This is a genomic window from Streptomyces roseifaciens, assembly GCF_001445655.1.
Classification (GTDB): Bacteria; Actinomycetota; Actinomycetes; order Streptomycetales; family Streptomycetaceae; genus Streptomyces; species Streptomyces aureoversilis.
Genome location: NZ_LNBE01000002.1, coordinates 1090312 through 1142035, shown reverse-complemented (window position 1 = coordinate 1142035; position 51724 = coordinate 1090312). Strand labels below are relative to the sequence as shown.

Annotated in this window: 5 protein-coding genes and 5 pseudogenes (1 of these 10 cut by a window edge); 5 read left to right on the top strand and 5 right to left on the bottom strand. The window is 73.1% G+C overall.

Annotated elements, in window-relative coordinates; genetic code table 11:
- Positions 1–10092 (top strand): annotated as a pseudogene (locus AS857_RS41115) (type I polyketide synthase); the annotation flags it as partial.
- On the opposite strand, the pseudogene AS857_RS41110 reads toward AS857_RS41115, so the two are convergent.
- Positions 10037–10489 (bottom strand): annotated as a pseudogene (locus tag AS857_RS41110) (beta-ketoacyl synthase N-terminal-like domain-containing protein); the annotation flags it as partial. The pseudogenes AS857_RS41115 and AS857_RS41110 overlap by 56 nt on opposite strands.
- A gap of 40 nt (positions 10490–10529) precedes the next feature.
- Between AS857_RS41110 and AS857_RS42535 the strand changes: the two are divergent.
- Positions 10530–10649, top strand: a pseudogene (locus tag AS857_RS42535) (beta-ketoacyl synthase N-terminal-like domain-containing protein); the annotation flags it as partial.
- Between the two features lie 41 nt (positions 10650–10690).
- Here the strand turns inward: AS857_RS42535 and AS857_RS41100 are convergent.
- The 4 genes and pseudogenes from AS857_RS41100 to AS857_RS06095 form a co-directional block, all read right to left on the bottom strand.
- Positions 10691–11947: pseudogene (locus AS857_RS41100) on the bottom strand (beta-ketoacyl synthase N-terminal-like domain-containing protein); the annotation flags it as partial.
- A gap of 32 nt (positions 11948–11979) precedes the next feature.
- A pseudogene (locus tag AS857_RS38610) lies at positions 11980–16148 on the bottom strand (SDR family NAD(P)-dependent oxidoreductase); the annotation flags it as partial.
- 1 nt (position 16149) lies between these two features.
- A partial coding sequence (locus tag AS857_RS38605) for a type I polyketide synthase (protein ID WP_144440740.1) occupies positions 16150–22963 on the bottom strand: 6814 nt, incomplete at its 3' end.
- A gap of 78 nt (positions 22964–23041) precedes the next feature.
- Positions 23042–46465, bottom strand: coding sequence for a type I polyketide synthase (locus AS857_RS06095; protein WP_058042044.1), 23424 nt, complete (start codon positions 46463–46465; stop codon positions 23042–23044).
- A gap of 491 nt (positions 46466–46956) precedes the next feature.
- Here AS857_RS06095 and AS857_RS06090 point away from each other — a divergent pair, with 491 nt between their 5' ends.
- The 3 genes from AS857_RS06090 to AS857_RS06080 all read left to right on the top strand — a co-directional run.
- On the top strand, positions 46957–48027 hold the full coding sequence (locus AS857_RS06090; protein ID WP_245699604.1) for a cytochrome P450: 1071 nt from the start codon (positions 46957–46959) through the stop codon (positions 48025–48027).
- Between the two features lie 13 nt (positions 48028–48040).
- Positions 48041–48232 carry a ferredoxin gene (locus AS857_RS06085; RefSeq protein WP_058042042.1) on the top strand — a complete coding sequence of 64 codons (192 nt, stop codon included), beginning with the start codon at positions 48041–48043 and terminating at the stop codon, positions 48230–48232.
- 974 nt (positions 48233–49206) lie between these two features.
- Positions 49207–51724: the 5' end (the start) of a non-ribosomal peptide synthetase gene (locus tag AS857_RS06080; RefSeq protein ID WP_160330192.1), read on the top strand. The gene runs 13343 nt beyond the window's last position; only the first 2518 of its 15861 coding nucleotides appear in the window; its start codon is at positions 49207–49209; its stop codon lies beyond the right edge, outside the window.

The window sequence follows — 51724 nt, the reverse complement described above, 5'->3', positions numbered from 1 at the left end:
CGCCGCGCCGGCATCTCCTCCTTCGGCGTCAGCGGCACCAACGCCCACACGATCATCGAACAGGCCCCGGCAGCGGAGCCGGCCCCCGTCGCACCGGTCGAGGTCGCCTCGGCGACCGTGCCGTGGGTGCTGTCCGGCAAGTCCGAGGCCGCGCTGCGCGCCCAGGCCGAGCGCCTGCTGTCCCTCACCGCGGCAGACACCGGGCCGTCCCTCACCGACGCCGGCTTCTCCCTGGCCACCACCCGGGCCGCCCTGGAGCACCGCGCCGCCGTGGTCGGAGCCGACCGCGGCCGCATCGCCGAGGGCCTGCGGGCCCTGGCGTCGGGGGCGCCCGCTCCCGGCGTCGTCGTCGGCCGCGCCGACGCCGGCCAGGTCGGCTTCCTCTTCTCCGGGCAGGGCTCCCAGCGGCCCGGCATGGGCCGGGAGCTGTACGAGGCGTTCCCGGTCTTCGCCGAGGCGTACGACCAGGTGTGCGCACACCTCGACCGGCACCTCGACCGGCCGCTGCGGGACGTGGCCTTCGGCGAGAACGGTCACGAGGACGGCGACGCGCTGAACCGCACCGCCTTCACCCAGCCCGCACTCTTCGCGCACGAGGTCGCGATCCACCGCCTGCTGGAGTCGTGGGGCGTACGGCCGGACTACCTGGCCGGTCACTCCGTCGGCGAGATCGCCGCGGCCCACGTGGCCGGGGTCCTGTCGCTCGAGGACGCGGCCACGCTGGTGACGGCCCGCGCCCGGCTGATGCAGGCACTGCCCTCCGGCGGTGCGATGGTGGCCGTGCAGGCCACCGAGGACGAGGTCCTGCCGCTCCTCACCGGCGCGGTGAGCATCGCCGCGGTCAACGGCCCCTCGGCGGTGGTGATCTCCGGTGACGAGGACGCCGTGACGGCCGTCGCCGAGGACTTCGCCCGGCAGGGCCGCAAGACCTCCCGGCTCACCGTGAGCCACGCGTTCCACTCGCCGCTGATGGACCCCATGCTGGAGGACTTCGCCCGCGTCGTCGGCGGACTGCGCTTCGAGAAGCCGGCCGTCCCGGTCGTCTCCAACGTGACCGGCGAGCTCATCGCCGCGTACACGGCGGACTACTGGGTGCGGCACGTCCGCGAGGCCGTGCGCTTCGCCGACGGCATCCGGACCCTCGGCGACCTGGGCGTCACCACCTTCGTGGAGGTCGGCCCCGGCGGCGTGCTCAGCGGCATGGCCCAGGGCTGCCTGGACGGCGCGGTCACCGTTCCCGCAGTACGGGCCGGCGGCCCCGAACCCGAGGCGATCACCGGCGCCGCCGCGCAGCTCCACGTGCACGGCGTCCCCGTCGACTGGCACGCGTTCTTCGCCGGCCGCGGCGCCCGGCGCGCGGACCTGCCGACCTACGCCTTCCAGCACCAGAGGTACTGGCTGGAGACCGCCGCGCCCACCGCCACCGCCCTCGCGGGGACCGACGCCGCGGAGGCGGGGTTCTGGGAGACGGTGGAGCGCGAGGACGCCCAGTCCCTCGCCGCCACCCTCGACCTGCCCGCCGAACAACTGGACGCGGTGCTGCCCCGGCTGTCCGCGTGGCGCCGGCAGCAGCGCCGGGAGTCCGCGGTGGAAGGCTGGTCCTACCGCGCGGCCTGGAAGCCACTGAGCGGTCTCCGGACGCACGAACTGCCGGGCGACTGGCTGTTCCTGGTCATCGAGGAGACCGAGTGGACCGCCGCCGTCGCCGACGGGCTCACCGCCCGCGGGGCCCGGCTGATCCCGGTCGTGGCCGGCCCGGCCGGCGACCGCGGCACGCTGCTGCGGCAGCTCGGCGACGCGGCCGGCAGCACGCCGGTCGACGGCGTGATCTCCCTGCTCGGCACCGACGAGCGGCCCCACCCCGCGCACCCCGCCCTCTCCACCGGCACCGCGCTGACCCTCGCGCTCGTCCAGGCACTGGGCGACGCCGGGATCGACGCCCCGCTGTGGACGCTGACCAGGTCCGCGATGTCCACCGGCCGTTCGGACACGGCGCCGAGCGCCCTCCAGAACGCAGTCTGGGGCCTCGGCCGGGTCGCCGCGCTGGAGCACGCGCAGCGCTGGGGCGGTCTCGTCGACCTCCCGGAGACGATCGACGACCGGATCGCCGGCCGCCTCGCCGCGGTCCTCGGCCAGTCGGCCGAGGACCAGGTCGCGATCCGCGACCGCGGAGTCTTCGGCCGCAGGCTCTCCCACGCCGCCGCCCGCCGGAACGCCCGGGCCGGGCAGCAGTGGTCGCCGCGCGGCACGGTCCTGATCACGGGTGGTACGGGTGCGCTGGGCGGGCACGTCGCCCGCTGGCTCGCCGGTGCCGGCGCCGAACACCTGGTGCTCGCCGGCCGCCGCGGCCTCGACGCCCCCGGCGCTGCCGGTCTCAAGGCCGAACTGGAGGCGGCGGGCGTCCTCGTGACAGTCGCCGCCTGCGACGTCGCCGACCGCGAGGCCCTGGCCGCGCTGCTCGCCGAGCACCCGGTGAACGCCGTCGTCCACACGGCCGGTGTGGATCACCTGGAGCCGCTGGACGCCATGACGCCGGGCGCCTTCGCCGACGTGCTGTCCGCGAAGGCAGCCGGCGCCCTGCACCTCGACGCACTGCTCGCGGGCCGGGAGCTCGACGCCTTCGTGCTCTTCTCCTCCATCGCGGGCGTGTGGGGCAGCGGCCACCAGGCCGCCTACGCTGCGGCCAACGCCCTGCTCGACGGGCTCGCCGAACGACGGCGGGCCCAGGGCCTGACCGCGACCGCCGTGGCCTGGGGCCCGTGGGCCGGCGGCGGCATGGCCGAGAGCGACGGCGCGGACGAACGACTGCGCCGCCGCGGCCTGATCCCGATGCCCGCCGCCCTCGCCGTGGCCGGCCTCCGGCAGGCGCTGGACTCCGGCGAGCCGACCGCAACCGTGGCCGACATCGACTGGGAGCGGTTCCTCCCGCCGTTCACCGTGGGCCGCCCGAGCGCACTGCTCGGCGACCTCCCGGAGGCCGAGCGGATCCTGAGCGCCGGCAGCCCCGCCGGCGAGGCCGGCACGCCCGCCGCCTCGCCGCTGGCCGCCCGCCTCGCCGGGATGCCCCAGGCCGAGCAGCACACGCTGCTGGTCGAGCTCGTCCGCACCCACGCGGCGGCCGTCCTCGGCCACAGCGGCGCCGGCGAGGTCGAGGCCGACCGGGCGTTCAAGGACCTGGGCTTCGACTCCCTGACCGCCGTCGAACTGCGCAACAAGCTCAACGCCGAGACCGGCCTCGCACTGCCTCCCACCCTGGTCTTCGACTACCCCAACGCCCACGCACTCGCCGGGCAGCTGCGCACCGGGATCACCGGCCGCACCGCCGCGGCCGCACCGGAGACGACCACCGCCGCGGCCGAGGACGACGACCCCATCGCGATCGTCGGCATGGCGTGCCGCTACCCGGGCGGCGTGCGCTCGCCGGAGGACCTGTGGCAGCTGGTGGTCTCCGGTGGCGACGCGGTCGGGGAGTTCCCCGCGGACCGCGGCTGGGACGTGGACGGCATCTACGACCCGGACCCGGACGCCTCCGGGAAGACGTACACGCGCAGCGGCGGATTCCTTTACGAGGCCGGGGAGTTCGACCCTGCGTTCTTCGGGATCAGCCCGCGTGAGGCCGTCGCCATGGACCCGCAGCAGCGGTTGCTGCTGGAGACCACGTGGGAGACGTTCGAGCGGGCCGGCATCGACGCGGAGTCGGTGCGGGGGAGCCGCACCGGAGTCTTCGTCGGCTCCGGCTACCAGGACTACGCCGCCCAGGCGTTCCACGCGATCGACGACTCCGAGGGCTTCTTCGGCACGGGCAACTCCGCGAGCATCATGTCCGGCCGCATCGCCTACACCCTCGGCCTGGAAGGACCGGCCGTCACCGTCGACACGGCGTGCTCGTCGTCGCTCGTGGCCCTGCACTGGGCGGTCCAGGCCCTGCGCAACGGCGAGTGCTCCATGGCACTGGCCGGCGGCGTGATGGTCATGTCCACCCCGCGGGCCTTCGTGGAGTTCAGCCGCCAGCGGGGCCTGGCCGCCGACGGCCGCTGCAAGGCGTTCGGCGCCGGGGCCGACGGAACCGGCTGGGCCGAGGGTGTCGGCATGCTCCTGGTGGAGCGCCTCTCCGACGCCCGCCGCAACGGGCACCAGGTCCTCGCCGTCGTGCGCGGCAGCGCCATCAACCAGGACGGCGCGTCCAACGGCCTGACGGCGCCCAACGGGCCCGCGCAGCAGCGTGTCATCCGCCAGGCCCTCACCGCCGCCGGCCTCACCGCCGCCGACATCGACGCGGTGGAGGCGCACGGCACCGGCACGCGGCTCGGCGACCCGATCGAGGCGCAGGCGCTGCTGGCGACGTACGGGCAGGAGCGGCCGGAGGGGCAGCCGTTGTGGCTGGGTTCGCTGAAGTCCAACATCGGTCACTCGCAGGCCGCGGCCGGTGTCGGCGGCATCATCAAGATGGTCATGGCAATGCGCCACGGTGTGCTGCCGCAGACGCTGCACGTGGACGAGCCGACGCCGCACGTGGACTGGTCGGCCGGTGACGTCCGGCTGCTGACCGAGGCGATGGACTGGCCGGAGTCGGACCGCCCGCGCCGTGCCGCCGTGTCGTCGTTCGGCGTCAGCGGCACCAACGCCCACACCATCATCGAGCAGGCCCCCGCAGCAGCGGAGCTGCCTCCGACGCCCGACTCCGGCGCGGTCGTGCCGTGGGTGCTGTCGGGCAAGGGCGAGCCGGCGCTGCGCGCGCAGGCGGCCCGGCTGGCCGGGCACCTCGACGCGAAGGACGGTTGGACGGCGTCCGACATCGGCCTCTCCCTGGCCTCCCGCGAGACGTTCGAGGACCGTGCCGTGCTCCTGGCGCAGGGCCCGGACGAGCTCCGGCAGGCACTCGCCGCGCTCGCGGCCGGCGACCCGGCGGCGAACGTGACGCTGGGGCGCGCCCGCTCCGAGGGCAAAACCGGCTTCCTGTTCTCCGGCCAGGGCTCCCAGCGCACCGGCATGGGGCGTGAGCTGTACGAGGCGTTCCCCGTCTTCGCCGATGCGTACGACGAGGTGTGTGCGCGTCTGGACGCGCCGGTGGACGTCGACTCCGAGGAGCTGAACCAGACCGGCTCCACTCAGCCAGCCCTCTTCGCGATCGAAGTGGCGCTGTTCCGGCTCCTCGAATCCTGGGGCATCCGGCCCGACTACGTGGCCGGTCACTCCGTAGGCGAAATAGCGGCCGCGCACGTGGCCGGTGTGCTGTCGCTCGACGACGCGGCGAAGCTGGTGTCGGCGCGGGCCGCGCTGATGCAGGCCCTGCCCACCGGTGGCGCGATGGTGGCGGTCCAGGCGACCGAGGCCGAGGTGCTCCCGCACCTGACCGACGGGGCCGGCATCGCGGCGGTCAACGGCCCGCGGTCCGTGGTGGTCTCCGGTGCGGAGGACGTCGTCACCGCGATCGCCGAGGTCTTCGCTCAGCAGGGCCGAAAGACATCGCGGCTGAAGGTCAGCCACGCGTTCCACTCGCCGCTGATGGACCCGATGCTGGACGCGTTCGGCCGGGTGGTGACGGGGCTGACGTTCCATGAGCCGCAGATCCCGGTGGTGTCCAACCTGACCGGCGGACTGGCCGAGTCGTACACCCCGGAGTACTGGGTCCGGCACGTCCGCGAGGCCGTCCGTTTCGCCGACGGCGTGCAGACCCTCCGCGACCTGGGCGTGACGACCTTCGTGGAGATCGGCCCCGGCGGCGTCCTCAGCGCCCTGGCACAGTCCTGCGTGGACGACGTGGACGACACGAACGACGTGGTCGCCGTGCCCGTCCTGCGCACCGACCGTCCCGAGCCGCAGGCCGTCGTCGCCGCGCTCGCCGAACTGCACGTGCACGGCGTCTCCCCGGACTGGCAGGCGCTCTTCCCCGGCGCCCACCGCATCGCCCTGCCCACCTACGCCTTCCAGCGCGAGCGGTACTGGCTGGAAGGGGAGGAGGACCTGGCCGCCGCCGGCACCCCCGGCGACGCGGCGGACTCCGGATTCTGGGACACCGTGGAGCGGGAGGACGCGGAGTCCCTCGCCGCGGCCCTCGGCGTCGGTGCGGACGCCTCGCTCGGCGCGATCCTGCCCCGGCTGTCCGCGTGGCGCCGTCAGCGCCGCGAGCAGTCCGTGGTCGACGGCTGGCGCTACCGCGTCACGTGGAAGCCGCTCGGCACGCTCCCGGAGCCCGCCGCGGCCGGTACCTGGCTGCTCGTGACGGCCGGGGAGAGCGAGTGGGCCGCCTCGGTCCGCACCGCGCTCGGCGAGCGCGGCCTGGATCTGGTCACGCTCGCCGCCGCGCCCGGCACCGACCGCGGGACGCTCGCCCGCGAGCTGGCCGGCACCGGCCCCGTGGCCGGCGTGCTGTCGCTGCTCGCCGAGGACGAGAGCGCCTCGGCCGGCCACCCCGGCCTGTCGCACGGCCTCGCCGCCACCCTCTGCCTGGTGCAGGCGCTCGGCGACGCGGGCATCGACGCGCCCCTGTGGTGCGCCACCCGCGGCGCGGTGGCCACCGGCCGCTCCGACCGCGTGGACCGGCCGCTGCAGTCGCAGGTGTGGGGCTTCGGCCGGGCGGCGGCACTGGAGCACCCGCAGCGCTGGGGCGGTCTGCTCGACCTCCCCGAGCTGCTGGACGCCCGTACCGCGGCCCGCGTGGCCGCCGTCCTCGGGCAGTCGGCCGAGGACCAGGTGGCGGTCCGCGCCTCGGGCGTCTTCGGACGCCGGCTCGTGCGGGCCGGCCACGCCACCGCTCCCGCCCAGGGGTGGTCGCCGCGCGGCACGGTCCTGATCACCGGTGGTACGGGTGCGCTGGGCGGGCACGTCGCCCGCTGGCTCGCCGGTGCGGGCGCCGAACACCTCGTGCTCACCAGCCGCCGCGGCCCCGCGGCGCCCGGCGCCGCCGAACTCGTCGCGGAGCTGGAGGAACTCGGCGCGACCGCCACCGTCGTGGCCTGTGACGCGGCCGACCGGGACGCCCTGCGGGCGCTGCTGGCCGCACACCCCGTCAACGCCGTCGTCCACGCCGCCGGCGTCGGCGACCACGTCATGATCGAGGACTCCGGCCCGGCCGGGTTCGCCGGCACGGTGTCGGCGAAGGCGGCGGGCGCGACCCACCTGGACGAACTGCTGGACGGCCAGGAGCTCGACGCGTTCGTCATGTTCTCCTCGGGCGCCGGCATCTGGGGCGGCGCCAGTCAGGGCGCCTACTCGGCGGCCAACGCCTACCTGGACGCCCTCGCCGAGTACCGGCGGGCGCGCGGGCGCACCGCGCTCGCCGTCTCCTGGGGCGGCTGGGCCGAGGGCGGCATGGCCGGCGTCGGCGACGGCGAGGAGATGCTGCGCCGCCGCGGCCTGCCGCCCATGCGGCCCGACCTGGCGATCTCCGCGCTGCAGCAGGCGCTGGCCGACGACGAGACCGCCCTGACCGTCGCGGACTTCGACTGGGAGCGGTTCATCGGTCCGTTCACCGTCACCCGCCCCAGCGCCCTGCTCTCCGACGTGCCCGAGGCGCGCCGCGCCCTGGAGGCCCCGGCCCCCGGCGGCGCCGGAGCCGGCAACGCGCTCGCCGCGAAGCTGGCCGGGCTGCCGGCGGGCGAGCAGGACCGCACGCTGGTGGACCTCGTCCGTACCCACGCGGCCGCCGTGCTCGGCCACGACGGCACCGCGGCGGTGGAGCCCGGCCGGGCCTTCAACGACCTCGGCTTCGACTCGCTCACCGCCGTCGAACTGCGCAACAAGCTCACGGCCGACACCGGCCTCAAGCTGCCCACCACCCTGGTCTTCGACTACCCGAACGCGACCGCCCTGGCCCGGTTCCTGCGCGCCGGACTGCTCGGTTCGCAGACCGCTGCCCCGCAGGAGCGGCACGCGGCCGCCGACGCCAACGAGCCCATCGCGATCGTGGCGATGAGCTGCCGCCTCCCCGGCGGCGTCGGCTCGCCCGAGGACCTCTGGCAGCTCGTGATGTCCGGCGGCGACGCCGTCGCCGGCTTCCCCGACGACCGCGGCTGGGACCTCGAGGACCTCTACGACCCCGACCCCGGCACCCCCGGCAAGACGTACGCGCGCGACGGCGGCTTCCTCTACGACGCGGGCGACTTCGACGCCGCGCTCTTCGGGATCTCGCCGCGCGAGGCGCTCGCGATGGACCCGCAGCAGCGCCTGCTGCTGGAGGCCTCGTGGGAGGCCTTCGAGCGGGCCGGCATCGACCCGGCCTCCCTGAAGGGCAGCCGCACGGGCGTGTTCGTCGGCATGTCCTACCAGGGCTACGGCGCCGGCCTCCCGCAGGTCCCCGAGGGCGTCGAGGGCCACCTGCTCACCGGCAGCGCCGCGAGCGTCGTCTCCGGGCGCGTGGCCTACTCGTTCGGCCTGGAGGGCCCGGCCGTCACCGTCGACACGGCCTGCTCGTCGTCGCTGGTCGCCCTGCACCTGGCCATCCAGTCGCTGCGCAACGGCGAGAGCACGATGGCCGTCGCGGGCGGCGTGAACGTCATGGCCGTACCGGCCGCGTTCGTGGAGTTCAGCCGGCAGCGCGGGCTGTCCGCCGACGGCCGCTGCAAGGCCTTCGGCGCAGGTGCGGACGGCACCGGCTGGGCGGAGGGCGTGGGCGTGGTGCTCGTCGAGCGCCTCAGCGACGCCGTGCGCAACGGCCACGACGTCCTCGCGGTCGTGCGGGGCAGCGCGGTCAACCAGGACGGCGCGTCCAACGGCCTGACCGCCCCGAACGGCCCCTCGCAGCAGCGCGTGATCCTCGAGGCGCTGGCCGGCGCCCGGCTGTCCGCCGAGGAGATCGACGCCGTCGAAGCCCACGGCACGGGCACGAGCCTCGGCGACCCGATCGAGGCGCAGGCGCTGCTGGCGACCTACGGACAGGACCGCGAACGACCGCTCCTGCTCGGCTCGCTGAAGTCGAACATCGGTCACACGCAGGCCGCGGCGGGCGTCGCCGGCGTGATCAAGATGGTGCTGGCGATGCAGCACGGTGTGCTGCCGCAGACGCTGCACGTGGACCGGCCGACCCCGCAGGTCGACTGGTCGGCCGGCTCGGTCGAGCTGCTCACCGAGGCGGTCGCGTGGCCGGAGACGGACCACCCGCGCCGGGCGGGGATCTCCTCGTTCGGGATCAGCGGCACCAACGCGCACATCATTCTTGAGCAGGCGACAGAGCCGGAGGAAGCGGCCGGCGAGGAGGCCGGGGGAGAGGCCGCGACCGGGGAGACGCTGCGGCCGCGGACCTCGGTGGTGCCGTGGGTGCTCTCCGGGAAGACCGAGGAGGCGCTGCGCGAGCAGGCGCAGCGGCTGCTGTCGTCCGTGGACTTCGCAACCGCGTCGCCGGCCGACGTGGGGTTCTCACTGGCAGTCACCCGGTCCGCGCTCGACCACCGGGCTGCGGTGGTCGGCACCGGCGCGGACGAGCTGCGCGCAGGGCTGACCGCGCTCGCAGCGGGCGAGCCCGCGGCACATGTGGTGACGGGACGCGCTGACACCGCCCGGGGCAAGGTCGGGTTCCTGTTCTCGGGTCAGGGTTCGCAGCGGCTGGGGATGGGGCGCGAGCTGTATGCGGCGTACCCGGTGTTCGCTGCGGCTTACGACGAGGTGTGTGCGCTGCTGGATGCGCCAGTGGATGTTGATGCTGAAACGCTTCATCAGACGGGTTCGACTCAGCCTGCGTTGTTCGCTGTCGAGGTGGCGCTGTTCCGGCTCCTCGAATCCTGGGGCATCCGGCCGGACTACGTGGCCGGTCACTCCGTCGGTGAGATTGCGGCCGCGCATGTGGCCGGGGTGCTGTCGCTCGCCGATGCCGCGAAGCTGGTGTCGGCGCGGGCCGCGCTGATGCAGGCCCTGCCTGCCGGTGGCGCGATGATGGCGGTCCAGGCCACCGAGGAAGAAGTTCTGCCGCATCTGACCGAGCAGGTGGGTATCGCGGCGATCAACGGCCCTCAGTCCGTTGTGGTCTCCGGTGCCGAGGACGCGGTGACTGCGATCGCCGAGGTCTTCGCGCAGCAGGGTCGTAAGACGTCGCGGTTGAAGGTCAGTCACGCGTTCCACTCGCCGTTGATGGACCCGATGCTGGAGGACTTCGCCGAGGCCTACGACGAGGTGTGTGCGCTGCTGGATGCGCCAGTGGATGTTGATGCTGAAACGCTTCATCAGACGGGTTCGACTCAGCCTGCGTTGAACCCGTCTGATGAAGCGTTTCAGCATCAACATCCACTGGCGCATCCAGCAGCGCACACACCTCGTCGTAGGCCTCGGCGAAGCCGGTGCCGTCGGCGGACAGCCGGGCGCCGGCCAGCGCCTCGCGCGGCGAGATCCCGAAGAAGTCCGCGTCGAAGTCCGCCGCGTCGTGGAGGAATCCGCCCTGCCGGGTGTAGACCTTGCCCGGCTGCTCGGGGTCGGGGTCGTAGAGGGAGTCGACGTCCCAGCCGCGGTCCTCGGGGAACTGCGAGATCGCGTCGCCGCCCTCGGCCAGGAGCCGCCACAGCGCCTCGGGTGAGTCGACGCCGCCGGGGAACCGGCAGCTCATGCCCACGATCGCGATCGTGGGCATGAGCTGCCGGTTCCCCGGCGGCGTCGACTCACCCGAGGCGCTGTGGCGGCTCCTGGCCGAGGGCGGCGCCGGCGTGATCAAGATGGTGCTGGCGATGCAGCACGGTGTGCTGCCGCAGACGCTGCACGTGGACCGGCCGACCCCGCAGGTCGACTGGTCGGCCGGCTCGGTCGAGCTGCTCACCGAGGCGGTCGCGTGGCCGGAGACGGACCACCCGCGCCGGGCGGGGATCTCCTCGTTGGTGCCGCTGATCCCGAACGAGGAGATCCCCGCCCGGCGCGGGTGGTCCGTCTCCGGCCACGCGACCGCCTCGGTGAGCAGCTCGACCGAGCCGGCCGACCAGTCGACCTGCGGGGTCGGCCGGTCCACGTGCAGCGTCTGCGGCAGCACACCGTGCTGCATCGCCAGCACCATCTTGATCAGGCCGCGGCGGGCGTCCCGCAGGCGCTCCACCAGGAGCAGGCCGGCGCCTTCGGACCACGATGCGCCGTCCGCGGCCGCTGCGAAGGACTTGCAGCGGCCGTCGGGGGCGAGGCCGCGCTGGCGGCTGAACTCGACGAATGCGCTCGGGCCCGCCATGACCGTCACGCCGCCGGCGAGCGCCATGGAGCACTCGCCGTTGCGCAGTGCCTGCACGGCGAGGTGCAGGGCGACCAGCGAGGACGAGCAGGCGGTGTCGATGGTGACGGCGGGGCCCTCGAAGCCGAAGGCGTAGGCGATGCGCCCGGAGGCGACGCTGCCGGAGTTGCCGGTGCTGAGCAGCCCTTCGACCCCCTCGGGGAGGACGCCGGGCGTGAAGCCGTAGTCGTGGTACATCAGGCCGGCGTAGACGCCGGTGCGGCTGCCCTTGAGGGAGGCGGGGTCGATGCCCGCGTGCTCGAAGGCATCCCACGCGGTCTCCCGCAGCAGCGCGTGATCCTCGAGGCGCTGGCCGGCGCCCGGCTGTCCGCCGAGGAGATCGACGCCGTCGAAGCCCACGGCACGGGCACGAGCCTCGGCGACCCGATCGAGGCGCAGGCGCTGCTGCGGGTCCATCGCCAGCGCCTCGCGCGGCGAGATCCCGAAGAAGTCCGCGTCGAAGTCCGCCGCGTCGTGGAGGAATCCGCCCTGCCGGGTGTAGACCTTGCCCGGCTGCTCGGGGTCGGGGTCGTAGAGGGAGTCGACGTCCCAGCCGCGGTCCTCGGGGAACTGCGAGATCGCGTCGCCGCCCTCGGCCAGGAGCCGCCACAGCGCCTCGGGTGAGTCGACGCCGCCGGGGAACCGGCAGCTCATGCCCACGATGGCGATCGGCTCCTGGTCGCGGGCCTCCAGCTCGCGCACGCGCCGCCGGGCCTGGCGCAGGTCGGTGGTGGCCCGCTTGAGGTAGTCGCGGAGCTTGTCTTCGTTCATCATCGGTGTTGCCCGCCCCTTTTGGCCTGCGCAGTTCAGGAGATGCCGAGTTCGTCGTCGAGGAGCTCGTACAGCTCCTCGTCGCTCGCCGAGCTGAGGTCGTCTTCGTCCTCGGCTCCGCCGGCGCCTCCCGGATCGGCCGGCTCGTCCCCGTTCCAGCGGGCGAGCAGTGCCTGGAGACGCATGTTGATCTTGGTTCGGGTGATGTTGTCGACGCTGTCCGCTCCGGCGCCGTCGAGGGCGGCGGCGAGGCGGTCGATCTCGTCGAACAACGGCACCGTCCCGCCCGTGCCGCCGGGGAGGTCCTTCAGCACCCGCTGGGCGAGCACGGCGGGCGTCGGGTAGTCGAAGACCAGGGTTGCGGGCAGCCGCAGCCCGGTGGCCTTGTTCATCCGGTTGCGGAGCTCCACGGCGGTCAGGGAGTCGAAGCCCAGGTCGCCGAAGGCCTGGTCGGGCTGGACGGACTTGGCCGAGCTGTGCCCGAGGACGGCGGCGACCTCGGACCTGACCAGGTCCAGCACCAGCTCTTCGCGCTCGCTCTCGGGCAGGTCCGCGACCCGCCGGGCCAGCGGCACGGATGCGGCCCGGTCAGTGCGCCGCGGCCGGCCGCCGACCAGGGTCCTGAGCAGCAGCGGCACCGGGGCGGCCGCGTTCCGCAGGGCGGCGAGGTCCAGCCGCGCCGCCACCACCAGGGGCTCGTCCAGAGCGAGCGCGGTGTCGAGGAGTCCGAGGCCGTCCTCGTCGGACAGCGGCACCACGCCGCCGCGGGCGAGCCGGTTCCGGTCCGCTCCGCCGAGGTCCTCGGTCATGGTGCCGGTCCGCTGCCACAGGCCCCACGGCAGCGACACCGCGGGGAGTCCCTGCGCACGGCGGCGCCTTGCGAAGGCGTCCAGGAAGGCGTTGGCGGCGGCGTAGTTCGCCTGGCCGGGGGTGCCGAGCGTGCCCGCGAGCGAGGAGAAGACGACGAACGCCGATACCTCGCCCGCCAGTTCGTGCAGATTCAGCACCGCGTCGACCTTGGGGCGCAGCACCGCGTCGAGGCGCTCCGGCGTGAGCGAGCCGATCACGCCGTCGTCGAGGACGCCGGCCGTGTGCACCACGGCCGTCACCGGTGTCCCGGCCAGCACACCGGCGAGGGCGTCCCGGTCGGCCACGTCGCAGGCGGCCCAGTGCACCTCGGCGCCCGAGGCGGTGAGTTCCGTCTGGAGCTCGGCCGCGCCCTCGGCGTCCGCGCCGCGCCGGCTCATCAGCAGCAGGCTGCGCACGCCGTGGGCGGCGACCAGGTGCCGGGCGACGAGTCCGCCCAGGGCGCCGGACGCGCCGGTCAGGAGCACCGTCCCGGTTCCGAAGTCCGGGTTCCCGGACTGCGGGGCGTCGGCGGTGGCCCTGGCGAGCCGGGGCAGCAGGAGCGCGTCGCCGCGCAGCGCCGCCTGCGGCTCCTCGGAGGCGACGAGCCGGGGGACGGCCGTCGCCGCGGCCTGCGGCCAGTCGTCGTCCTCGCCGGTGTCGAGGAGGACGATGCGGTCCGGGTTCTCGGACTGCGCCGACCGCACCAGGCCCCACACGGCCGCCTGGGCCGGGTCGTCCTGGGCGGGATCGTCGCCGGCAGCTACCGCGCCCCGGGTCACCAGCACGAGGCGGGCGGTCCGGTCCTCGGCCAGCCACCACTGCACCAGTCCGAGCACCTCGGCCAGGACCTCCCGGACCCGTGCGGCGTCGGTTCCCGTCCCGGCCGGGCAGGGTACGACGACGGCATCCACATCCGCCCCGATCCCGCTCCCGGTCTCCGTCTCCGTCTCCGCGGCGGAGCGGAGGGAGGCGAAGTCGTCGTAGGCGCGTACGGCCGGGCCGTTCGCCTCGTACGGTGCGGCGAGCGGTGCCCACTCCACGGTGAACAGGGAGTCCCGGGAGCTCGTGCGGAGCTGGTCGGCCGACACCGGGCGCAGCGTCAGCGATTCCACCGAGACGACGGGCCGGCCCGTGCCGTCGGCGGCCTCCAGCCGTACCGCGTCCCCGCCGGCCTGCGAGAGCCGTACCCGCAGGCCGGCCGCTCCGGTTCCGTGCACCGTGACGCGGGACCACGCGAAGGGCAGCAGGGGCCCGTCGGCGGCCGGTACGAGCCCGCCCGCGCCCAGTGCGTGCAGGGCGGAGTCGAGCAGGGCCGGGTGCACGCCGAACGCGTCCGCCTCGGCGTGTGCCTCGTCGGGGAGGGCCAGTTCGGCGTAGACCGCGTCGTTGCCGCGCCAGGCGGCGCGCAGCCCCTGGAAGAGCGGGCCGTAGCTCAGGCCGAGGTCCGCCAGGCGGTCGTAGAAGCCGTCGAGGTCCACGGGCTGTGCGTCGGCCGGGGGCCAGTTGCTCAGGTCGGTGGCGGAGGGGGCTCCGCCGGGGGCGAGGGCGCCGGTGGCGTTGCGGATCCAGGGGCCTTCCCCGGCGCGCGAGTGCACGCTCAGCGGGCGGCGGCCGGAGTCGTCCTGGGCGCCCACGAGGACCTGGATCGCGACGCCGCCGCGCTCGGGCAGCACCAGCGGTGCCTGCAGGGTCAGCTCCTCGACCAGGTCGCAGCCGGTCTCGGCCGCGGCGTGGGCGGCCAGTTCCACGAAGGCCGTGCCCGGCAGGATCACCGTGCCCAGCACCGCGTGGTCGGCCAGCCAGGGCTGGGCCTGCAGCGACAGCAGCCCGGTCAGCAGGTGGCCGCCGGCGTCGGGGAGTTCCACCGCCGCGCCCAGGAACGGGTGGTGGGCGGAGTCCAGCCCGGCCGACCGTACGTCACCGGCCGGCGCGCCCGCTTCCAGCCAGTACCGCTCGTGCTGGAACGCGTACGTCGGCAGGTCGACGCGGCGGGCACCCGGCAGGACGGCGTTCCAGTCGACGGCGACGCCGTGCACGTGGGCCTGTGCCAGGGACAGCAGCAGACGGTGCCGTCCGCCGTCGCCGCGGCGCAGCGTCGGTACGACCGCGGCTTCGGCCTCGGCGGCCTCGATGGCGTCCTGGATGCCCGCCAGCTGCACGGGGTGCGGGCTGACTTCGACGAACACGTCGTGCCCGTCGGCCAGGGCGGACCGGATCGCGTCGTGGAACCGAACCGTCTGCCGCATGTTGCGGTACCAGTAGCCGGAGCCGAGCTCGCCCGCGTCCAGCTTCCCGCCCGTCACCGTGGAGTAGAAGGGCACGGCTCCGGGGAGGGTGCCGATGCCGGCGAATCCCTCAGCGGCCTGCTTTTCGACCCGCTCGATCTGCGGCGAGTGCGCGGCGTAGTCGACGGCGACCTTGCGGGCCTGGATTCCCTCCTTCGCGCAGTGCGCGAGGAGTTCGTCCAGGGCGTCTGTGTCTCCGGAGACCACGACGGTCCCGGGCCCGTTCACGGCGCCGATGCCCAGGCGGCCGGCCCACCGGCCGATCAGCTCCTGGGCCTCCTCGTCCGGGAGCGTCACCGAGGCCATGCCGCCACGGCCCTGCAGTTCGCGCACCGCGAGGCTGCGCTGCGCCACGATGCGCGCCCCGTCCTCCAGCGAGACCGCTCCGGCGATCACGGCCGCGGAGACCTCGCCCTGGGAGTGTCCGACGACCGCGTCGGGGGTCACCCCGAAGGAGCGCCACACCTCGGCCAGCGCGACCGTCATCGCCCACAGGACGGGCTGCAGCACGTCGACCCGGTCCTGCTCGGCATCCGACGCGCCGCGCAGCACCGCGGTCAGGGACCAGTCCACGTGCGGCGCGAGGGCGCGCTCGCAGGCGTCGATCCGGTCGCGGAAGACCGGGGAGGTCTCCAGCAGTTCGGCGGCCATGCCCACCCACTGCGACCCCTGTCCGGGGAAGACGAAGACGGTCTTGCCGCCGGCACGTGCGGTGCCGGTCACCACGCCGGGCGGCGTGGAGCCGTCCGCGACGGCGGCCAGCCCCTGCCGGAGCTCCTCGGGGGTGCCCGCGACCACCACGGCGCGGTGTTCGAAGGCCGCCCTGGTCGTGGCCAGCGAGTAGGCGGTGTCGGCCGCCGGGGCCGTGTCGCCGTCGCCGCTGTCGAGGAAGGATACGAGGCGGGTGGCCTGCGCCCGCAGGGCCGCTTCGGTCCTGCCGGAGAGCGCCCAGGGCACGACCTCGCCAGTGTCCGGCGTGGAGGGCAGCTCTGCGGCTGCGGGCGCCTGCTCGATGATGGTGTGGGCGTTGGTGCCGCTGACGCCGAAGGACGACACGGCGGCACGGCGCGNGGTCCGCCTGATCCCGCAGCGCCGCCTCACTCTTCGCCGACAGCACCCACGGCACCACCTCATCCGAGTCCGAGGTCGGGGCCGGAGACAGGGCCGGGGACGACTCGGCCGTGGCAGGTGCCTGCTCGACGATCACGTGCGCATTCGTACCGCTCACGCCGAACGAGGACACTGCCGCTCGTCGCGGCGCGTCGCCCGCGGGCCACTCGACCGCCTCGGTCAGCAGTCGCACCTCACCGGCGGACCAGTCCACGTGCGGCGTCGGCTCGTCCACGTGCAAGGTCTGCGGCAGCACACCGTGCTGGATCGCCATGACCATCTTGATCACACCGGCCACGCCGGCCGCGGCCTGCGTGTGGCCGATGTTGGACTTCAGCGAACCCAGCCACAGCGGCCGGTCCTCCGGCCGCTCCTGGCCGTACGTGGCGATGAGCGCCTGCGCCTCGATCGGGTCACCCAGCTTGGTGCCCGTGCCGTGTGCCTCGACCGCATCGACGTCGGCGGGTGCAAGTCCGGCGGACGCCAAGGCCTGCCGGATGACCCGCTGTTGTGAGGGACCGTTCGGGGCTGTCAGACCGTTGGACGCACCGTCCTGGTTCACCGCGGTGCCCCGCACGACCGCCAGTACCCGGTGGCCGTTGCGCTCGGCGTCGCCGAGCCGCTCCACCAGCAGCATGCCGACGCCTTCGCCCCAGCCGGTGCCGTCGGCACCGGCCGCGAACGCCTTGCAGCGGCCGTCCGGCGACAGTCCGCGCTGACGGCTGAACTCCACGAAGACCGTCGGACTCGCCATGACCGTGACGCCGCCGGCCAGGGCCATCGTGCACTCGCCGTTGCGCAGCGACTGAACGGCCAGGTGGAGGGCGACGAGCGACGACGAGCACGCCGTGTCGACCGTGACGGCCGGGCCCTCGAGGCCGAAGGTGTAGGACACGCGCCCGGAGGCGACGCTGCCGGAGCCTCCTGTGGTGAGCAGGCCCTCGACGCCCTCGGGCAGTTCGCGCGGGCCCTGGCCGTAGTCGTGGTACATCAGGCCGGTGAAGACCCCGGTGCTGCTGCCCCGCATCGTCGCCGGATCGATCCCGGCGCGTTCGAAGGCCTCCCAGGACGCCTCCAGCAGCAGCCGCTGCTGCGGGTCCATCGCCAGGGCCTCGCGGGGGCTGATGCCGAAGAAGCCGGCGTCGAACTCGGCTGCCTCGTGGAGGAAGCCGCCGTCGCGCGCGTAGGTCTTGCCGAGGCGCTCCGGGTCGGGGTCGTACAGCGAGTCGACGTCCCAGCCACGGTTGTCCGGGAACCGGGAGATGCCGTCCCGGCCGGAGGCCACCAGCCGCCACAGGTCCTCCGGCGAGCGCACACCGCCCGGGAGGCGGCAGCTCATGCCGACGATGGCGATCGGTTCGTCGGCTGCGGCGGCGGACTGCCGCGCCGTGGCCGTGGCCGTGGCCGTGGCCGCCGGGGCTTCGCCGAGCAGTTCGGTGCCGATGTGGCGGGCAAGGGCGGCGGGCGTGGGGTGGTCGAAGACGAGGGTCGCGGGCAGGCGCAGGCCGGTGGCGGTGGACAGCCGGTTGCGCAGTTCGACGGCCGTCAGGGAGTCGAAGCCCAGGTCCTGGAAAGCGTGCGCGGGCTGGACGGCCCGGGGCGAGGCGTGCCCGAGCACGGCGGCGACCTCGGACCGGACCAGTTCCAGGACGGCCTCGTCGCGCTCGTCGGCGGTCAGCCCGGCGAGACGGTCGGCCAGTGATCCGGTGGTGGCGCGCCGGGCGGTGCCGCGCGTGGTGACGCGTACGAGTCCGCGCAGCAGTGCCGGTACGGTTCCGGCCGCCTGGTTCCGCAGGGCGGCGATGTCGAGGCGGACCGGTACGAGCACGGACTCGTCCGAGGTGAGCGCCGCGTCGAACAGGCGCAGGCCGTCCTCGGTGGACAGTGGCAGTACGCCCGAGCGTGCCATCCGCGACCTGTCGGCCTCGTCGAGGCCGTCGGCCATGGCGCCTTCCTGCTCCCACAGGCCCCACGCCAGCGAGATCGTGGGCCGGCCCTGGGCGCGGCGGTGCCGGGCGAAGGCGTCGAGGAAGGCGTTGGCCGCGGCGTAGTTGCCCTGACCGGGGTTGCCGAAGACGCCCGCGGCGGAGGAGAACAGGACGAACGTCGTGCCCTCGCCGGTGAGCTCGTGCAGGTTGAGCACGGCGTCGGCCTTGGGCTTCAGGACGGCGTCCATGCGCTCCGGGGTCAAGGCGGCGAGCACGCCGTCATCGAGGACGCCGGCGGTGTGGACGACGGAGTCGACCGGAGACCCGGCCAGTAGCCGGGCGAGGGCGTCGCGGTCGGCGATGTCGCAGGCGGCCCACGTCGCCTCGGCGCCGAGAGCGGTGAGTTCGGCTTCCAGGGCCGCGGCGCCCGGGGCGTCCGCGCCGCGGCGGCTGACCAGCAGCAGCCTGCGCACGCCGTGTCCGGTCACGAGGTGCCGGGCGAGGGTTCCGCCCAGCGCGCCCGAGGCGCCGGTGAGCAGCACGGTTCCGAGGCCGGGGACGGTGCCCTGACCGGAGACCGTGCCCTGGCCGGAGACTGTGTACTGGCCGAAGACGGTGCCCTCGGTGGGGTCGGCGGCGTCCTGCGTGGCCGGGGAGGCGGTACGGGCCAGGCGCGGGGCGTAAGTCTCCCCGTCGCGGACGACGACGTGGGGTTCGCCGGAGCGCACGATGCCGGGCACGTGCTCGGCCGCGTCGGCCGGGCGGTCGGTTTCGAGCAGCACGATCCGGCCGGGGTTCTCCGCCTGGGCCGAGCGCACCAGTCCGCCCGCGGCGGCGTGGGCGAGGTCGTCGCAGCGCGCCACCAGCACGAGGCGAGGTGTGCGGTCCTCGGCGAACCACCGCTGGAGCAGCTGCAGCACCTCGGCGGTGACCGCGTGGACCCTTTCGGCCTCGGAGGCCCCTTCAGGGCCGTCGGGGCACGGCACCACGAGCGCGTCCGGCTGCGACGGCCCGTCGGCGCCGGGCAGCGCGGTGATGTCCGGGACGTGCGCGACCGTCGTCCCGTCCGCGTCGTCGGACGGAGACTGCAGGGTCAGCGGTGCCCACTCGACCGCGAACATCGCGTCGCCGTCGCCGGAGCGCTTGCGGAGCTGCTCTGCCGACACCGCGCGCAGCGTCAGCGCCTCCACGGACGCCACGGGCTCGCCGGTGGCGTCGGCCACGAGCAGGGACACCGTGTCCGGACCGGCCGGCGACAGCCTCACCCGTACGGTGGATGCGCCCGTGGCGCGCACGGACACTCCGGACCAGGCGAACGGCAGGAGCGGCCCGTCCGCTTCGTCCACCAGGGATCCGCCCGCGCCGATCGCGTGCAGCGCCGCGTCCAGGAGTGCGGGGTGCAGGAGGAAGGAGCCGGTGTCCGTGCCGTCGGGGAGGGCGACCTCGGCGAAGACCTCGTCGCCCGCGCGCCAGGCGCTCCGCAGGCCGCGGAACGCCGGACCGTAGGCCAGGCCGAGGCCGGCCAGCCGGTCGTAGAAGCCGTCGAGGCCGACCGGCTCCGAGCCGGCCGGAGGCCACGCCGTGAGCGCCTGGTCGGCTGCCGGGGCGGCGCCCGCCGTTTCGCTGACGAATCCGGTGGCGTGCCGCACCCACGGCAGGTCGGTGCCGTCCTCGGGGCGCGAGTGCACGGTCAGCGGCCTGCGGCCGGAGCCGTCGGCCGCGCCGACCCAGACCTGGACCGCGACGCCGCCGCGCTCGGGCAGCACCAGCGGCGCTTCGAGGGTGAGGTCCTCCAGCAGTTCGCAGCCGGCTTCGTCGGCGGCGCGCACGGCCAGTTCGACGAACGCGGTGCCCGGCAGCAGGACGTTTCCGAGCACGGCGTGGTCGCTCAGCCACGGGTGCGTGCGCAGGGACAGCCGGCCGGTCAGCAGCCGCTCGTCACCGCCGGCCAGGGAGACGGCGGCGCCCAGCAGCGGGTGGTCGGCGGAGCCCAGGCCGGCGGCGCGCACGTCGCCGGGCGCGGCCGGTGAGGCGTCGAGCCAGTAGCGCTCGTACTGGAAGGCATAGGTGGGCAGTTCCACGCGCCGGGCGCCGGGGAAGAAGGCGTGCCAGTCCGGCGAGACGCCGTGCGCGTGCAGTTCGGAGACCGCGGCGACGAGCGCGGCCCGCTCGGGGCGGTCGGCGCGGAGGACGGGGACGGTGACGACGTCATCGCCTTCGTCACCGAGGCAGCCCTGGGCGAGGGCGGTGAGGACGCCGCCGGGGCCGATCTCCACGAAGGTGGTCACGCCCAACTCGTGCAGGGTCTGCACACCGTCGGCGAAGCGCACCGCCTCACGGACGTGACGGACCCAGTACTCCGGCGTGTACGGCTCGGTGAGGCGGCCTGTGAGATTGGAGACGACCGGAAGCTGCGGCTTCTCGAAGGTCAGCCCGCGCACGACCTGCGCGAACTCCTCCAGCATGGGGTCCATGAGAGGCGAGTGGAAGGCGTGGCTGACCTTCAGCCGGGAGGTCTTGCGGCCCTGCTGCTTGAAGATCTCCGTGATCGCGGTGACGGCGTCCTCGGCACCGGAGACCACGACGGACTGCGGGCCGTTGATCGCCGCGATGCCGACCTGCTCGGTGACGTGCGGCAGAACCTCGTCCTCAGTGGCCTGGACGGCAACCATCGCACCGCCCGCAGGCAGCGCCTGCATCAGCGCAGCACGGGCGGACACCAGCTTTGCCGCGTCCGGCAGGGACAGCACACCGGCCACGTGAGCCGCAGCGATCTCGCCGACGGAGTGACCGGCCACGTAGTCGGGCCGGATGCCCCAGGACGCGAGGAGCCGGAACAGCGCCACCTCGATCGCGAACAGGGCGGGCTGGGCGTTGCCCGTGAGGTGCAGTTCTTCCGAGTCGACGTCGGTCGTGGTGTCGAGGTGCGCGCAGACCTCGTCGTACGCGGCGGCGAACGCCGGGTAGGCGGCGTACAGTTCGCGCCCCATGCCCAGGCGCTGTGAGCCCTGGCCGGAGAAGAGGAATCCGACGCGCCCGCCGGTGCCGGAGTGGCCGCGCGCGACGCCCGGCGCCGGGGAGCCGGAAGCCACGGCCCGCAGCCCCTCGGCAAGCTCCGCCGGTGACTCGCCCTGCACCACCGCGCGGTGCTCCAGGGCCGTGCGCGTCGTGGCGAGCGAGAACGCCACGTCCAGCGGTGAGGCGTCGGTGCCGGTATCGGTGCCGATGTAGGTGCCGGTGCGGGACAGCAGGCGTTCGGCCTGGGCGCGCAGGGCCTCTTCGCTCTTGCCGGAGATCACCCACGGCACCGGCCCGCCCTCGGCCGGGAGTGCGGCCTCGACGGCGGCGGCTCCGGTGTTCTCCGCGCCCTCTGCGCCCTCTGCGCCTTCCGCGCCTTCTTCCGAAACCTGCGGGGCCTCAGGGGCCTCAGGGGCCTCTGCTTCCTGTGCGAACGCTTCGGCCGAGGGGGCTTCCTCGATGATCGTGTGCGCGTTGGTGCCGCTGATCCCGAAGGAGGAGACCCCGGCCCGCCGCGGCCGGTCCGAAGCCGGCCAGGGCGTGGGCTCGGTCAGCAGCCGTACGGCGCCCGCCGACCAGTCGACGTGCGGGGACGGCGCGTCGACGTGCAGCGTGCGCGGCAGTTCGCCGTGGCGCATGGCCATGACCATTTTGATGATGCCCGCCACGCCGGCCGCGGCCTGGGTGTGGCCGATGTTCGACTTGATCGAGCCCAGCCACAGCGGCTTGTCGTCGGAACGGCCCTGCCCGTACGTCGCGAGCAGCGCCTGTGCCTCGATCGGGTCGCCGAGCCGCGTGCCCGTGCCGTGCGCCTCCACCGCGTCGACCTGGGCGGTGGTCAGCTGCGCGGCAGCCAGGGCCTGGCGGATCACCCGCTGCTGCGAGGGGCCGTTGGGGGCGGTCAGGCCGTTGGAGGCGCCGTCCTGGTTGACGGCGGAGCCGCGCACGACGGCGAGCACCTCGTGCCCGTTGCGCCGGGCGTCCGAGAGGCGTTCCACCAGCAGCAGGCCGGCGCCCTCGCCCCAGCCGGTGCCGTCGGCAGCGGCGGCGAAGGCCTTGCAGCGGCCGTCGGGCGCGAGTCCGCGCTGGCGGCTGAATCCGACGAAGGTGGCGGGGCCGACCATCGCGGTGACACCGCCCGCCACGGCCAGCGAGCACTCGCCGTTGCGCAGCGACTGGACGGCCAGGTGCAGGGCGACCAGCGACGACGAGCAGGCCGTGTCGACCGTGACGGCCGGGCCTTCGAGTCCGAAGGTGTAGGCCACCCGGCCGGAGGCGACGCTGCCCGAGGTGCCCGTGCCCAGATAACCCTCCAGGTCCTCCGGGGAGTTCTGCAGGGCGGCGAGGAACTCGTGGTTCATCACTCCGGCGAACACGCCGGTCCGGCTGCCCGCCAGCGAGGCGGCGTCGATGCCGGCCCGCTCGAAGAGCTCCCAGGACGTCTCCAGCAGCAGTCGCTGCTGGGGGTCCATGGCGAGCGCCTCACGGGGCGAGATCCCGAAGAGGCCGGCGTCGAACCGCGCCAGGTCGCGCAGGAACGCGCCCTCGCGGGCGTAGCTGGTCCCGCGGTTCTCCGGGTCCGGGTCGTAGAGCGCGTCCAGGTCCCAGCCGCGGTCGGCGGGGAACTCGGAGACGGTGTCCCGTCCGCCGGCGACCAGCTCCCACAGGGCCTCGGGCGAGTCGACGCCTCCCGGGTAGCGGCAGCTCATCCCGATGATGGCCACCGGCTCCCCGGCGGCGTCCTCGTAGTCACGAAGGCGCCGCCGGGTCTCCTGGAGATCTGCGGTGACTCGCTTCAGGAAATAGCGGAGCTTGTCCTCGTTCGCCACCGAAATCGTCCCTCACCCTTGCGAAGACTTACCGGAATTCGGCAAGGGGTCACTGGGGACGCACCGGAACCGGAACGGTCAGGAGATCCCGAATTCCTTGCCGAGCAGATCGAATACTTCGTCGTCCGTGGCCGATTCCAAATCGCTGCCCGTTCCAGGGCCTTCCGGTACCGGCGACGTGCCGGATTCACCGGCAATCGCCAATACAGCCTGGAGCTTCGACAGGATCCGGTCGCGAGCTTCACTCTCTGACAACTTCGTGACCAATTCTTGTTCGACCCTGTCCAGGTCAGCAAGTAGGGAATCCACTAGGGCTGGTTCGGCCGCCCCGGCCGTCTCCGTGAGCACATGACGCGCGAGGAGAGCGGGTGTCGGGTAGTCGAAGACCAGCGTCGCCGGGAGCCGCAGCCCGGTGGCCTTGTTCAGCCGGTTGCGCAGTTCGACGGCCGTCAGCGAGTCGAATCCCAGGTCCTGGAAGGCGTGTTCCGGCCGGACCGTATGGGCCGACGCGTGCCCCAGGACCGCGGCCACCTCGGCCCGGACCAGGTCCTGCACGGCCTTGTCCCGCTCGGCCTCCGGCAGCCCCTCCAGACGGTCCGCCAGCGAGGACACGGACGGCGCAGGAGCGGCCTGCACCGCCCTCCGGGCCGCAGCCGGCACGAGAGCGCGCAACACCGCCGGAGCTTCACCGGCACGCAGCGCACCGGTGTCGATGCGCACCGGGGCGAGCACCGCCGCGTCCGAGGCCAGTGCCGCGTCGAACAGCCGCAGCCCCTCCTCCGGCGGCAGCGGCAGCACGCCGCTGCGCGCCATCCGCGCCCGGTCGGCCTCGGCGAGGCCGTCCGTCATCGCACCGGACTGCTCCCACACGCCCCAGGCCAGCGAAATGGCGGGCAGGCCCTGGGCACGGCGGTACACCGAGAAGGCGTCGAGGAAGGAATTCGCCGCCGCGTAGCTCGCCTGACCGGCGCTGCCGACCATTCCGGCGACGGACGAGAACACCACGAAGGCGGCCAGGTCCATTTCCCGGGTGCAGTCGTGCAGATTCAGCACGGCGTCCACCTTGGGCCGGAACACCTCCCGCAACCTCTCCGGTGTGACCGAGGCGACGACTCCGTCGTCGAGAACGCCCGCGGTGTGCACGACCGCCGACAGCGGATTGCCGCCGAGCCCGGCCAGCATTTCCGAGACGGCGCCCCGGTCCGCCACGTCGCAGGCCGCCCAGCGCACCTCGGCGCCCCATGCGGCCAGCTCGGCCTCCAGCTCGGCCGCACCGGGCGCCTCCGCGCCCCGGCGGCTCGCCAGCAGGAGACGGCGCACCTTGTGCTCCGACACCAGGTGCCGGGCGACCAGCGCGCCCAGCGACCCGGAGGCACCGGTCACGAGGACGGTGCCGTCGGCGAGGTCCGGCACGTCTCCGCCCTCGGTGGCGGCCCCCGCGGCCTTCGTCAGGCGCGGTACGAACACGTTCTGGCCGCGCACCGCGAACTGCGGCTCGCCCGAAGCGATCGCGGCGGGCAGCACGCGGATCGCCGCGTCGATGTCCTCCGCCTCCACCAGCACGATCCGGTCCGGGTTCTCCGACTGCGCAGACCGCACGAGACCCCACACCGCGGCATGAGCCAGATCACCAGGACGCGTCACCAGTGCCAAACGCGCCGGACGCTCCTCCGCCAGCCACCACTGCACCAGCTCCAGAACCTCGCTCACGATGGCGTGCACACGCTCGGCGGTGTGCGTACCGGGCCCGGACGCTGCCGGGCACGGCACGACCGCGACATCGGCAAGGGCCGGTTCGGCGGACAGAGCGGCCAGGTCGGCGTAAGTGCGTATATCGCTCTGTACGTCGAGATCCTGCACGTCGAGATCCTGTACGTCGAGCCCTGCGGCAGTCCCGGTGAGGGCCACCGGCTGCCACGCGAGACCGAACAGCGAGTCGTCGGCACGACCGCCGGCGCCACCCGCCTTGAGCAGCTGCTCCCGCGACACCGGGCGCAGCGACAGCGAGCCGGCCGTGGCCACCAGCCCACCGGCGGCATCGGCCACGGTCAGCGACACCGCGTCGGTGCCCGTCCGCGCGACCCTGACCCGCAGCGACGTCGCCCCGGCGGCCCGCACACCCACCCCGGACCAGGCGAAGGGCAGCAGCGGCCCGTCGACGACGGGGACGAGCCCGCCCGCGCCGATCGCATGGAGCGCCGCGTCCAGCAGCGCCGGGTGCAGGGCGAACGCGCCCGCTTCCGTGCCCTCGGGCAGGGCGACCTCGGCGAGGACGTCGTCCCCGCTGCGCCACACCGACCGCAGACCCCGGAAGACCGGGCCGTAGCCCAGGCCGAGTTCGGCCAGGCCCTCGTAGAACCCCGTCAGATCGACGGCCTCCGCCCCCGCCGGCGGCCACGCGCCGCCGTCCGCGCCGTGCGGCGGCTCGGACGGCGCATCCGTGAGGAAGCCGACCGCGTGCCGCACCCACGGCGCCTCGTCCGAAGCATCCTCCAGCCTCGAGTGCACGCTCAGCGCGCGCCGGCCCGGCTCCTCCTCGGCACCGACCCACACCTGCACGGCCACACCGCCGCGCTCCGGGACGATCAGCGGCGCTTCCAGCGTCAGGTCCTCGATCTGCGCACAACCGGCCTCGTCGCCCGCACGCACCGCCAGCTCCACGAGCGCGGTACCAGGCAGCAGCACACTGCCCATGACCGTGTGGTCGGCGAGCCAGGGGTGGGTCTTGAGCGAGAGCCGCCCGGTGACCAGGAACCCGCCGGCGCCCGGCAGCGCGACCGCCGCACCCGCCAACGGGTGCTCGGCCGCACCCAGCCCGAGCCCGGTGGCAGCAGCGCTGCCCGTGAACTCCTCGGGCACCTCCAGCCAGAACCGCTCGTACTGGAAGGCGTACGTGGGCAGCTCGACGCGGCGGGCATCCGGGAAGAACGCCTGCCAGTCCGGGGAGACGCCGTAGGTGTGCAGTTCGGCGAGCGCGGTGACGACAGCCTGCGGCTCGGGACGATCGGCGCGTACGACCGGGACGGTGACGACGTCGTCGTCTTCGTTGTCGAGGCAGCCCTGGGTGAGGGCGGTGAGGACGCCGCCGGGGCCTATTTCCACGAAGGTGGTCACGCCCAGGTCGTGCAGAGTGCGGATGCCGTCGGCGAAGCGGACCGCTTCGCGGACGTGCCGGACCCAGTACTCGGGGGTGTACGGCTCGGCCAGGCGGCCGGTGAGGTTGGAGACCACCGGGATCCGCGGCTCGCTGAAGGACAGTTCGCCTACGACCTCGGCGAAGGCATCCAGCATGGGGTCCATCAACGGCGAGTGGAAGGCGTGGCTGACCTTCAACCGGGAGGTCTTGCGTCCCTGCTGCTTGAAGACCTCCGCGATCGCGAGGACAGCGTCCTCGGCACCGGAGACCACGACGGAATGCGGGCCATTGATCGCCGCGATGCCGACCTGCTCGGTGAGGTGCGGCAGGAGCTCGTCCTCGGTGGCCTGAACGGCAACCATCGCACCGCCGACCGGCAGCGCCTGCATCAACGCGGCACGGGCGGACACCAGCTTCGCCGCGTCCTCCAAGGACAGCACCCCGGCCACATGCGCGGCCGCAATCTCACCGACCGAGTGACCGGCCACGTAATCCGGCCGCACGCCCCAGGACTCAAGGAGCCGGAACAGCGCCACCTCGACCGCGAACAACGCGGGCTGGGTGCATCCGGTCTGGTGAAGCGTTTCAGCTTCGACGTCGACCGGCGCATCCAGATATGTGCACACCTCGTCGTAAGCGGCAGCGAACACCGGGTACGCCGCGTACAGCTCACGCCCCATGCCGATCCGCTGCGAACCCTGCCCCGAGAACAAGAACCCGACCTTGCCTCCAGCGCCCGTCTCGCCCACGACGACCCGGGCGGACGGGGACCCTGCGGCCAGCGCACGGAGCCCTTCCAGGAGCTCGTCCCGGCTCTCCCCCACGACGGCAGCCCGGTGTTCCATGGCCGAGCGCGTGGTGGCGAGCGAGAAACCGACGTCGGCCGGCCGCAGATCCGTCACCGAGGAGGACGAGGTCAGGGACAGCAGGCGTTCCGCCTGTGCCCGCAGCGCCGCCTCGGTCCTGCCCGACAGCACCCACGGCACCACCGCATCCGCGTCCGAGACCGGGGACGGCTCGGCCGTGGCAGGCGCCTGCTCGACGATCACGTGGGCGTTGGTGCCGCTGATACCGAACGACGACACCGCTGCTCGCCGCGGCAGGTCGCCCGCAGGCCACTCCACCGCCTCGGTCAGCAGCCGCACCGCGCCCGCCGACCAGTCCACGTGCGACGTCGGCTCGTCGACGTGCAGCGTCTGCGGCAGCACACCGTGCTGCATCGCCATGACCATCTTGATCACACCGCCGACGCCCGCAGCAGCCTGGGCGTGACCGATGTTGGACTTCAGGGACCCCAGCCACAGCGGCCGGTCCTCGGAACGCTCCTGGCCGTACGTGGCGATGAGCGCCTGCGCCTCGATCGGGTCGCCGAGCCGCGTGCCCGTGCCGTGCGCCTCCACCGCGTCGACCTGGTCCGAGGACACACCGGCGTTCGCCAGCGCCTGCCGGATCACCCGCTGCTGTGCCGGACCGTTCGGAGCGGTCAGACCGTTGGACGCACCGTCCTGGTTCACCGCGGTACCGCGAACCACCGCCAGCACCTGGTGCCCGTTCCGCCGGGCGTCCGACAGCCGCTCCACGAGCAGCATGCCCGCGCCCTCGGCCCAGCCCGTACCGTCCGCACCTGCGGCGAACGCCTTGCACCGGCCGTCCGCCGACAAGCCGCGCTGGCGGCTGAACTCCACGAACGTCGAGGGAGTCGCCATGACCGTGACGCCGCCGACGAGGGCCATCGAGCACTCGCCGGTGCGCAGGGCCTGGGTCGCCAGGTGCAGCGCCACCAGGGACGACGAGCAGGCCGTGTCGACCGTGACCGCCGGGCCTTCGAGGCCGAAGGTGTACGAGACGCGGCCCGACGCGATGCTGCCCGCGCTGCCACTGCCCAGGTAGGCGTCCATGCCCTCCGGGGCCGTCTTCACCCGCCCGCCGTAGTCGTGGTACATCACACCGGCGAAGACGCCGGTCCTGCTGCCCCGCACCGAGGCCGGGTCGATGCCCGCCCGCTCGAACGCCTCCCAGGACGTCTCCAGCAGCAACCGCTGCTGCGGGTCCATCGCCAGCGCCTCACGCGGCGAGATCCCGAAGAAGGCGGGGTCGAACTCGGCCGCCTCGTGGAGGAAGCCGCCGTGGCGCACGGAGGACTTGCCGGAGCGGTCGGGGTCGGGGTCGTAGAGGTTCTCGACGTCCCAGCCGCGGTCCTCGGGGAAACCGGAGATCGCGTCGCCGCCGGACGCGACGAGGCGCCACAGGTCTTCGGGCGACCGTACGTCACCGGGGAAGCGGCAGGCCATGCCCACGATCGCGATCGGCTCGTCCGTCCCGGCGACCGCGGCGACCGCGGCCTCGGACTGCTCCTGGACGCCCAGCGTCTCGGCCAGCAGGAAACGGGAGAGCGCGGCGGGCGTCGGGTGGTCGAAGACCATGGTCGCGGGGAGCCGCAGCCCGGTCGCCGTGTTCAGGCGGTTGCGCAGTTCCACCGAGGTGAGGGAGTCGAAACCGGCCTCCTGGAAGGCGTGTTCGGGTTGCACGGCCTGGACCGAGGCGTGCCCGAGCACGGCGGCGACCTCGGTACGGACCAGGTCCAGCACCGCCTGCTCGCGCTCGGCCTCCGGCAGCCCGGCCAGCCGCTGACCCAAGGATCCCTTCGGTGCGGCCTGCGCGGCGCGCCGCGCGGTGCCCCGCACGGGGCCGCGCAGCCCTCGCAGCACCGAGGGCACCGTGCCCTGCAGGCCGCCGAGGTCCAGCCGCAGCGGGGCGACGGTCGCCCGGTCCAGGGCCAGTGCCGCGTCGAACAGCCGCAGTCCCTCGTCGACCGCTATCGGGGCCAGGCCCACCCGCTTGAGTCGGGTGAGGTCCGCCTGGTCGAGCCGGTCGGCCATGCCGCTGCCCTGCTCCCACAGGCCCCACGCCAGTGAGGTGGCGGGCAGGCCCTGGGCACGGCGGGCTTCGGCGAAGGCGTCGAGGAAGGTGTTCGCCGCCGCGTAGTTGCCCTGCCCGGCGCTGCCCAGGATTCCGGACACCGACGAGAAGACCACGAACGCCGACAGGTCGCCCGTCAGCTCGTGGAGGTTCAGCACGGCGTCGACCTTCGGGCGCAGCACCGCGTCCATGCGCTCCGGGGTCAGCGCGGCGATCACGCCGTCGTCGAGGACGCCGGCCGTGTGCACCACGGCCGTCACCGGTGTCCCGGCCAGCACACCGGCGAGGGCGTCCCGGTCGGCCACGTCGCAGGCCGCCCAGCGCACCTCGGCGCCCCTTGCGGCCAGCTCGGCCTCCAGCTCGGCGGCACCGGGCGCCTCCGCGCCCCGCCTGCTGAGCAGCAGCAGGCTACGGACACCATGGGCGGCGACCAGGTGCCGGGCGACGAGCCCGCCCAGCGCACCGGACGCACCGGTCAGCAGGACAGGGCCGGAGCCGAAGTCCGGCGTGCCGACGTCCGGCGTGCCAGCGCCCGCCCCGGTGGCCTTCGCCAGGCGCGGTACGAGCACGTCCTGGCCGCGCACCGCGAACTGCGCTTCACCGGAAGCGATCGCGGCGGGCAGCACGCGGATCGCCGCGTCGATGTCCTCCGCCTCCACCAGCACGATCCGGTCCGGGTTCTCCGACTGCGCGGACCGTACGAGCCCCCACACCGCAGCATGAGCCAGGTCGCCGGGACGAGTCACCAACGCCAGACGCGCCGGACGCTCCTCCGCCAGCCACCACTGCACCAGCTCCAGCACGGCACTGGTGACTTCACGGACCCGGGCGGCCGTGTCCACGCCGGCCCCGGTCGGGCACGGCACGGCGACGACGTCCGGTGCCTGTGCCCCTTCCGGTTCCGGTTCCGGTTCCGGTTCCCGCAGTGCGTCGAAGTCCGCGAAGGACTCGATCACCAGCGCGTCGGAGTCGGATGTCGCGGGCAGTGTGAACGGCGTCCACTCCACCCCGAACAGCCGGTCGCCGTCACCGGCACCGCGCAGCTGCTCCGCCGATACGGCACGCAGCGACAACGACTCGACCGAGGCCACCGGATCACCGGCGCCGTCTGCCACGGCCAGCGTCACCGAACCGGTGCCCGTCCGCGACAGCTTCACCCGCACCATGGCCGCACCGGCCGCATGCAGAGCGACACCGGACCATGCGAACGGCAGGACCGGCCCGTCGCCCAGCGAAACCAGCCCACCGGCGGCCAGGGCGTGCAGAGCAGCGTCCAGCAGCGCCGGGTGCAGAGCAAACGTGCCCGCTTCCGTGCCCTCGGGCAAGGCGACCTCGGCGAGGACCTCGTCCCCGCTGCGCCACACCGACCGCAGGCCCTGGAAGACCGGGCCGTACTCCAGGCCCGCAGCAGCCATGTCGGCGTAGAACGCGGTCAGATCGACGGCCTCCGCGTGTACGGGCGGCCAGGCGCCGACGTCCGCAGCTGGCGGCGCCTCGGCCGAGGACAGCACACCCGTCGCGTGCCGCACCCAGGAACCGTCTTCGACGCGCGAGTGCACGCTCAGCTGCCGCCGGCCGGACTCGTCCTCCGAGCCGACCGCCACCTGAAGGGTGACGCTGCCGCGCTCGGGCACGACCAGGGGAAGTTCCAGCGTGAGGTCTTCGATCCATCCGCATCCGGCCTCGTCGCCCGCCCGGACCGCCAGCTCGACGAACGCGGTGCCGGGCAGCAGAACGGTCCCGTTCACGGCGTGGTCGGAGAGCCACGGGTGGCTTTCGAGGGAGAGCAGCCCGGTGAGCAGGACCCCGTCGCTGTCGGCGGTCGCGATCGCGGCACCGAGCAGCGGGTGGTCCGCCGCCCCCAGACCGGCCGCCCGGACGTCACCGGGGGCCTGGGGTACGTCAAGCCAGTAGCGCTCGCGCTGGAACGCGTACGTGGGCAGGTCGACGCGGCGGGCGCCGGGGAAGAGCGCCTGCCAGTCCGGGGAGACGCCGTACGTGTGCAGTCGGCCGACGGCGGTGACGATGGCGTACGGCTCGGGGCGGTCGGCGCGGAGGGCGGGGACGGTGACGACATCGTCGCCGTCGAGGCAGCCCTGGGTGAGGGCGGTGAGGACGCCGCCGGGACCGATCTCCACGAAGGTGGTCACGCCCAGGTCGTGCAGGGTACGGATGCCGTCGGCGAAACGGACCGCCTCGCGGACGTGCCGAACCCAGTACTCCGGCGTGTACGGCTCGGCGAGACGGCCGGTGAGGTTGGAGACCACCGGAATCCGCGGCTCGCTGAAGGACAGCCTGCCTACGACCTCGGCGAACTCGTCCAGCATGGGGTCCATCAACGGCGAGTGGAACGCGTGACTGACCTTCAACCGGGACGTCTTGCGGCCCTGCTGCGTGAAGACCTCGGCGATCGCGGTGACCGCTTCCTCCACACCGGAGACCACGACGGACTGCGGGCCGTTGATCGCCGCAATACCGACCCCGTCGGTCAGATGCGGCATCACCTCGTCCTCAGTCGCCTGGACCGCCACCATCGCCCCACCCGCGGGCAGCGCCTGCATCAACGCAGCACGCGCCGACACCAACTTCGCCGCGTCCTCAAGCGACAGCACACCCGCCACATGAGCAGCCGCAATCTCACCCACCGAGTGACCGGCCACGTAATCCGGCCGCACGCCCCACGACTCCAGCAGGCGGAACAGCGCCACCTCAACAGCGAACAACGCAGGCTGGGTGCACCCGGTCTGATGAAGCGTTTCAGCATCAACATCCACCGGCGCATCCAGAAGCACACACACCTCGTCATACGCCGCAGCAAAGACGGGGTACGCCGCATACAACTCGCGCCCCATCCCCAGCCGCTGCGAACCCTGACCCGAGAACAAGAACCCGACCTTGCCCCCGACAACACCGCCCACCGCATCAGCACCGGAAGCAATCGCCTCCAGCCCCCGCCGGAGCTCCACGAGATCCCCGCCCACGACCACCGCACGGCGCTCCAGCTCCGCACGGGACGTGGCCAGCGAGAAGCCCACATCAACCGGGTCCACCCCGGTACCACCGGTACCGCCGATACCACCGGCACCCTCACCATCCATGAACGACAGCAGCCGGTCCGCCTGATCCCGCAGCGCCGCCTCACTCTTCGCCGACAGCACCCACGGCACCACCTCATCCGAGTCCGAGGTCGGGGCCGGAGACAGGGCCGGGGACGACTCGGCCGTGGCAGGTGCCTGCTCGACGATCACGTGCGCATTCGTACCGCTCACGCCGAACGAGGACACTGCCGCTCGTCGCGGCGCGTCGCCCGCGGGCCACTCGACCGCCTCGGTCAGCAGTCGCACCTCACCGGCGGACCAGTCCACGTGCGGCGTCGGCTCGTCCACGTGCAAGGTCTGCGGCAGCACACCGTGCTGGATCGCCATGACCATCTTGATCACACCGCCGACGCCCGCAGCAGCCTGCGAGTGACCGATGTTGGACTTCAGGGACCCCAGCCACAGCGGCCGGTCACTGTCCCGCTCCTGGCCGTACGTCGCCAGCAGCGCCTGCGCCTCGATCGGGTCGCCCAGCTTCGTACCCGTGCCGTGTGCTTCGACCGCGTCGACCTGGTCCGAGGAGACACCGGCGTTCGCGAGCGCCTGCCGGATCACCCGCTGCTGTGCCGGACCGTTCGGAGCGGTCAGACCGTTGGACGCACCGTCCTGGTTCACCGCGGTGCCGCGAACGACGGCCAGTACCTTGTGCCCGTTGCGCCGGGCGTCCGACAGCCGCTCCACGAGCAGCATGCCCGCGCCCTCGGCCCAGCCCGTACCGTCCGCGCCGGCCCCGAACGCCTTGCACCGGCCGTCCGCCGACAGGCCGCGTTGGCGGCTGAACTCCACGAACACGGCCGGGGAGGCCATCACCGTGACGCCGCCGACGAGGGCCATCGAGCACTCGCCGCTCCTGAGGGCCTGGGTCGCCAGGTGCAGTGCCACGAGCGAGGACGAGCAGGCCGTGTCGACCGTGACCGCCGGGCCTTCGAGGCCGAAGGTGTACGAGACGCGCCCCGAAGCGACGCTGCCCGCGCTGCCGTTGACGAGGTAGCCCTCAAGGCCGGCCGGCGAGGTGTGCACGCGGCCGCCGTAGTCGTGGTACATCACGCCGGCGAAGACACCGGTCCTGCTGCCCCGCACCGAGGCCGGGTCGATGCCGGCCCGCTCGAACGCCTCCCAGGACGTCTCCAGCAGCAACCGCTGCTGCGGGTCCATCGCCAGCGCCTCGCGCGGCGAGATCCCGAAGAACTCGGCGTCGAATTCGGCCGCGTCGTGCAGGAAGCCGCCTTCTCGGGTGTAGCTGGTGCCCCACTGGTCGGGGTTCGGGTCGTAGAGCTTCTCGACGTCCCAGCCGCGGTCCTCGGGGAAGCCCGACACCGCGTCGCGGCCGGAGAACACCAGCTGCCACAGGTCTTCGGGCGACTGCACGCCACCGGGGTAGCGGCAGGCCATGCCCACGATCGCGATCGGCTCGTCGGCCGCACCGGTGGCCGTGGAGACGGTCGCCGGCACGGTCGCCGTCTCGCCGGAGCCGGCGGCTTCGGCGGTGAGGAAGCGGGCGAGGGTGAGCGGGTTCGGGTAGTCGAAGATCAGTGTGGCGGGCAGGCGCATGCCGACGGCCGAGTTGAGGCGGTTGCGCAGTTCGACGGCGGTCAGCGAATCGAACCCGATTTCCTTGAACGAGTCGTCCGCGCCGACCGCCTGGGCGCCGGCGTGCCCGAGCACGGCGGCGACCTCGGTACGCACCAGCTCCAGTACCGCCTGCTCGCGCTCGGCCGCCGGCAGCCCGGCCAGCCGCTGGCCCAGGGAGGACGATGCCGCCCTCGCCGCCGATGCCGCGCGCCGGACCGGCGCAACCCTGACCAGGCCGCGGAGGACCGCCGGTACGGGCTGCTGCCCCTGTCCGTCGCGGAAGGCGGAGGTGTCGAGCCGGATCGGGACGACGGCCGCCCGCCCGGTGGCCAGGGCCGCGTCGAACATCCGCAGGCCGTCCGCCGGCGGGATCGCGGCAAGACCCATCCGCTTGATGCGCGTGAGATCGGTGTGATCGAGGCCGCCGGTCATCGCGCTCTCGCTGTCCTGCGCCCACAGGCCCCACGCCAGCGAGGTGGCGGGCAGGCCCTGGGCACGGCGGTGCTCGGCGAGGGCGTCGAGGAAGGTGTTGGCGGCGGCGTAGTTCCCCTGGCCCGGCGTGCCGAGGGTGCCCGCCACGGAGGAGAAGAGCACGAACGCGGACAGGTCGCCGGTCAGCTCACCGGCCAGTTCGTGCAGGTTCAGCGCCGCGTCCACCTTGGGGCGGAACACGCCGTCCAGCCGCTCGGGAGTCAGCGAACCGATGATTCCGTCGTCCAGGACACCGGCGGTGTGGATGATCGCGGACAGGCTCTGCCCGGCCAGGAGTTCGCGGACGGCCTCGCGGTCGGCCACGTCGCAGGCGGCCCAGGTGACCTCGGCGCCCTGCCCGGTCAGGTCGGCGGCGAGCTCGGCCGCACCGGGTGCGTCCCCGCCGCGGCGGCTGACGAGCAGCAGGCTGCGGACACCGTGCTCGGCGACCAGGTGCCGGGCGAACAGTCCACCCAGTCCACCCGACGCGCCGGTCAGCAGGACGGTGCCGGAACCGAGATCCGGGAGCTCCGTCTCCGTCTCCGGCGCGGCAATGCGCACCAGCCTCGGCACCAGGACCTCGCCCGCGCGCACCGCGGCCTGCGGCTCGCCGGAGGCGATCAGGCCGGGCAACAGCCCGGCGAGACGGGCATCGTCACCGCTGCCGGCATTGGCGTCGGCATCGGTCTCGACCAGCACGATGCGGTCGGGGTTCTCGCTCTGCGCCGAGCGCACCAGCCCGCGGACCGCCGACTGGGCGAGGTCTCCCGTACGCATCACCAGCACCAGCCGCGACGGGCGTTCCTCGGCGAGCCACCACTGCACCAGCTCCAGCACGGCATTGCCGACCTCGCGGACCCGGGCTGCGATGTCCGTACCGGCTCCGGTCGGGCACGGTACGACCACGGCGTCGGTGCCGGCGTCCGGCAGCGCGCCTGCGGCCTGCAGCGCGGCTAGGTCTTCGTACGTGACGATCCTCATGCCGTCCGGCGCCGTCGGCAGGCTGACCGGTGTCCACTCCAGGCCGAAGACCGAGTCGTCGCCACCGGAACCGGCGCGCAGCTGGTCGGCGGGGACCGGGCGCAGCGTCAGGGAGTCGATCTGTGCGACCGGCTCGCCGGTGCCGTCGGCCAGCACCAACGACACCGTGGAGGTGCCGGTGCCGGCGCGCGAGACCTTCACCCGCAGGACGGAGGCTCCGGCGGCCGCCAGGCGCACGCCGCTCCAGGCGAACGGCAGCAGGCCGTTCCCCGTCCCGGCCTCGGGCTCGACCGCCCCCAGCCAGACGGTGTGCAGGGCCGCGTCGAACAGCGCGGGGTGCAGGCCGTACGCGCCCGCGGCCGTCCGCTCGGCGCCGGGCAGTTCCACTTCGGCGAAGAAGTCGTCCCCGCTCCGCCAGGCGGCACGCAGCCCCTGGAAGACGGGGCCGTAGTCCAGCGCCATGCCCGCGAGGCGGTCGTAGAAGCCATCGACGTCGACAGGCTCGGCGCCCGCGGGCGGCCAGGCGGCGAGCGAGCCGTCCACCGGGCCCGTGGCGACGGCCAGGAAGCCGGATGCGTGCCGGACCCACGTCCGCTCGGACTCGTCCTCGTGGGCGTACGCGTCCGCGTCGTCGATCCGCGAGTGCACGGTCAGCGGCCTGCGGCCGGAGCCGTCGTCGGCGCCGACGCGCACCTGCAGGGCGACGCCGCCGCGCCCGGGCACGAGCAGCGGTGTCTCCAGCGTCAGCTCTTCCAGCAGGTCACAGCCCACGGCGTCGGCGGCGGTGATCGCCAGCTCGACGAACGCGGTTCCCGGCAGCAGGACGACCCCGTTCACGGCGTGATCCACCAGCCACGGGTGCGTGTGCGCCGAGAGGCGCCCGGTGAGCAGGTGCCCGTCGCCGTCGGCCAGCGGCACGGCGGCACCGAGCAGCGGGTGACCGGCCTCGCCCTGGCCCACCGCACGCATGTCACCGGCGGAGGCGGGGGCGTCGAGCCAGTAGCGCTCGCGCTGGAACGCGTACGTGGGCAGCTCGACGCGGCGAGCACCCGGGAAGAAGGCGTGCCAGTCCACTTCGACGCCGCTGACGTGCAGCTGGGCGTACGCGGTGGCGATCGCCTGCGGCTCGGGGCGGTCGGCGCGGAGGACGGGGATGGTGACGGTGACGACGTCATCGCCTACGTGGTCGAGGCAGCCCTGGGCGAGGGCGCTGAGGACGCCGCCGGGACCGATCTCCACGAAGGTGGTCACACCCGAGTCGTGCAGGGTCCGGACACCGTCGGCGAAGCGCACGGCCTCGCGGACGTGGCGGACCCAGTACTCGGGGGTGTACGGCTCGGCCAGGCGGCCGGTGAGGTTGGAGACCCCCCGGATCCGCGGCTCGCTGAAGGTCAGACCGCGGACGACCTCGGCGAAGGCCTCCAGCATCGGGTCCATCAACGGCGAGTGGAACGCGTGGCTCACCTTCAGGCGGGACGTCTTACGGCCCTGCTGCTTGAAGACCTCGGCGATCGCGAGGACAGCGTCCTCCGCGCCGGAGACCACCACGGACCGCGGGCCGTTGACGGCCGCGATACCGACCTGTCCGGTCAGGTGCGGGAGGACTTCCTCCTCGGTGGCCTGGACCGCCACCATCGCACCGCCGGCGGGCAACGCCTGCATCAGCGCAGCACGCGCCGACACCAACTTCGCCGCGTCGGCGAGCGACAGCACACCCGCCACATGAGCCGCAGCGATCTCACCCACCGAGTGACCGGCCACGTAATCCGGCCGCACACCCCACGACTCCAGCAGGCGGAACAGCGCCACCTCGACAGCAAACAGCGCAGGCTGCGTCGAACCCGTCTGGTTCAACTCGTCCGACTCGACGTCCACCGACGCATCCAGAAGTGCGCACACCTCGTCGTAGGCGGCAGCGAACACCGGGTACGCCGCGTACAGCTCGCGCCCCATGCCGATCCGCTGCGAGCCCTGACCCGAGAACAGGAACCCGACCTTGTCCGCCGGGTGCGCGCGCCCCGCAACGACGTTGGCCGCCGGTTCTCCCGCTGCCAGGGCCTCCAGGCCCGCCCGCAGTTCGGCCGCGTCGGTGCCGATCACCGCGGCCCGGTGCTCCAGTGCCGATCGTGTGGTGGCCGACGAGAATCCGGCGTCGACCGGCGACACGTCGTCGGCTGCGGAGGCCAGCAGACGCTCGGCCTGTGCCCGCAGCGCCGCCTCGCTCTTCGCCGACAGCACCCACGGCACGGGCACCGGGCGGTGTTCCGCGGCCGGCTCCGCCTCGGCTTCCGCGGGCGCCTCCTCGATGATCGTGTGCGCGTTGGTGCCGCCGATGCCGAAGGACGACACCGCGGCCCGGCGCGGCAGGTCGCCCGCGGGCCACTCCACCGCCTCGGTCAGCAGCCGCACCGCGCCCGCCGACCAGTCCACGTGCGCGGTCGGCTCGTCCACGTGCAGGGTCTGCGGCAGCACACCGTGCCGCATCGCCATCACCATCTTGATCACGCCGGCGACACCCGCCGCAGCCTGCGTGTGACCGATGTTCGACTTGACCGACCCCAGCCACACCGGCCGGTCGTCGGAGTGCTCCTGACCGTACGTCGCCAGCAGCGCCTGCGCCTCGATCGGGTCGCCCAGCTTGGTGCCCGTGCCGTGCGCCTCGACGGCGCCCACGTCGGCAGGCGTGAGTCCGGCCGAGGCCAGCGCCTGCCGGATCACCCGCTGCTGTGAAGGACCGTTCGGGGCGGTCAGACCGTTGGACGCGCCGTCCTGGTTGACCGCGCTGCCGCGGACCACTGCCAGCACCTGGTGCCCGTGGCGCCGGGCGTCGGACAACCGCTCCACCAGCAGCAGGCCGACGCCTTCGCCCCACCCGGTGCCGTCGGCACCGGCCGCGAACGCCTTGCAGCGGCCGTCCGGCGACAGACCGCGCTGACGGCTGAACTCCACGAAGAGGTCCGGCGTGGTCATGACGGTGACGCCGCCGACCAGGGCCATGGTGCACTCGCCGCTCCGCAGTGCCTGCGCGGCGAGGTGGAGGGCCACGAGCGAGGACGAGCAGGCCGTGTCGACCGTGACCGCCGGGCCCTCGAGGCCGAACGTGTAGGAGATGCGGCCGGAGACGACCGACGCCGCCTTGCCGGTGAGCGCGTACCCCTCGATCTCCTCGGGTGCGTTGCGCAGCCCGTTGGCGTAGTCCTGGCCGTTGGTGCCGATGAAGACGCCGGTGCGGCTGGCGCGGACGGACGCGGGGGCGATGCCGGCGCGTTCGAAGGCCTCCCACGCGGTCTCCAGCAGCAGGCGCTGCTGCGGGTCCATGGCCAGCGCCTCGCGCGGCGAGATCCCGAAGAGGGCGGCGTCGAAGCGGTCGGCGCCCTCGATGAAGCCGCCCTCACGCGCGTACGTCCTGCCCGACCGGTCGGGGTCGGGGTCGTAGAGCGAGTCGATGTCCCAGCCGCGGTCGGTGGGGAAGCCGGACACCGCGTCCCGGCCGGAGCGCAGCAGCTCCCACAGGTCCTCCGGCGACTGGACGCCACCCGGGAAGCGGCAGCTCATGCCGACGATCGCGAGGGGCTCGTCGGTCGCGGCGGCGGCCGTCACCTGCGCGGCCTCCGCCTCCAGCCCGTGCCGGCCGAGGAGTTCCTCGCGCAGGTGGCGGGCGAGGGCGGTGGGGGTCGGGTGGTCGAAGACCAGGGTGGCGGGCAGCTTCAGGCCGGTGGCCGTGTTGAGCCTGTGGCGCAGCTCGACGGCGGTGAGCGAGTCGAAGCCGGTCTCGCGGAACGTCCGGTCGGCCTCGAAGGCGCCCTTGCCCGTGTGGCCGAGCACCGTGGCGGCCTGCTCGCGGACCAGGTCCAGCAGAATGCGGTCCTGCTCCCCCGGCGTGCCGCCCAGGAGGCGCTGAACCAGCGCGGACGCGGGCACTTCGGTGCTCTGCGCAGCCCGGGCGCGTACTTCGAGGGCCTTGCGGGCCTCGGGCACACCCTGCAGCAGCGGGCAGGGGCGGGTGCCGGCGAAGGCCGGGACGAAGCGGTCCCAGTCCACGTCCGCGACGGTCACGGAGGTCTCGCCGTGGGTCAGCGCGCCGTGCAGCACGGAGATCGCGGGAAGCGCCGCGATCGCCCGGACGCCGCGCCGCCGCAGGTGGTCGCCGGCGGCACCGTCGGCCATGCCTCCGTCCGCCCAGGACCCCCACGCGACGGCGAGCGCGGGCAGGCCCTGCGCACGGCGCTGCTCGGCGAGGGCGTCGAGGAAGGCGTTCGCGGCACCGTAGGCGCCCTGGCCGCCGTTGCCCCAGACACCGGTCATCGACGAGAAGAGGACGAAAGCGTCGAGGTCCTGGCGGTCCCGGGTGAGCTCGTGCAGGTGGAGCGCGGCGTCCGCCTTGGGACGCAGCACGCGGTTCAGGCTCTCGGGCGTGAGCGATTCGACCAAGCCGTCGTCGAGCACGCCCGCGGTGTGCACCACGGCGTTCACGGTGTGCCGGCCGAGCAGCTCGGCGAGCGCGGTCCGGTCGGCCGCATCGCACGCGGCGACGGTGACCCGAGCGCCCAGTTCCTCCAGCTCCGCCTTGAGCTCGGCGGCGCCCGGAGCGTCGGGGCCCCGGCGGCTGGTGAGCAGCAGGTGTTCGGCTCCGGCGGTGGCGAGCCAGCGGGCCACATGCCCGCCGAGCGCACCCGTGCCGCCGGTCACGAGCACGGTGCCGCGCGGCGACCACGGCGCGTCCGCCGGTGCGGCGCTCTGCGGCGCACGTACGAGACGGCGGCCGGACACGCCGGATGCGCGCACGGCGAGCTGGTCCTCGTCGGCCTGGGTCAGCAGGCCGGCCAGCCGCTCCAGCGAGCGGGAGTCGAGTACGGCGGGCAGGTCGACCAGGCCGCCCCAGCGCTGCGGCTGCTCCAGGGCGACGACGCGGCCCAGGCCCCAGATCCGGGCCGAGGCGGGGTCGGTGAGCGGGTCGGAGGTGCCGGTCGACACCGCGCCGCTGGTCAGGCACCACAGCGGGGCTTCGATCCCGGCGTCGCCGAGGGCCTGGACGAGGAGGACGAGCCGCTGCAGGGCGTCCGGGCCTGCAGCGGTGTCTGCCGCTGCCCCTGCCCCTGCTCCTGCTCCTGCTCCTGCCGCGGCGAAGAGGACACCGGCGGCCTGTCCGTGCCCGGCGTCGGCCAGGGACCGGGCCAGCGAGTCACGGTCGGCGTCCTCGTCCACGACGAACGGGACGAGGTCGACGCCGAGTTCCGTCAGGCCGGTGTGGATCGCCTCGGTCCAAGCGCTCTCCTCGGAAGTCACGTAGAGCCAGGTCCCCGAAGGAGCGGAACCCCTGATGTCGCCGAGCGGCTGCCAGGTGATCCGGTAACGCCAGCCGTCGGCGGTGGACTGCTCGCGCCGCTGCCGCCGCCAGGCGGACAGCTTGGGTGCCACCACGTCCAGTTCGGCGGGCTCCAGCCCCAGGAGCGCGCCGAGCGAGGCACGGTCCTCGCTCTCGACCGAGTCCCAGAACTCGGCGTCCAACGCCTCCGGTGCGCCGGTGGCTGCCGCCTGGGGCGCATCGAGCCAGTAGCGCTCGCGCTGGAAGGCGTAGGTGGGCAGGTCGACGCGGCGGGCGCCGGGGAAGAGCGCCTGCCAGTCCGGGGAGACCCCGTGGGTGTGCAGCCGGCCTACGGCGGTGACGATGGCGTACGGCTCCGGGCGGTCGGCACGCAGGGCGGGGACGGTGACTACGTCATCGCCTTCGTCGCCGAGGCAGCCCTGGGCGAGGGCGCTGAGGACGCCGCCGGGACCGATCTCCACGAAGGTGGTCACGCCCAGGTCGTGCAGGGTACGGATGCCGTCGGCGAAACGGACCGCTTCGCGGACGTGCCGGACCCAGTACTCGGGGGTGTACGGCTCGGCCCGGCGGCCGGTCAGGTTGGAGACCACCGGAATCCGCGGCTCACTGAAGGACAACCCGCCTACGACCTCGGCGAAGGACTCCAGCATGGGGTCCATGAGAGGCGAGTGGAAGGCATGGCTGACCTTCAACCGGGAGGTCTTGCGACCCTGCTGCTTGAAGACCTCGGCAATCGCGAGGACAGCGTCCTCCGCGCCGGAAACCACTACGGACTGCGGGCCATTGACCGCCGCAATGCCGACCCCGTCGGTCAGATGCGGCATCACCTCGTCCTCGGTCGCCTGAACAGCCACCATCGCTCCACCGGCAGGCAGCGCCTGCATCAACGCAGCGCGGGCGGACACCAGCTTCGCCGCGTCGTCGAGCGACAGCACACCCGCCACATGAGCAGCCGCAATCTCACCAACGGAGTGACCGGCCAAGTAATCCGGCCGGATGCCCCACGACTCCAGCAACCGGAACAGCGCCACCTCAACAGCAAACAACGCAGGCTGCGTCGAACCCGTCTGGTTCAGATCCTCCGACTCGACGTCCACCGGCGCATCCAGAAGCGCGCACACCTCGTCATAGGCCGCAGCAAAGACGGGGTACGCCGCGTACAGCTCGCGCCCCATCCCGATCCGCTGCGACCCCTGCCCCGAGAACAAGAACCCGACCTTGCCCCCGACAACGCCGCCCACCGGAGCAGCACCCGAGGCGACCGCCTCCAGCCCCTCGCGGAGTTCGGCAAGGTCCCCACCCACGACCACCGCACGGCGCTCCAGCTCCGCACGGGACGTGGCCAGCGAGAAGCCCACATCAACCGGGTCCACCCCGGTACCACCGGTACCCCCGGCACCGTCACCGTCACCATCCATGAACGACAGCAGCCGGTCCGCCTGATCCCGCAGCGCCGCCTCGCTCTTCGCCGACAGCACCCACGGGACCGGTCCTGCAACGGTCACCTCGCGGGCGGGCTCGTCGCGCGTCGCGGCCTGTTCGACGATGACGTGCGCGTTCGTGCCGCTGATGCCGAACGAGGACACGGCCGCCCGGCGCGGCAGGTCGCCCGCAGGCCACTCCACCGCCTCGGTCAGCAGCCGTACGCCGCTCTCCGACCAGTCGACGTGCGGTGTCGGCTCGTCGACGTGCAGGGTCTGCGGCAGCACACCGTGGCGCATGGCCATGACCATCTTGATCACGCCGGCCACGCCCGCGGCGGCCTGCGTGTGGCCGATGTTGGACTTCAGCGAACCCAGCCACAGCGGCCGGTCGCCGTCCCGCTCCTGGCCGTAGGCGGCGATGAGGGCTTCCGCCTCGATGGGGTCGCCGAGCCGCGTGCCCGTGCCGTGCGCCTCGACGGCGTCGACGTCGCCCGGCGCGAGTCCGGCCGAGGCCAGGGCCTGCCGGATCACCCGCTGCTGCGAAGGACCGTTCGGGGCCGTGAGTCCATTCGAGGCGCCGTCCTGGTTGACCGCGCTGCCCCGCACGACCGCCAGTACCCGGTGGCCGTTGCGCTCGGCGTCGCTGAGCCGCTCCACCAGCAGCATGCCGACGCCCTCGGCCCAGCCCGTACCGTCCGCGCCGGCCGCGAACGCCTTGCAGCGGCCGTCCTCCGACAGGCCGCGCTGGCGGCTGAACTCCACGAACATGCCGGGCGTGGACATCACGGTCACGCCGCCGGCCAGGGCCATCGTGCACTCGCCGCTGCGCAGCGACTGGATGGCCAGGTGCAGGGCAACCAGGGACGACGAGCACGCCGTGTCCACCGTGACCGCCGGGCCCTCGAGGCCGAACGAGTAGGCCACGCGGCCCGAGGCGACGCTGGTCGTCGTGCCGGTCAGCAGGTAGCCCTCGATGCCGTCGACAGGCTCGTGCAGCCGGGGGCCGTAGTCCTGTGCCGTCGCGCCGATGAACACGCCCGCCCGGCTTCCGCGCAGCGTGGCCGGGTCGATGCCCGCGCGTTCGAAGGCCTCCCAGGCGGTCTCCAGGACCAGTCGCTGCTGCGGGTCGATCGCGGCGGCCTCGCGGGGGCTGATGCCGAAGAAGCCGGCGTCGAACTCGGCTGCCTCGTGGAGGAAGCCGCCCTGCCGCGTCGAGGACTTGCCGGGGGTGCCGGGCTCCGGGTCGTAGAGCGCTTCGACGTCCCAGCCGCGGTCCGTCGGGAATCCGGAGATGGCGTCGCCGCCGGAGGCGACGAGCCGCCACAGGTCCTCCGGGGAGCGCACGCCGCCGGGGAGACGGCAGCTCATGGCCACGATGGCGATGGGCTCGTCGGGGTCGGCGACGGTTCCGGGCAGGGCGTCCGCCGCGCCCTCGCCCAGGGATTCCGCGCCGAGGTGGCGGGCGAGGGCGGCAGGGGTCGGGTGGTCGAAGAGGAGTCCGCTGGGCAGGCGCAGCCCTGTGGCCTCGCTGAGCTGGTTGCGCAGTTCCACCGAGCTGAGCGAGTCGAAGCCGAGGTCCTTGAAGGTCCACTCGGCCTGGACCTGGCGGGCTTCGGCGTGTCCGAGGACGGCGGCGATGTGTGCGCGGACCAGGTCGAGCACCGCTTCGTCGCGCTCGGACTCGGGCAGGCCGGCGAGCCGCCGGCCCAGGGCTCCCACCGGCTCGCTCGCAGCCCCGGCGGTCGCTTCCCGCTGCGGGGCGGCAGGGGCCCAGGAGGTGTCGGCGGAGGGCGTGGCGGCACTGTCCAGCCAGTATCGCTGCCGTTCGAACGCGTAGGTGGGGAGCGCGACCTTGCTCCGTGCGCCCCGCCCGTCGAACAGGGCGGTCCAGTCCGGTTCCACGCCGTGGACGTGCAGCGAGGCGACCGCCGCCAGCAGGGCTTGTGCCTCGGGGCGGCGGGCGCGCAGGGCGGGCACGAACAGGGCGTCGCCGTCGGCACTGGTGCGGGCCATGGAGGTCAGCACACCGCCGGGGCCGATCTCCAGGTACGTGCGGACGCCCTGCTCGTCGAGGCGGGCGACGCCGTCGGCGAACCGGACCGCGTCACGGACGTGGCGGACCCAGTAGTCGGCCGTGCTCCCCTCGTACTCCCCTTCGTACTTCCCCTCGCACTCCTCCTCGCACTCCTCCTCGTACTTCCCCTCGGCGGACAGCCGGCCCGTCACGTTGGACACGATCGGGATGCGCGGGGCGTGGAAGGTCAGGTCTTCGGCCACGCGGCGGAACTCCGCCAGCATGGGTTCCATGTGCGGGGAGTGGAAGGCGTGGCTGACCCGCAGCCGGCTGGTCTTGCGGCCCAGGGCCGCGAAGGCGTCGGCGATCTCGGTGACGAGGTCCTCGTCACCGGAGACGACGACGGAGTCCGGGCCGTTCAGCGCGGCGATGCTCACGCGGTCGGTGCGGTCGCCGATGCGGGCGCGGGCCTCGTCCTCCGTGGCCTGGACCGCGATCATGGCGCCGCCGGCGGGAAGCGCCTGCATCAGGCGGCCGCGCGCGGCGACCAGGGCGCAGGCGTCGGCGAGCGGGAGGACGCCGGCCACGTGCGCGGCGGCGAGTTCGCCGACGGAGTGGCCCATCAGCACGTCGGGGGTGATGCCCCAGCTCTCCAGCAGCCGGAACAGGGCGACCTCGACGGCGAACAGCGACGTCTGCGTGTAGAGGGTCCGGTCGAGTTCTGCCGCTTCCTCGGAGCCCTCGGGTGCGAACATCACCTCGCGCAGCGGCCGCGGCAGCCGGGGGTCGAGGTGGGCGCACACCTCGTCCAGCGCGGCGGCGAAGGCCGGGAACGCCTCGGCCAGTTCGCGGCCCATTGCGGCGCGCTGGCTGCCCTGGCCCGAGAAGAGGAAGGCGAGCTTGCCGCGCGGGCGGGTGCGGCCCGTGGTCAGGGCGGCGTCGATGCCTCCGGTGGACAGCTCGCGCAGGGCGCGCAGGAAGTCGTCGCGGTTCTCGCCCACGACGACGGCCCGGTGTTCGAAGGTGGTGCGGCCGGTGGCCAGTGACCAGCCGGCGTCGGGCAGGGCGAGGCCGGGGTGCGCCTCGGCGTACGAGAGCAGGGCGGCGGCCTGGGCGCGCAGCCCGGAGGCGGTCTTGGCGGACAGCGGCCACGGCGTCGGTGCCGTGCCCGGCTCTCTCACGGACCCTGCGGGTTCCTGCCCGTCCGCCGCGGCGCGGTGTTCCGCCAGCACGATGTGGCAGTTGGTGCCGCCCATGCCGAACGAGCTGACACCGGCGAGCAGCGGGCGGTCGTCCTGGGCGTCCCACGCGGCGTGCTCGGTCTGCACCCGGAGGTTCAGTCGCGTCAGCGGGATCGCCGGGTTCGGGGTCTCGAAGTTGAGGCTGGCGGGCAGTTCGCGGTGGCGGAGCGACAGGGCGGCCTTGAGCAGGCCGGTGATGCCGGCGGCGCCCTCCAGGTGGCCGACGTTGGTCTTGGCCGAGCCGACCCGCAGGGGCCGCTCGGGGTCGCGTCCGGCGCCGGTGCCGAGCACCGCGCCGAGCGCGGCCGCCTCGATCGGGTCGCCGACCTTGGTGCCGGTGCCGTGCAGTTCCACGTAGCCGACGTGGGCGGGGTCGACTCCGGCCCGTTCGTAGGCGAGGCGGAGCACCTGTTCCTGCCCGGACTGCAGGGGCACGGTCAGCCCGTCGCCTCCGCCGTCGTTGTTGACGGCGCTGCCGCGGATCACGCAGTAGACGGGGTCTCCGTCCGCGACGGCCTGGGCCAGTGGCTTGAGGACGACGATGCCGCCGCCCTCGCCGCGGACGTAGCCGTTCGCGCGGGCGTCGAAGGTGAAGCACCGGCCGTCCGGGGACAGGCCGCCGAACTTGGCGGCGCCCAGGGTGCTCTCGGGGACGATGTTCAGGCTCACCCCGCCCGCGAGCGCGATCGTCGATTCGCCCTTGCGGAGGCTTTCGCAGGCCAGGTGGACGGAGACCAGGGAGGAGGACTGGCCGCAATCCACCGTCAGGCTGGGGCCGTTCAGGCCGAGGAAGTACGAGACCCGGTTGGCGATGATGCTGCGGTGCAGACCGGTGACGGTGTGCGGGGAGATGGCGGTGAGCCCGGAGCGGTGGTGCAGGGTCGCGTAATCGTCCCAGATGGCGCCGACGAACACTCCGGTCCGGGTGGAGCGCAGCGTTCCGGCGCGCACGTGCGCGTCCTCCAGCGCTTCCCAGGCCAGCTCCAGCACGAGCCGCTGCTGCGGGTCCATGGCAGCGGCTTCCTTGGGGGAAAGCCCGAAGAACCCGGCGTCGAAGTGGCCGATGCGATCGAGGAATCCGCCCCGGCGGATGTCGGTCCTGCCCGGTACGGACGGGTCGGCGTCGGCCACCGCGGCCCCGTCCCACCGGTCCGGGGGGACATCGGTGATCGCGTCCGCGCCCTCGCTGAGCAGCTGCCAGAAGGCGGCCGGATCGGCGGCGCCGGGCAGCCGGCAGGCAAGACCGATGACAGCTATGTCATCGGCCTGAACCGCCGAACCGGCGCGATTCCCCGATCCGTTGAGCCCGGACTCGACCATATTGCGCTCCACCCACCCACACAGAGAACGAAAAGGCACCACCCCATCCCGCAACGCGTGCGATCGGCCCGACGGCTCCGACGGCTCCGACGACCCGACCGGCCCAATAGCCGGTCGGCCGGCCGCAGCATGTGGCGGTGTGGCGGTGTGGGCCCCAGTTTCGTTCCCACGGCCGCGTTCGGGAGCCGTAGCCGATCAGGTCTAGGGGAATCCCAAGCGGACGGCATGTGCGAAGACCTGCAGCCGAGACGCATCACTAAGGAGAACCCTAGGGACCGCCGTGGGATGGTTATCGGCCGTATAACTTCCCCGCATTTTTCCTCTGACGAAGAGGTCTCTTCGCTATGACGCAATCAAGAGAAGCCGAGAATCGCTTAGCACGGTCCTTTCCCACGGCGCGCCCCTCGGGCTGCCCCTTCGACCCGCCCGCGCCCTTCACGCAAGCGCGCGAGGAATGCCCGATCACCCCGCTGCAGTACCCCGACGGGCACATGGGCCGCCTGGTCACCGGCCTGCAGACGGCGCGGACCGTACTCGGCGACACCCGGTTCAGCTCCCTGCCGGCCGGGAAGCGCTCCCCGGTGAAGGTGCCCGGCTCCGAGCTGAGCACCGACGCCCTTCCTCCGGGCATGTTCGTCAACATGGACCCGCCGGAGCACACCCGCTACCGCCGTCTGCTGAGCAAGCACTTCACCATCCGGCGGGTGCGGGAACTCCGGCCGCGGATCCAGGAGATGACGGACCGCCTGCTGGACGAGATGGAGAGCGCGGACGGGCCCGTCGACCTGGTGCAGGCCTTCGCCAAGCCGCTGCCCACCCTGGTGACCTCGGAGCTGCTCGGGCTGCCGGAGACGGACCGGGCGCAGTTCGGGCAGCACGTCGACGTGCTCTTCAGCCTCTCCAGCAGCGGGGAGGAGATGCAGCAGTCGATGATGGGGCTCGGCGGCATGCTGCACGCCCTGATCGCCGCCGCACGCAAGGACCCGGGCCCGGACATCCTCGGCCGGCTCACCGTCGAGACCGACCTGACCGACGAGGAGCTGCTCGGCATCACGATCGTCCTGCTCATCGCAGGGCTGGAGACCACCACCAACATGCTGGCGCTGGGCACCTACGCCCTGCTGCGCCACCCCGAGCAGCTGGCCGCCCTGCGCGCCGACTGGTCCCTGATGGACGACGCCGTCGAAGAGCTGCTGCGCTACCTCAGCGTGGTGCAGATCGGCCCGATCCGTGTCGCCGCCGAGGACTTCGAGTTCGAGGGGCAGTCCATCCGCAAGGGCGAGGTCGTCACGGTGTCGCTCCCCGCGGCCAACCGTGACCCGCTCGGCTTCGACGACCCCGACAGCCTCGACATCCGTCGCGGCGCGACCCGTCATGTGGCCTTCGGCAGCGGCCCCCACCAGTGCATGGGCCACCACCTGGCCCGCCTCGAACTCTCCATCGGGTACGAGTCACTGCTGCGCCGCTTCCCCCGGCTGGAGCTCGCCGTTCCGGCAGAAGAGGTCGGCACCCGGGAGATGATGGTGACGTACGGCGTCCTCGGACTGCCGGTGCGCTGGTGAGGAGGCGGCCGTCATGAGGATCGAGATCGACAAGGACCTCTGCTGCGGTGCGGGAACCTGTGTGCTCCTCGCCCCCGACGTGTTCGACCAGAACGACGAGGACGGCACGGTGATCCTCCTCGACGCCACCCCCGGCGCCGAACAGCGGGCAGCGGTGGAGGAGGCCGTCGTACGGTGCCCGACGGCGGTCATCAGCATCATGTGACCGCCGCTTGCCGCGATCGAGCAACCGAAGAGGCTCCCTCATCCCACGACCGGCGAGGGGGCCTCCGTCGTGCACGTCCGCTTACTCGCCCCGTCCGCATCGTCCGTCAGCCGGTCAGCGATGCCGCTGTGTCACACACCGGGAATCAGCAGGCTGAGGGGGTTGAGATGCATTCCGACCGCCTGAACCGGCACGAACACCTCACGCCCCTCGGAATTGGCCGCGCCGTTCCCGCCGGCGATCTCGGCTGGATCTGCTGGATCGGCTGAAGCCGCGTGTCCAGCAGCATGACCCACGGCTACGGCCGACAACATGAGCGCTCCACTGACAGCGCCCAGGACAGAAATCCTTCGCAGGGACAAAGCGACCTCCTTGAGAACAGAATCAATGCCTCGTTGAGGAGCAACCGCATCCGGAGCATACGGTTGCGGCCATTCGGCCATTCGGCCGATCGGCCAGCGATTTCATCCCAACGCCACAAGCGTCGGAGCGCTCGCGTCTCACCTAGCCACAAGGAGGGCCGTTCACGGCGGGGACCGGGCGTGACCGCACCGCGCACCGCCGTCGCCGGCGGAGCGGCGGCGCAATGGCCGCGGGCACCGGTCTGAATGGCGAGTGAACGGTCGGCCCCCGCGGGGCCGGGGCTGACGACTTCCTGCCACTTCCTGCCACCGGGAGTCGCTTCAGGTTGCCGACGAACCGGGCGCAAGGACGGCCGCATTCCCGGCCATCGACGGCCATCTCAGGGCGACTTCAGGCTGCGGACGTTGGCTGATGTTGGTCCATTGACACACCCTCGTCACACCCTCAACAATCGGCGGATCGACCTGGACCTGAAAATGATCAACCGATCACCGCCGGTAGTCTGCAGGCTTCTCACTCCTCACCCCTCACCCCCCTTCATCGTGGGTGATTCATGCCCATCACGCCTGCTGCTGCCGGCTGCGTCGGCCGCTGGACTCTACGGGGAGAGCATGTTCGATTCTCGGGACGCCCGTCTTCCTTTGTCGGCTGCCCAGTCCGGCATCTGGTACGCCCAGCAGTTGGCCCCGGAGAACCCGACCTACATTCTCGGGGAATACCTGGAAATCCACGGCCCGGTGGACGCCCGCCTGCTTGAGGAATCGTGCCGGCGGGCCTTCACGGAAGCAGAAGCGCTCCGGGTCCGTTTCGTCACCGACACCGGCGGGCAGCCCTGGCAGTCCGTCACCCCGCTGGCCGACCTGGCCGTACCGCTCATCGACGTCAGCGCGGATCCGGATCCGCGCCGGGCCGCCCTGACGTGGATGGAAGCCGACCTGGCGCGGCCGCTCGACCTCGCATCCGTCCCGCTCTTCACGTGTGCCCTGTTCAAAGCGGCGCCGGACAGGTTCTTCTGGTACCAGCGCGTCCACCACATCGTCATGGACGGCTTCTCGGCGGCGCTCGTCATCCGGCGGATCTGCGACATCTACACCTCGATGTCGCGCGGCCTGCCGGTCGACGAGGAGACCTTCGGCCCCTTGCGTCTCCTCCTGGACGAGGAACGCTCTTACCGCGCCTCCGAACAGTTCACCCAGGACCGTGCGTACTGGACCGGGCGTTTCGCCGACCTGCCGGAGCCGGCGAGCCTCGCCGGACGGTCTGCCGCGACGTCCCACAGCGTGCGGCGGGTGACGGCTCAGCTGCCCCTCTCCGGCATGGAACGCCTGCGGACAGTGGCCCGTGGCGCCCGGACGACCTGGCCTTCGGTCGTCGTCGCCGCCACGGCGGCCTATCTGCACCGCATGACAGGCGCGCAGGACGTGACGGTCGGCCTCGGTGTCACCGGCCGCGACACGACGCGCTCCCAGGAAATACCGGGAATGGTGTCGAACGTACTGCCGCTGCGGCTGTCGGTGCGACCGGAAACGGTCTTCTCCGACCTCGTCCGGCAGGCGTCGCACGAGGTCTTCTCCGTACTCCGGCACCAGCGCTACCGGTACGAGGACCTGCGCCGGGACCTGGGCCTGTTCCGCGACGACCGGAAACTCTTCGGGCCGGTCGTCAACATCATGCCCTTCGACTACGACCTCCGCTTCGGCGACTCCCGTGCGACGTCCCACACCCTTTCGGCCGGCCAGGTCGAAGACCTCTCGATCACCGTCTACCAGCGGGCGAAGGAACAAGGACCGCGGATCGACTTCGACGCCAACCCCGCACTGTACGAAGACGATGGACTCGCAGCCCACCACCGACGCTTCCTGCGCATCCTGGAAGCCGATGCCGATCGGCCGGTCGGCGCGATGGAACTCCTCTCGCCGCAGGAGCACCGTCTGCTCGCAGCATGGAACGACACTGCGGACACGACACCCGCAGCCGGCAGCACGAGCACGAGCACCAGCACCAGCACCAGCACCAGCACCGTTCAACGCCGGTTCGCCGAGCAGGCGGCCCGTACGCCGCAGGCGATCGCCGTCCGCTCGGACGGCGAAGAGCTGACCTACCGGGAATTGGACGCGCGGGCCAACCGGCTGGCACACCGGCTGATCGGCATGGGGGTGGGATCCGAAACCCGGGTGGCCTTCCTGCTCCAGCGCTCCGTCGACCTGGTGGTGTCCATCCTGGCGGTGCTGAAAGCGGGCGGCGTCTATGTGCCGCTGCACCACAGCCACCCGGCCGCGCGGAAACAGGCCGTCATGGCCGGGACCGACGCCCGGGTACTGCTCATCGACCGGGCCGCACAGACCGCCCAGGGCCAGGAATTCCCGCACGGTGCCGCCCAGGTCATCGTCGTGGACGCGGAACAGCCCCTCGCCGACGAGAACGACGGCGATCCCGCCGTGGACGGCCACCCTGAGCAGCTGGCGTACATCATGTACACCTCCGGGTCGCTCGGTGCGGCAAAGGGCGTGGCCGTGACCCACCGGGACGTGCTGAGCCTGGCATCCGACCGGTGCTGGAGCGGCGGCGACCACGAGCGGGTGCTGCTGCATTCCCCGCAGGCTTTCGACGCGTCGACGTACGAGCTGTGGGTTCCTCTGCTCAACGGCGGCCAGGTCGTCGTGGCGCCGCCGGGTGAGCTCGACACCCGGGTTCTCGCGCGCCTCGTCTCCGGCGGGGGCATCACGGGCCTGTGGCTGACCTCGGGCCTCTTCCAGGTCATGGCGGAGGAGTGCCCCGGCAGCTTCGCCGGCGTGCGGGCGGTGTGGACGGGAGGCGACGTCGTCCCGGCCACAGCGGTCCAGCGGGTGCTGGATCACTGCCCGCGGACCGCGGTCGTCAACGGTTACGGCCCCACCGAGACCACCACCTTCGCCGCGCACCACGTGATGCGGGCTCCGGACCGCGTGCCCCGCAGCGTGCCCATCGGCCGCGCCATGGACGGCATGCGGCTGTACGTGCTCGACAGCGGCCTGCAACAACTTCCGGTCGGCGTGGCGGGTGAGCTCTACATCGCGGGGGCCGGGCTGGCGCGCGGCTACTCCGGCCGGCCGGGCCCGACCGCCGAGCGGTTCGTCGCCGACCCCTTCG

Bases quoted from the DNA above. Each gene is read 5' to 3' on its own strand.
- AS857_RS06095 (WP_058042044.1), bottom strand. From the start codon at position 46,465: ATGGTCGAGTCCGGGCTCAACGGATCGGGGAATCGCGCCGGTTCGGCG.
- AS857_RS06090 (WP_245699604.1), top strand. From the start codon at position 46,957: ATGGGCCGCCTGGTCACCGGCCTGCAGACGGCGCGGACCGTACTCGGC.
- AS857_RS06085 (WP_058042042.1), top strand. From the start codon at position 48,041: ATGAGGATCGAGATCGACAAGGACCTCTGCTGCGGTGCGGGAACCTGT.